The organism is Bradyrhizobium sp. 164, assembly GCF_023073715.1.
Lineage (GTDB): Bacteria > Pseudomonadota > Alphaproteobacteria > Rhizobiales > Xanthobacteraceae > Bradyrhizobium.
This window is the reverse complement of sequence record NZ_JADPKA010000069.1, coordinates 109,798-166,814: the sequence shown is the minus strand read 5'-3', so window position 1 is coordinate 166,814 and position 57,017 is coordinate 109,798. Positions and strand designations below refer to the sequence as shown.

Genomic DNA, 57,017 nt, shown 5'->3' with positions numbered 1-57,017 from the left:
CCGACGGTGAATGCCATCGCGCCGAAAGCGCCGATTGGCGCCACGCGCACGATGATGCGGATAATACCGAAGAACATTTTTGCGGCCTTGTCGATCGCGTCCGCTATTGGTTCACCGGCCTTGCCCAGGAAGGCGATGGCGAAGCCCGACAGGATCGAGATCAACAGCACCTGAAGCAGGTCGCCCCGCGCGATGGCGCCCAGATAGCTGTCGGGGATAATCGCCATCAGATGGGCGACGATGCCCTCTTCCTTGGCCTTGGTGACGTAGGTGGCCACCGATTTCGGATCGATCGTGGCGGGATCGATGTTGAAGCCGTGCCCGGGCTGGAGAATCTCCCCGACGAGCAGACCGACCGCGAGCGCGACGGTCGAGACCGTCTCGAAGTAGATCAGGGACTTCAGCCCGACCCGGCCGACACGCTTGAGATCGCCCATCGAGGAGATGCCGTGCACCACGGTGCAGAAGATCACCGGTGCGATCATCATCTTGATCAGCGCAATGAAACCGTCGCCGAGCGGCTTCAAGGCCTTGCCGAGATCGGGAAAGAAATAACCGATCAGCACGCCGAGCGCGATCGCGATCAGGACCTGGACGTAGAGGATCTTGTACCAGGGCTGGTGCCGGCGGAGGACGGCTGGCTGGACCGCGACTTGTGTCATATTGTAGGCCGGGAATGTATCGATCTTGCTTGATTTGCATCATGTGATGGCCGCCGCGGAAGCGACAATCACATTTTTGTCGGATCGCACGAAGATCGACTGCTGCACCGCAAGTCGGGGGAAACATGTCGACAACAGGCTCCGAAGAACGCGTGCAAGGCTATTTTCCGCGATGGAAACTCAAGACCTCGGGCGTGATCATGCCGGAGGAGCGGCTGTCTTGGGGCCAGACCGTTGTCTCCGGTCTCCAGCATTGCGTCGCAATGTCGGGATCAACGATCATCGCGCCGCTACTGATGGGGTTCGATCCCAATGTTGCGGTCCTGTTCTCCGGCATTGGCACGCTGATCTTCTTCGTCATCGTCGCAGGGCGCGTGCCGAGCTATCTCGGCTCGAGCTTTGCATTCATCGCCGTCGTCATCGCTGCCACCGGCTATGTGGGGCAGGGGCCGAACCCGAACCTGTCAGTTGCGCTCGGCGGCATTGTCGGAGCCGGCGTGCTGTACGGCGTGATTGCGCTGATCGTGATGTGGTCGGGGGTTGGCTGGGTCGAGAAGCTGCTGCCGCCGGCGGTCACCGGCGCCGTGGTCGCCGCGATCGGGCTCAACCTTGCGCCGGTGGCGGTCAAGGCGGTGAGCGCCGGCACGTTCGACACCTGGATCGGGCTTGCGACCGTTCTGATGATCGGCGTGGTCGCCGTTGCCGCGCCAAGCCTGTGGCGCCGCCTGCCGATCATTGCCGGCGCCATCGGCGGATATCTTTTGTACTTGCTGTTCGCGAACGGACTCGGTTTCGGCAAACCGATCGACTTCGCGCAACTCTCGGCCGCGCCGTGGTTCGGCCTGCCCAACTTCACCGCGCCGAGCTTCCATGCCGATGCAATCTTCCTGATCGCGCCGGTTGCGATAGTTCTCGTCGCCGAGAACCTCGGTCACATCAAGGCGGTCGGCGCCATGACGGGCCGGAGCCTCGATCGCTATCTCGGCCGCGCCCTGTTTGCCGACAGCCTCGCGACCATCGTGGCCGCCTGCGGCGGCGGCACCGGTGTCACCACCTATGCCGAGAATATCGGCGTCATGGCGGCGACGAAGGTCTATTCCACCTTGTTGTTCGCCTTCGCGGCCACGGTGTCGATCCTGCTCGGCTTCTCGCCGAAATTCGGCGCGCTCATCCTGTCGATCCCAGGTCCCGTCATCGGCGGGCTCTCGATCGTGCTGTTCGGGTTGATCGCGGCGATGGCGGGACGGATCTGGGTCGAGAACAAGGTCGACTTTGCAAATCCCGCGAACCTGATTACCGTCGCGGTGGCGCTCACGGCAGGCGCCGGCGATCTCACGCTCAAATTCGGTGCGTTCACCATCGGCGGAATCGGCACCGCGACCTTTGGCGCCATCATCCTGCATCAGATTCTGACCTCGCCACTCGCACGCGGCGCCGAGCGAATCGAAGCAATGCGCTGAGGGATGGAACAAAAAGCCAGTTCCGCCGATGATCAAGCATCCCGGAGAGAACTCATGCCACAAACCTCAACCTCCTTTCCCTCGCGCCTCGTGGGCCAATACGCGCTGGTGACCGGCGCCTCGCAAGGCATCGGCCGCGCCGTCGCCATCCGGCTCGCCCAGGAAGGCGCGACCGTCGCCATCAATTATTTCGATCATCCTGAAAGAGCCGAGGAGACGCTTGCGCTGGCGCGGACGGCATCGGGCGATCGGGGTCATGGCAGGCTCGATCACATCATCGTCAAGGCCGATGTCGGCAACGAGCAGGACATCGCCGCGATGTTCGAGACGGTCCTGGCGCGCTGGAAGCGCCTCGACTGCTTGGTCAACAATGCCGGCTTCCAGCGGGAATCGCCGAGCGATGCGCTCGACGTCGAAACCTATCGTCGCATCATTGACGTCAATCTCAATGGCGCCGTGCTTTGCGCCCAGAAGGCGCTCGCGCATTTCGTCGCCCGCGGCGGAGGTGGCAGTATCATCAATTGCTCCAGCGTCCACCAGATCATCCCAAAGCCCGGCTATCTCGCTTATTCGATCAGCAAGGGCGGCATGGCCAATCTGACGCGTACGCTGGCCCTCGAATTCGCCGGCCGCGGCATTCGCGTCAATGCGGTTGGACCCGGCGCGATCGATACGCCGATCAACGCGGCCTGGACCGGTGATCCCGAGAAGCGCGGCATCGTCACCTCCCACATTCCGCTCGGACGTGTCGGCACGCCGGAAGAGATCGCCGCGGTGTTCGCCTTCCTCGCCTCGGATGATGCGAGCTACATCACCGGACAGACCATCTATGCCTGCGGAGGCCTGACGCTGTTCCCCGAATTCCGGGAGAATTGGGCGAGCTGAACGTCAGCTTGGGAGCGTGCGCATCTGCGACGGCCCGACCGGTTGCAACGATTAGATCGTGGTCGCGAGGCAAGCCTTCTCGCTGGGCGTGCTGGCCACCAACGCCCGCGCGGCAAAGGCCGTCGGAGCCCGGTAGGGGTCTGCGGCGCCGTGTGCTATCGATCGTGGACGACGCTGCCGCTAGTGGTAAGCGCCGACACATGAAGGCTTCGTGACCACAACCATAAACATCAATGCCTACAGTGACGCGCTGGTGGTCCTCGGCACTGCCGGCGTCGTGGTGCCGATCGTCCGCCACTGGGGCATCAATCCGGTGTTGGGCTATCTTGGTGCCGGCGCCATCCTCGGCCCTCTCGGACTCGGCTCGCTCGTTCAGGACCTCCCGTTCCTGTACTGGTTCACCGTGGTGGACGCGCAGAACGTCGAAGGTATCGCCAATCTCGGCGTCGTGTTCCTGCTATTCCTGATTGGGCTCGAGCTGTCCTTCAGGCGGCTCGTGACGATGCGGCGCCTGGTGTTCGGGCTTGGCGGCCTGCAGGTGCTGGCGACGTCCGCGATCATTTTCGGCGCGACGCTTCTCGCGGGGAAGAATTCCCATACCGCCGTGATCCTCGGCGCAAGCCTTGCGCTGTCCTCGACGGCTATCGTGCTTGAGCTTCTGTCCAGCGACAGGCGGCTCGCGACCGTTGCGGGGCGCGCCAGCTTCTCGGTGCTGCTGGCCCAGGATCTTGCAGTGGTTCCCATTCTCGTGTTCGTCTCGGTGCTCGGCGCGGGCAGCGACGGCTCCGTCGTGACGCACATCTCCAGTGCGACCTTGAAGGCTGTAGTGGCGGTCGCTTTTCTCATTCTGATCGGACGGCTGCTGATGCGTCCGCTGTTCCAGATGGTTGCGGGCACTCATTCGACGGAGTTGTTCGTCGCGGCAACCTTGTTCGTCATCGTCGGCGCAGGCCTTGCCGCGCACCAAGCCGGCCTATCGATGGCGCTCGGAGCATTCGTTGCAGGGCTGATGCTGGCTGAAACGGAGTATGGCAAGGCCATTGAGGCCACCGTCGAGCCGTTCAAGGGCCTGCTGCTAGGCATCTTCTTCTTCACCGTCGGCATGGCCATCGACGTCCGCGTGTTCATGCGCGAGCCTGGTTGGTTGCTGGCCGCCGTCATCGGGGTTCTGACCGGCAAGGCGATCGTGCTCATCATCCTGGGCCGCCTCTTCAGGCTCTCGTGGCCGTCGGCGATCGAGGTCGGCTGCCTGCTGGCTCCAGTTGGCGAATTCGCTTTCGTAAGCATCGGGATGGCGGCGGCCCTCGGCCTGATTGAACCGCGCGTGTCGAGCTTTGCCATCGCCATCACCGCCGTAACGATGGCATTGACGCCGTTTTTGGGCATGCTCGGGCGACGATTGGCCGCGAAACTGGGTGGCGAGCGAACCCTCGATCCCGAACTGACGGTTCGGCCACCCGGGGACCGGGCGCAGGCCATCGTGGTCGGCTACGGCCGCGTTGGAAAAGTCGTCTGTTCGCTGCTGACCAGCCACGGCCTAAACTACATCGCGGTCGACAACGAAGCCGTCGCCGTGGCGCGCGACCGCCGCGATGGTCATAAGGTCTATTTTGGTGATGCGACAGAACCGGGCTTTCTCGAAGCCTGCGGCCTGATGCAGACGACCGGTGTGATCATCACCATTCAGTCGCGACCAGCAATCGATGCTGTCGTTGAGCGGATCCGCGCAGTGCGGCCGGACGTGTTGATCGTCTCACGTGCGCGGGACGCCGATCATGCCCGCCACCTCTATGCGATCGGCGCAACCGATGCGGTGCCGGAAACCATCGAGGCAAGCCTGCAACTTTCCGAAGCCGCACTGATCGGCCTCGGAGTCGCGGTCGGGCCTGCGATCGCCTCGGTGCACGAGAAACGGGACGAATTTCGGCTGACATTGCAGCAAGCCGCCCGCATTGCAGCAGAAGAGAAAACTCGTCTCCTCGATAGCACAGTGCGCCGGTCCCCGAGATAGCCACCTCTGCAGGCGGCCGGGCGCTGCGGACTATCATCATCTGGCAAAGCCCGCCCGCACGAACTACATCTGCGCCATGATAAATGCTCCGCTGCCAAACCTTCCGCTCCAGGATTTCATCGGCCGACACGAACGTCTGTTCGTGCTGACCGGCGCGGGCTGTAGCACCAATTCGGGCATTCCCGACTATCGCGACAGCCACGGCAATTGGAAGCGCACCCAGCCGGTGAATTTCCAGGCCTTCATGTCGGACGAGCATACGCGCCGGCGCTATTGGGCGCGCAGTCTGATCGGATGGCGGCGGTTCGGCCAGGCCAAGCCGAATGATGCGCATCATGCGCTGGCCCGGCTCGAGGCGAACGGCCGGTGCGGGATGCTGCTGACCCAGAACGTCGACCGGCTGCATCAGTCTGCCGGCCACCGGCAGGTGATCGACCTGCACGGCCGACTCGATCTGGTCCGCTGCATGGGCTGCGGCTGCAAGACGCCGCGCGATGAGTTTCAGCACGCGCTTGGTCGCGCGAATACGGCCTGGCTGAGGCTCGATGCCGCCGATGCACCTGATGGCGACGCCGATCTGGAGCACGAGGAGTTTTCGTCCTTCGAAGTGCCGGCCTGCGAAGCCTGCGGCGGCATCCTCAAGCCCGACGTCGTGTTCTTCGGCGAGAACGTCCCCCGCGATATTGTCGCCACCGCGCACGATCATCTGGCGCAGGCCGACGCCATGCTGATTGTCGGCTCCTCGCTGATGGTCTATTCCGGATTCCGCTTCGTGCAGGCTGCCGCGGAACGCAAAATTCCGATTGCAGCAGTCAATCTCGGCCGCACCCGCGCCGACGATCTCCTGACGCTGAAGGTCGAGGAGCGCTGCGAGTCGGCGCTTGCATTCCTGCTCTGATCGCGCAGGCGTCGAACACGTCTTGCCTATTGCATAGGTGCCAAGCAGAATAGTCAGGCGCGGCGTTGTCCTCGTCGTCCATGGCATGGAAATTGCTGCGCTTTCGACCTCAGTCTTGACGATCAGCGCGGAGAATTTGGAATGCTTGAGGGAGCCGAGGTGCGGCTTGCCGTCGATATCGGTGGCACATTCACCGATATCGTGCTGGACGTGGGCGAGGCGCGCAAGACGCGCAAGGTGCTGACGACGCCGCAGCGGCCCGAGCAGGCGGTGCTGGACGGCATGCGCCTCATCCTCGCTGACGCGCGCGCGCATATCAGCGACATCGACGTCTTCATTCACGGCACCACGCTCGCGACCAATGCCATCATCGAGCGGCGCGGCGCGAAAACCGCGCTGATTGCGACGGAGGGCTTTCGCGACGTGCTCGATATCGGCACCGAGAGCCGCTACGACCAATATGACCTCAGCATCGACAAGCCGAAGCCGCTGGCGCCGCGCAGTCTGCGCTTCACCGTCCCCGAGCGTATCGACGCGCACGGTGCCGTTCGGCTCCCGCTGGACGAGACTGCTGTGCGCGCACTCGCGCCGAAATTGCGCGAGCGAGGCGTCGAGAGCGTCGCGATCGCCTTCCTGCACTCCTACGCCAATCCCGAGCACGAACGCCGCGCTGCCGCGATCCTGGGCGAGGAGATGCCCGGCATCTCCGTGACCGTGTCGTCGGCCGTGTGTCCGGAAATTCGCGAGTATGAGCGCACCTCCACCGCGGTTGCGAACGCCTATGTGCAACCCCTTATCGACGGCTATCTGGCCCGCATGGCGGACGCCTTGCAGGTCGAGCAGTTCCGCGGCGCCATCTATCTCGTCACCTCCGGCGGGGGCGTCACCTCGATCGAGACGGCGCGGCGCTTTCCAGTGCGTCTCGTCGAGTCCGGTCCGGCTGGCGGAGCGATTTTCGCGGCGCAGATTGCGGCGCGTCTTGGCGAGACCAAGGTGCTGTCCTTCGACATGGGCGGCACCACCGCAAAGATCTGCCTCATCGAGAAGTATCAGCCTGAGACCTCGCGCGTGTTTGAGGTCGATCGCGCAGCGCGCTTCCTCAAAGGCTCCGGCCTGCCGGTGCGCATCCCCGTGATCGAGATGGTCGAGATCGGCGCCGGCGGCGGCTCGATTGCCCATGTCGACGCGATGAAGCGCGTCACCGTGGGTCCGGAAAGTGCGTCATCGGAGCCGGGGCCGGCCTGCTACGGCCGCGGTGGCCAGCGTCCGGCCGTGACCGATGCGGACGTTGCGCTCGGCTTGATCGATCCCGACGCCTTTGCGGCGGGTACTATCAAGCTCGACCCGGAGCTTTCCAAACAGGCGCTGCTGCGCGATGTCGGCGAGCCGCTCGGCCTGTCTGCGGAAACCGCCGCTTATGCCGTGCACGAGGTCGTCTGCGAGAACATGGCGAGCGCGGCGCGCGTGCATGCGGTCGAACGCGGCGCCGTGGTCGGCCAGCACACGCTGATCGCGTTCGGTGGCGCTGCACCGTTGCATGCGGCGCGCGTCGCCGAGAAGATCGGCGTCTCCCGGGTGATCGTGCCCTCGAATGCCGGGGTCGGATCGGCCGTCGGATTCCTCGCGGCGCCCATCGCTTACGAGCTGGTGCGCAGTCGTCATGTCCGACTCGATGATTTCGACACCGAGGCGGTCTCCGATCTCTTGCAGGAGACGGCGACCGAAGCGCGTGCGCTGGTCGAACCCGGCGCCGCCGGTGCGCCCGTGCGGGAGCGGCGCGCCGCTTTCATGCGCTATGTCGGCCAGGGCCACGAGATCTCGGTCGAGCTGCCGAACCGGCGGCTGACGACCGCAGATCTCGCCGGCCTGCGCCAGAAATTCGAGGCGGATTATGCTGCGATGTTCGAGCGGCCGATCCCGGGGGCGGCGATCGAGGTGTTGAGCTGGTCGGTGCTCGCGACCACCGAGGCGCGCAATCCAGCCGCGGTCGCGGCCGTCGCGCTCAAGCCCGCCGGAAAGGCAGCCGGCAGCCGCAAGTTCTTCGATGGCCGCGCAGGCGAGGTGATCGAGATCCCGCTCTATCGCCGCGAAGACATGGCGCCCGGCGCGACCATTGCAGGCCCTGCCGTGATCGCGGAGGACGAGACCTCCACCTTCGTCTCGACCAGTTTTGACGCCCATATCGATGGTGCCGGGAGCATCGTCATGGAACGAAAGGCGGCCTGATCATGAACAAGGCAAGCGGCGCGAGCCTGATCGACCTCCAGATCATGTGGCACCGGCTGATCGCCGTGGTCGAGGAGCAGGCGCAGGTCCTGCTCCGTACCGCCTTCAGTCCAATCGTGCGCGAATGCGGCGACCTCTCTGCCGGCGTGTTTGACCTCAAGGGCCGCATGCTGGCGCAGGCGGTGACCGGCACGCCCGGCCACGTCAATTCGATGGCAGAATCTGTCAAGCACTTCATCGCCCACTTCCCGCTTCAGACGATGAAGGAAGGCGACGCCTACATCACCAACGATCCGTGGATGGGCACCGGCCATCTCAACGACTTCGTCGTCACCACGCCGTGCTTCAAGGATGGCAAGGTCGTCGCACTCTTCTCTTGCACCAGCCATCTCATGGACATCGGTGGCATCGGTTTCGGTCCCGATGCCACCGACGTGTTCATGGAGGGGCTCTACATCCCCATGCTGAAGCTGATCGATCAGGGCGTCGTCAACGAGACGCTGATGGCGATGATCCGCACCAACACGCGGCTGCCTATAGACACCGAGGGCGACACCTATTCGCTCGCGGGCTGCAACGACGTTGGCTGCGAGCGCCTGGTCGAGATGATGACGGAGTTCGGCATCGATACGCTCGACGAGCTCGGCGACTACATCTGCGAACGCTCGCGCGAGGCCGTGCTGGCCGAGGTCGCGAAACTTCCGAAAGGAAGCTGGCGCAACACCATGGTTGTCGACGGCTATGACGCGCCGGTCACGCTTGCCGCGACCTTGACGATTTCGGACAAAGGCATTCACGTCGATTTCGACGGCACCTCGGCCGCCTCCAAGTTCGGCATCAACGTGCCCTTGTCCTATACCACGGCCTACACGGTGTTCGGCCTCGGCTGCGTCGTTGCCTCGCAGATCCCGAACAACGCCGGCTCGCTCTCGCCGCTGACGGTGTCGGCGCCGGCGGGTGCGATCCTCAATGCGCCGAAGCCGGCGCCGGTGGCCTCGCGCCACATCATCGGCCAGATGTTGCCCGACGTCGTGTTCGGCTGCCTGCGCCAGATCATCCCCGAGCGCGTGCCGGCCGAAGGCACCTCGTGCCTGTGGAATCTCAACGTCCGCGGACAGACGCGAAGCGGCGCCGGCGGCAATTACGGGTTCTCGATGGCGGTGACCTCCAATGGCGGCACCGGTGCGCGCTTCGACAAGGACGGGCTGTCGGCCACCGCCTATCCCAGCGGTGTGCGCGGCACGCCGGTCGAGATCGCAGAGACGCAGACGCCTTTGATCTTCTGGCGCAAGGAGCTGCGTCCGGATTCCGGCGGAGCAGGGCGCACCCGCGGCGGGCTCGGTCAGATCATCGAGGTCGGCAGCGGCGTCGATGCCCCGTTCGACATTCTCGCCGCGTTCGACCGTATCGATCATCCGCCGCGCGGTCGTGATGGCGGCAAGGACGGCGAGGCCGGCTATGTCGGCCTGAAGTCTGGAAAGAAGCTGCGGGGCAAGGGCTTTCAGCAGGTGCCGCCCGAGGATCGACTGGTGGTGCTGACACCGGGCGGTGCCGGGATCGGCGCGCCCATCGAACGCGATCGAGCGGCCGTCAAGGACGATGTCGAGAGCGGCCTCGTGTCTGCCGACAACGCGGTTGCAGTTTACGGGTACACGCGGTGACGCGTCAGGCGTCGCGCGCGTAGCGAACGGAGGGGTGCAATGATCACGCGACGAAGCTTCACCGCGGGCGCAGCCACGCTGCTTGCGGCCGGCCACATCTCCACTCGCGCCCGGGCGGCGGGCGTGAGCTGGGACATGTCGACGGTCTGGCCTGACGGCAATTTCCACACCCAGAACGCTTTTGCCTTCGCCGAGGAGGTGAAGAAGCAGAGCGGCGGCACGGTCAACATCACGGTGAAGGCCGGCGGCCAGCTCGGCTTCAAGGGCCCCGAGCATCTGCGCGCCGTGCGCGATGGCCTGGTGCCACTCGCCGACGTCCTCAACATCCAGCAGGTCGGCGACGAGCCCTTCATGGGCGTCGAGAGCATCCCCTTCCTGTGCGGCTCGATGGACGAGCTGAAGGTGCTGCACAAATATGTGCGGCCCGAATACGAGAAGGTCGTCGCCCGCAACAACCAGAAGATCCTCTACATCGTGCCGTGGCCGACGCAATATCTGCATCTCAAGGTCAAGGTCGCCAACGTCGAGGGCCTGAAGAACATCAAGATCCGCGTCCCCGACAAGAACGCCGTCGACATGCTGAACGCGATCGGCATGGCCGCGGTCATGATTCCCTGGGGCGAGACCATCCCTGCGCTCGCTTCCGGCGCGGTGGCCGGCGTCTCGACGTCGTCGGTGTCGGGTGTCGACGGAAAATTCTGGGAGTTCCTGAAATACGTCTACCCAACCAACCACGTCTGGTCGTCGCAGATGCTCACCGTCAATCTCGATTCCTGGAAGGCGCTCAGCGCCGATCAGCAGCAGCTCATCGCCGGCATCGCCGGCAAGATGGAGCCGGGCTTCTGGGCCAACTCGCTCAAGGCCGATGTAGACAGCCTCAATCGTCTGAAGGAGGGCGGCATGGAGGTGGTGCCGGTCTCGGACGCGATGATGACCGACATTCGGGCCAAGACCGCGCCGCAGCTCGACGCGTTCCTCAAACGCGTGCCGGCAGCCGACAAGCCGGTGCGGGCTTATCTCGCCGAAATGAAGCGTGGCTGATGGTGAAGGCGTCGTGAGCGTCTCGCCCGAAGCTCCGCAGAGCCTCAATGCAGCGGCGCCGGCGCCGCTGCGCATCCTGCTCGACGGCATCGACCGCCTCGGCCGGCTCGACGGCTGGATCGGCGGCGGCTGTCTGTTGATGCTGGCACTGCTGATGCTGTGCGAGGTCGCAACGCGCTTCCTCTCGAACTTCTTTTCATTCTTCCCGCCGTCGATCTCGATCGCCTGGGAATACTCGTCCTATCTGATGGCGGCGTCCTTCACTTTTGGCGCCGCGATGACGCTGCGTGTCGGCGGTCATATCCGAGTCGTCCTGCTGCTCAAGAACGCGCCGGCCTCGGTGCAGCGCGTACTCGAGGTCCTGTCGGCGGCTGCCGGCTTCGCTTTCATGGCGTTCCTGACCTCAGCCATGGCGAAGTTTGCCTTCGGCGCCTATGTGCGCGGCCAGGTCTCGACCTCGAGCGATACGCCGCTATGGTTTCCACAAGCCGTCGTTACGTTCGGCATGCTGCTCTTGACGCTTCAGTTCCTGGCGCGCGCGATCCAGGCCGTGCTCGGCCTGCCGCTGGAGGATCACCGCATGAAGGCCTCGCCCGTCGAATGATCGCCCACGCGCCAGCCTCCGGACAGCGGATCCCATGACCATCGAAGTCGTTGCCCTTTTCGTGATCCTGTTCGCGTTGCTGGCCTGCGGCGTTTGGATCGGCCTGACGTTGGCGCTCACCGCGACGCTGCTGCTCGCGATGTTCCGCTCGATCCCGCTCGACAAGCTGCTGCCGCAATATGCCTGGAACATCCTGACCACGCAGGAGCTGCTGGCGCTGCCGCTGTTCATCCTGATGGGCGAGCTGTTGTTTCGTACCCGCTTGTCGCGTTCGCTGTTTCAGGGACTCGCGCCGTGGGCTGGGCTTTTGCCCGGTCGCCTGCTGCATGTGAACGTGATCGGCTGTACCATCTTCGCCGCGATCTCAGGCTCGTCGGCCGCGACTACGCAGGTGATCGGCCGCATGTCGCTCAACGAGCTGCTGCGCCGCGGCTATTCGCGCGACATCGCGATCGGCTCGCTCGCCGGCGCCGGCACGCTCGGCTTCCTGATCCCGCCGTCCAACATCATGATCATCTACGGCGTGCTCGGCGACGTCTCGATTTTGAAACTGTTCACCGCCGGCGTGCTGCCCGGCTTCTTGCTCGCCGCCGCCTTCATGGCCTGGGTGATGCTGCACACGAGCCTCAACCGCAGCATGGTGCCGGAGACGGAAGCAAAGCTTTCGCAGTTGCCCTGGAGCGAGCGCTTTGCGGCGCTGAAGGATCTTGCGCCGGCCCTGTTCCTCATCGTCTGTGTGCTCGGCTCCATGTATGGCGGTCTCGCGACCCCGTCGGAAGCTGCGGCTGTCGGCGTCCTCGGCGCCGCGCTTGTCGCATGGGCGCAAGGAGCGATGTCGCAGCAGGTGATGCGGGACGTGCTGATCGGCTCGGTGGTCACCTGCTCGATGATCGCGCTGATCGTGCTCGGCGCCTCGATCCTCGGCAACGCGGCTGCCTTCCTCGGAATCCCACAGGCGATTGCCGCCTTCGTGAAGGGCTTGGGCCTGTCGCCCTTCATGCTGATCGTGGTGCTGGTCGTCTTCTATCTCGTCCTCGGCTGCTTCCTCGACGGCTTCTCGATGATCGTGATGACGCTGCCGATCGTGCTGCCGATCGTGAAGGCGGCGGGCTTCGACGAGATCTGGTTCGGCGTCTTCCTGGTGCTGGCCGTCGAGATGGCGCAGATCACCCCGCCGGTCGGCTTCAACCTGTTCGTGATCCAGGGCCTGACCGAAGATGGTCTCGGCTACATCGCCCGCGTGACGATGCCCTATCTGATGATCATGATCGGCTTCGTGCTGCTGCTGACGCTGTGGCCCGGCATTGTCACGCTGCTGCCGCGGGTGCTCTACGGATAGATTCGCGCCGTCCCGGCAGCTGTCGGGACGGCATTTCGATGCCTCAGGCTTACGCCGCGGCCTTCTTCCGCGCGAGCTCGGCCTTGTACAGCTCGAACTCCTCCGCGATCGCGCGTGCGATCGAGGGCCGCTGGCGCAGGCCCTCGTAATAGGCCTTCAGGTTCGGCCATTTCGCGAGCTCGATCGGCGGCGTCGCCATGGTCCAGTTGATGACCGTGACGAGATAGGCGTCGGCGACACTGAAATGGTCGAGCAGGAATTCACGTCCCTTGAGATGATTGTCGAGATAGTCGAGCCGCGACAGGTTCTTCTCCAGCGCATAGGCCTTGGCCTCCTGCGGCGCCTTGCGGTCGAGCAACGGGACGAACAGGGCTTTGTGCAGCTCGGTGCCGACAAAGCAGAGCCATTGATGCAGCCGCGTGCGCTCGATACCGGCGGCGGCGCCGAGGCCGGATTGCGGAAAACGATCGGCGACATATTGCAGGATCGCGGCGTTCTCGGTCAGCACCACGCCCTCGTCCGTGCGCAGAGTCGGCACGAGGCCAATCGGGTTCACGGTGCGGAAGTCGGAGCCGTCGCTCAGCACTGTCTTGGTCGGCGGATCGACTTCGAGATAGTTCGCTTCAGCGCCAGCTTCGTACAGCGCGACGCGGGTCGCCATCGAGCAGGCGAGCGGCGAGAAATAGAGATCCATCTGTAGCCTCCTGGGGCAATTCGTTCTGGGGTGTCGCTCAACCTGGCCAGATTGATTTTTATACTGTCTTGCATAATATAAGGCCGGTCAAGGATTATCTTGCGAAATGGTACAAAAATCGAAGCCGCCAGTTTCTGCCAGTGGACCCAGGCGCCGCGGCCGGCCGCGTGCCTATGAGCCCGGCGTCGCGCTTGGCAGGGCGCTCGACCTGTTCCGCAAGCAGGGCTTTGCCGCAACCTCGCTGGACGATCTCAGCGAAGCCACCGGCATGAACCGGCCGAGCCTCTATGGGGCGTTCGGCGACAAGCGCGAGCTCTACATCAAGAGCTACCAGCGCTACCGGGAGGAAGCGCGCGCGTCGATGGCGGAGATCTTTCGTCAGGAAATGCCGGTGCGTCAGCGCCTCGAGCGCATCTTCGCCTCCGCGCTAAACATCTATCTTTCGGGCGACACTGGTCCGCGAGGCTGCTTCACGGTGGTGACTGCGGCATCCGAGGCAGTGAGTGATCCCGAGATCCGCGCCATGGTGCTCGACGGTCTCACTGAACTCGACAAGGCCTTTGCCAGTTGCTTCCGCCGCGCCAAGGAGAAGGGCGAACTGCCTGATAGCGCCGAGCCGGCGGTGCTGGCGCAGGTCGCATCCGCGACCGTGCACACGATCGCCATCCGCTCCCGCGCCCACGTTCCGCGCAAGGAGCTGGAGGCGATCGTAAGCGGCGCGATCGACGTGATGGTGGGGACTGGGGCCAAAAACTGAGCCGTCCGGTGCAGGCCGGGACCATATCGAGGGTGAGGCGCGGTCGTGCGTCTTGCCAAACCGGACGGAGCGCTAATACCCTCTCGCCCGATGCACCACGTTCTCCAGCACGCCGCCCGCTTCGAACCGCGCGATCTGCTCGGCGACGTAGGCCGAGATCGCATCCGCGTCAGTGTCGGCCGCATTGTGCGGCGTCAGCAGCACCTTGGGATGGGCCCAGAACCGGCTATCCGCTGGCTGCGGCTCCTGGACGAAAACGTCGAGCGAGGCGGCGCCCAGCGTGCCGTCATCGAGGCAGGCCAGGATGTCGGCTTCGTTCTGCAAGCCGCCGCGGCCGGCGTTGATCAGCACCGGCGCGCCGAGCGGGCTGCTGCGGTTGAGCTTTGTGAAGACGTCGCCGTTGAGGATGCCGTGCGTGTCAGGCGTCAGCGGCAGCAGGCAGACCAGGATGTCGGTCGCGCGCAGGAACGCGTCGATTCCGGCTGCGCCGTGGAAGCATTCCACGCCCTCGATCGCGCGCGGGCTGCGGCTCCAGCCGGTGACGCGGAAGCCGAGCCGGCGCACCACGTCGGCCGCATCACTGCCCAGCGTGCCGAGCCCCATGATGCCCACTGTGACCGCGCTTGCAGGCCATTGATAAATCGGCTCCCAGCGCTTCTCGCGCTGGCACTGGCGCAAATAGAGTTCCTGGCGATGGTGCATCAGCACATGTAGCACGACATATTCAGTCATGCGGTTGGTCAGGTCGGGCACTGCGACGCGCACCAGCGGCACATCGGGCAGGCTCCTGTCGGCCATCAGCGCGTCCACGCCGGCGCCCAGATTGAAGATCGCACGCAGATTGGGGAAGGCACCGAGATCGCCCGGCACCGGTTTCCACACGGCGGCATAGTGCACCTCGGCCGGATCGAGCCCCGCATCAGGCAGCAGCACCACGGGACGGCCGCCGCAGACCGTCTCGAACCGGGTCTTCCAGCGCTCCGGCAGCCAGTTCTGCTGCGTGCTGTTGATCAGGACGGCCAGTGTGCCCAGGGTCATTCGAAGTGCCTCGTCGAGTTCCGCTTGAGAAGGCCCTCCTTGGCACGATCTGCCGGATTTTTCTTGCAAATTTTTTCCGCAGCCCTGTCGGGGCGAGGCATATTGGCGCGTCTTTAGAACAGACGAGGGAAGTGTCGCCTATGCTTTATGCCATTCTTTGCTACCACGATGAGGACTTCGTCGGCTCCTGGAGCAAGGACCAGGACGAGGCCGTGATGAAGAAGCTCGCCGTGGTGCAGGAGAAGCTCACCAAGCAGGGCCGGCTCGGGCCGGTGGCGCGGCTGTTGCCGACCACCGCGGCGGCGACGCTGCGCAAGGAAGACCCGCCGCTGGTGCTCGACGGCCCCTATGCGGAAACCAAGGAGCAACTCCTCGGCTTCTACATCGTCGACTGCAAGAACCTCGACGACGCGCTCGATGTCGCCCGCGACCTCGGCGCTGCCAATCCCGGCGGCGCCTATGAGGTGCGCCCCGTCGGCGTGTTCAGGCCCGGAGGGATCTGACGTGAGCGAGGCCGACACCGGCTGGATCGAGACTGCGCTGACCTCGGCGCGCCCTCAGGCGGTCGGCGCCCTGCTGCGCTATTTCCGCGATCTCGACACCGCCGAAGAGGCCTTTCAGAACGCCTGCTTGCGCGCGCTGAAAACCTGGCCGCAGAATGGGCCGCCGCGCGATCCCGCAGCCTGGCTGATCATGGTCGGCCGCAACGTCGCGATCGACGAGGTCCGCCGCGCCCGCAAGCAGCAACCGCTGCCAGAGGACGACCAAGCGATCTCCGATCTCGACGACGCCGAGGGCGCGCTCGCGGAGCGGCTCGACGGCTCGCACTACCGCGACGATATTTTGCGCCTGATGTTCATCTGCTGCCATCCGCAGTTGCCGGCGACGCAGCAGATCGCGCTGGCGCTGCGCATCGTCTCCGGTCTCACCGTGAAGCAGATCGCGCGCGCCTTCCTGGTTTCGGAAGCCGCAATGGAGCAGCGCATCACCCGCGCCAAGGCAAAGGTCGCCGACGCCGGCGTACCCTTCGAAGCGCCCGGCGCGGTCGAGCGTTCCGAGCGGCTCGCCGGCGTCGCGGCAATGATCTACCTGATCTTCAACGAGGGCTATTCGGCGAGCGGCGAAACCGCGGAGCTCCGCAAGCCGCTGTGTGAAGAGGCGATCCGGCTGGCGCGGCTGCTGCTGCGGCTGTTCCAGAGCGAGCCGGAGATCATGGGCCTGACGGCGCTGATCCTGTTGCAACATGCGCGCAGCGCCGCCCGCTTTGCCCCGGACGGGTCGCTGATCCTGCTGGAGGACCAGGACCGTTCGCTGTGGAACGGCACCATGATCGCGGAGGGCCTTGCCCTGATCGACAAGGCGATGCGCCACCGCCACAGCGGGCCCTATCAGATCCAGGCCGCGATCGCCGCGCTGCATGCGCGGGCACCGACGCCAGAGGAGACCGACTGGACGCAGATCGACCTGCTCTACGGCGCGCTCGAAGTGCTGCAGCCCTCGCCGGTGGTGACGCTCAACCGGTCCGTCGCGGTCTCCAAGGTGCGCGGACCGCAGGCCGCGCTGGACCTGATCGAGCCGCTGGCGCCGAAGCTTGCCAACTACTTCCATTTCTACGGCGTGCGCGGTGCCTTCCTGATGCAGCTCGGCCGCAACGACGAGGCCCGCATCGCCTTCGACCGCGCCATCGCACTCGCCAACACCTCCGCGGAAGCCGCCCACATCCGCATGCATCTCGATCGCCTGATCCGGGACAGCCAGCCGAAGCCGAAGGAAAGCGCCAAGGCGAAATAGGGCGCAAACCGTCGCGGTCGTCATGCCCGGCTTGTCCCGGGCATCCCTGTCTTGCCATCGGCGTCGAAGAACGTGGATGGCCCGGCCATGACGTGGGGCGGGCAGCGTGCCAAAAATTTCGTTTCGATCTTGTCGGCCGGGGCCTCGCTCGTTCGTCCTATACCTGTACCCCGGGAGCCATTCCATGCTGAAAGCCATTGCCGTCATCGCAATCGTCCTCGCGGCCGGAATTGCGGCCGTGCTCGTCTTTGCCCTGACGAAACCCGACACATTCCGTGTCGAGCGCACTCTCACCGTGAAAGCGCCGGCCGACGCGATCTATCCGCAGGTGGCCGATTTCCACCGCTGGACCGCCTGGTCGCCCTACGAGAGCCGCGATCCCGCCATGAGGCGGACCTTCGGCGGAGCCGCGGAAGGCAAGGGCGCGACCTATGCCTGGGACGGGAACAACAATGTCGGCGCCGGCCACATGGAGATCCTCGAGGCGAACGCGCCTTTGAGGCTCCGCATCAAGCTTGATTTCGAGCGCCCGTTCGAAGGCCACAACAGCGCCGAGTTCACCTTTGTGCCGCAAGGTGATGCCACACTGATCACATGGGCGATGTATGGTCCGGCCCCGTTCCTGTCCAAGCTGATGCAGGTGTTCATCAACATGGACAGCATGATCGGCAAGGATTTCGAGGTCGGCCTCGTCAGCCTGAAGAAGCTCACGGAGAAACAATAAGTCTCACTGGAAGCGAAGAGGAGAGAAACGATGCTCAATCCCTATCTGTTCTATCAGGACACCTGCGAAGCTGCGTTCAACTATTACGTCAAGGTTCTCGGCGGCAAGATCGATGCGATGATGCGCGCCTCGGACGCGCCGCCGGAGGTGCCCGCCTCGCCCGGGCGCGAGAAGATGATCATGCATGCGCGGATGTCGCTGCCCGACGGCAGCATATTAATGGCCTCCGACGCGCCGCCCGAGCATTTTCAAAAGCCACAGGGCTTCTCGATCTCGCTCACGGTCAAGGACCCCGGGGATGGCGAGCGCAAGTTCAACGCGCTCGCCGACGGCGGCAGCGTCACCATGCCATACAGCAAGACGTTCTGGGCCAAGGGTTTTGGCATGTGCGTCGACAAGTTCGGCATTCCCTGGATGGTGAACTGCCCGGCGGAAGGAATGTGACAGGCGCGATCGCCCACATGATCGATTGAATGTGATCCCCTCTCTCCAAAGCCGCGGGAGAGGGGACACATACACATAATGGATCGTACGGAGCGCGGAGCCGCTCCGTCACGCGCGGATCGGCCGTTCCCTCTCATCGGATTGATCCGGTCACGTCCGCGCCCGCCGGCGACGCTTGCACGCAGCGAGGGCAGATCACGAGCTTCGTGCCGAGCTGCCTGTCATTCTCCGCTTCGATCTCGTCATGGACCGCCCACCACGCCTCGGAGTATGGCCGCAGGGTGCCGAGCACGCGTTCCCGCTCCCGATTGGGATCATTTGCCGCGGGGACGGGATTCGTTGCGTGCCGTTTCGCGATGTGAGGGCGGTTCGGGCGTCTGTTGGGGTCTTGGCCGAGGCCATCCCACGCGATCGGGCGACGCTCCTGCGCCGGTGCGACTGCGCATCCAAGCAGCGTTGTGCAGGAAGTGAGCAAGATGAAGCCATGTCGTATCATGCCGGACCCGAAGTTCGGTGCGCGATGCGCAAGATCCGCGCGGGAAAACTTGCATCGCGTCGGTCAAATGGAACTTAAGGCAAACCAGTTGGCCGGCATGGCCGAGGAATGAATTGACGATTCGCATCACTTTGCGCGAGCAGTGAGGCCGCTTCGTGAAACGATGCGGACTGCATCGCACAACAATTGACGCAATATTGGGCTGTGATCTGCACGCCAGAATCGCTATTTGTGAGTCATAAAATCTACAAACTGGGATGGACGTCACTTGGAAGGGGAGCGACCGATGGCGGCGGCGCTACAGATCAATTTTGCTCTTTGGGGGATGCTCATCTGCGTCAGCATGAAGCTGGTGCCGGTGATTCAGACTCTCTTTTGAAGCCGGCCAGCGCGTGATGGCGAACGACCCCGGTGCGCACATAGCGTGCGAGCACAGGGAACCGGCCGTATGGCCTCGGACCAGCCGAGCCAAGGGCCGTTAGAGCGGCGGCTGCCAAATTCGTCAGCGGCAGCGCGGATAGATCGCGGCGAGATCACGCCCCTTGAGCAAGAGCAACCGCGAAGTGAGGCCGCCACGGCGGCTGATCCAGTCGCGCACCGGGCCGGGATAGGCGGCAAGCACCGCGACCGATGCCTCCGGCTCGGCATAGATGTGCCCCCGCCGGTCGACCGAACGCGCGGCATGGAAGCCGAGCACCGCGCGCTTGGTGACACAGATGCGCTCGCCTGGCACGATGCTCAGCACCAGGGTGCAGGCGGACAGGCAAGGACCGTCGATCACCACGCGCTCGCCGCTCTCGCGCACCTGCTCGAACAGGTCGAGGAACGGCCCGACCTGTCCGCCCGGCGATTGGATGATGCGGATCTCCGCGGCCGCGGGCGCAGAGGCGAGCAGAGCTGTCGCGAGCAGCCAGGTTTTGAAAGTGACGCGTCGCATGGCACTCTCCGAACTCTCGACATCATAGGGTGGCAAAGCCACCGGGTCGCGCGAATGCGCGCCCGATGACAGGCTCCGCGTGCCAGCATTGGCACCGCTAGTCCGGAACGAGGGTGGGCACGGCGCGTACGCCTTTGCCCACCTTACATATCCTGTGCCTACCCGTTGCGCCGCTGGCCGCGCAGTGTCGGCAGGCCGATACCCGCCGCATCGAAGCCGCCATCAACGGCTAAAATTTGGCCGGTGATGTAGCTCGCATTTGCCGAGCACAGGAAGTAGATCGCGTCCGCGAGCTCCTGTTCCAGGCCGTAACGATTGAGCGGAATGGCGTCGTGATAGTCGGCGCGGATCTCCTTGGTGTGCACCTGCTTCGCCATTGCGGTGTCGACAGGCCCCGGAGCGACCGCGTTGACGCGGATATTGAAGGAGGCGAGCTCGACCGCGAGCTGCTTGGTGAGGTGCGCCAGCCCCGCCTTGCTGGTGCCGTAGGCCGAGCGCAGCGTTGAGGCGCGCACCGCCGAGATCGAGGTGATGTTGACGATGGCGCCGCCAATGCCGTCGCGCATCAAGGGCACCGCCGCCTTCGTGCAGAGGAACGGGCCGGTGAGGTTGACTTCGAGCACGCGGCGCCAGTCAGCCTCCGACGTCTCCATCAGCGGCGCGAACACCGCGATGCCGGCATTGTTGACGAGCGCATCCAGCCGGCCGAATTGCCGTTCGAGCGCGGCCATTGCAGTGCCGACCGCAGCTTTGTCTGAGACATCGCAGGTCAGCGCCAGCGTCGCCTCGCTCTGGCCGATCTCGGCGACCGCGCGGCCGAGCAGTTCGCTCTCGACGTCGAGCAGCGCCACGCGCCAGCCCTCGGCGAGGAACTTCTTCGCGGTCGCAAGCCCGATGCCGCGCGCGGCTCCGGTGACGAGGGCGACTTTTTGTGGGGCTTGCGGCATTGGCCGATCTGTCTTTCTGTCGGAAACGTAAGCCGCACGGCGGCCCATGCCTTTTACTTTGCTTTCGTTCCGACAAGAAGGGCAACCGACAGTCAATCCCCGTCACCTCGCGGTTGCCGGGGGGGGGACGGGGGATCACTTGGTGCCGCCGATGCCGCGCCTGGCCTCGGTTCACCGGCATCAGGTCTTGTCAAGTTTCCCCGCGTGGCGGATCGAGGCTTCGCAAGGTCGAGTTCTTCACGTCGGAAACTGGGGCTCGGCCGCATCGACAGCCGTTTTCGCCGAAGCCGCGGCGACTGGCTTCCAGAGCGACCAAATTATCTCCAGCTCGGTGTCGGCTCGAGGAGATCGCATTCGTCTTACTTGGGAGCAGGGGCCGGACCGGCCCCCTTCCATGCATATCACGGAGCACGTCGATGCGTTTCATGGTGATCGTCAAGGCAAACCAGGATACCGAGGCCGGCAAGATGCCGAGCACGGAGATGCTGGCGGCCATGGGCAGGTTCAACGAGGAGATGGCCAAGGCCGGCGTGATCGAGGCCGGCGAGGGCCTGCATCCGACGGTGAAGGGCGCCCGGGTCAGATATTCAGCGCGGTCGGAGGCGAGCGTCACCCGCGGTCCGTTCGATCTCTCCCCCGATCTGATCGCCGGCTTCTGGCTGATCAAGACTGCATCGCTCGACGAGGCTATCGCCTGGATGAAGCGTGCGCCGTTCGACTCCGGCTCCGAGATCGAGATCCGCCAAGTGTTTTCGGCCGACGATTTTGGCGAAGCCTTCACCCCCGAACTGCGCGAGCAGGAAGAGCGCACGCGCGCCCATGCGGCGAAAAAATAGCTCTCCGCCGCCGTCATTCCGGGGCGCGGATAGCGCGGTCCGGAATCCGTTGCGCGGCAGCAATGGTGGATGAATGGATTCCGGGCTCGTGACTTCGTCGCGCCGCGGAAATGATAGCGAATAACGAGGAACTCTCATGCGATTTATGATGCTCATGATCCCGCTCGGTTACGAGAGCGCTCCGCCGGACGTGCAGCTCGATCCAGAACGCGTTGCTGCGATGATGCGCTACAACGAGGCGCTGAAGGATGCCGGCGTGCTGATCACGCTCGACGGCCTGCATCCGCCCTCGATGGGCGCACGGGTCTCGTTTGCGACCGGCGTGCCTGTCGTGACCGACGGGCCTTTCACTGAGGCCAAGGAGGTCCTGGGTGGTTACTGGATGATCGAGGTCGCCTCGCGCGAGGAAGCGATCGCATGGGCCAAGAAGTGTCCGGCCTCGCCGAACGAAATCATCGAGATCCGGCAGGTGCAGGAGATGAGCGACTTTCCCCCCGACGTGCAGCACGCCGCCGCCGGATTCGACGACCTGAAGAAGTAGCCACAGCGGGTCGCGATGAATCGCGGCTAGCGTCAATCGATCAACAAGGAGAGAACCGATGAGCACCGAACAGAAATTTCTCGCTGTCTATCTCGGCAGCATGACGGGTACGAAAATGGCGGCCTGGCGCGCGCTGCCCGAGGCCGAACGGAAAGCAAGGGAGCAGGAGGGCATGGCCGCCTGGCACGGCTGGGTCGAGAAGCACCAAGCCGTCATCGTCGAGATGGGCGGCCCGCTTGGCAAGACCCGCAGGATCGACGCGAGCGGCATCACCGAGGTCAGCAATGCCCTGACCGGCTTCACGGTCGTGCGGGCTGCCTCGCAAGAGGAAGCTGCCAGGCTGTTCGAGAACCATCCGCATTTTGCGATCTTCCCGGGCGAGGCGATCGAAGTCATGCCCGTGCTGCCCATTCCGCAGATGTAGCTTTCGGCCGAACTTCCTTCCGGGGCCCGATACTGACGCATCGGACCGGCCTGGACGTGCGAAATACGGGTTAATGATGCCTCATCGCCGCTAGTGACCTTCACGCCCGGCTCATGTAAAAGTCGTTCACATGAGCTGGCGCAAGGAGCAACGCCGCGCCGAGCGCGGCTATCACCACGGCAATCTGAAGGAGGCCCTGTTGCAGGCCGCTCTCGGGCTGATTGCCGAGAAGGGCGCGGCCGGCTTCACCTTTGCCGATGCTGCGCGCATGGCCGGGGTCAGCGCGGCGGCGCCCTATCGGCATTTTCGTGACCGCGACGAGCTGTTGTCCTCGATCGCCCAGCGCGGCTTCGAGCAGTTCGAGGCGCGCCTGACTTCGGCCTGGGACGATGGGCGTCCCGACACGGTCACCGCGTTCGAGCGCGTCGGCAAGGCCTACCTTGCCTTCGCCCGCGATGAGCCCGCTTTCTATAACGCGATGTTCGAGTCCGGCCTGCCGGTCGATGCCAATCCGGCGCTACAGGCCGCCAGCGAGCGCGCCTTCAACATCATTCGCGCCGCCGCGGAGCGGCTCGCGGCATTGGCGCCTCCTGGCACGCCGCGGCCGCCGGCGATGATGATGGCGCTGCACATCTGGTCGATGGCGCATGGCGTGGCCTCCTTGTTTTCCCGCGGCGATGCCGCGCGACGAAAACTGCCGATGTCGCCGGATGAACTGCTCGAAGCCGAGGTGCTGATCTATCTGCGCGGTCTCGGCTTCCCAACCGATCGCCGCCCGCAGAAGAAGAGCGCCGAGCCGCCGCCGGTGCCACCGGAGGCGTCCTCCGGTTCAGGCGTGCCGCCCGGCGGCCCCTGGGGCAAGCCGAAATAAAATTGCGCAAATAATTCGGCGCCCCTGTCTGGCGGCTGGCTTGACAAAATCGCGGGATGGTCTAGCTATGTAAATGTTATTTACATTCACAACGGCGCTGATGCCGTCATGGAGATGGAAATGGCCTACACCGCTGATGTCAATCGATGGCGCGGCCCCTCGGACCAATACCAACAGTACCAGCGTCCTCACATGCTGGAGACGCCCTGGCATCCCGGCTGGATCGCCGTGACCATTCTCGGCTTCATCATCTGGTGGCCGATCGGACTTGCCCTTCTCTTTTTCACACTCGGGAGCAGAAGAATGTCGTGCTGGAGCCACCAGGATCGCTGGCAGAACAAGATGGAGAAGATGCAGTACAGGATGGACCGCATGCGCGATCGCATGGAGCGCCGTGGCTTCGGCTTTGGCTTCGGCCCGCCGTCATCCGGCAACCGCGCCTTCGACGAATATCGCGCCGAGACGCTGCAGCGGCTCGAGGAAGAGCAGCGCGAGTTCAAGGATTTTCTGACCCGGCTGCGTCACGCCAAGGACAAGGAAGAGTTCGACCAGTTCATGGCGCAGCACAAGACGCGTCCGACCCCGCCGCCGACAGACCAGCAGCAGGGTTGACACCTCTCAAAGCCTTCAGGCGCATGCCCCCAAAGTCCTGATGGCCCCGAGCCGCCCGCCTGCGCAACCCGCAGGCGGGCGGTTTGGTTTTCAGGGAAGCGCGGCGGTCAGCCGCAACGTTCAGGTCGTGGTCGCGAGCTGCGCGCGGACCGACGCCAGGAAGTGTTCGTAGGCGTGGTCCACGATTTCGTTGAGCGATCGTGTTCGCGCGAACATCGCCTTGGCCTCGGCGAGAAACTCGTCCCGGCTCGGGATCTTCGGCAGATGCAGATGCGTCAGCGCATCGACGCCTTCGTGCGCGCGGTTGAGGATGTCGTGCAGCGTCGGCAGTTGCAGCTGGGCGAGGTCGGCCCGGCGCCGCGCCGACGAGATCGCATGCGCCAAGGTCTGCGCATCGAAACGTCCGGCAAGTTCGCGGGCCGCCCGATTGATGACCCGCGAGCCGAGCGGTTGCTCGTTGCGCAGCACCTGTTCGGGCGGCGCCTTCATGTTCCAGACGACGCCGACCCACGACAAGACCTTCAGGACGTAATAGGTCACGTCGATCTCCCACCAGCGAAAGCCTTGTCGCACGCTGCTCTGGTAGGCGTGGTGATTGTTGTGCCAGCCCTCGCCCAGGGTGAACAACGCCAGCAGCCAATTGTTGCGGGAATCATCACCCGTCACGTACCGCTTGCGTCCATGCACATGGGCGAGGGAATTGATGCAGAAGGTCGCGTGATAGACCAGCACCGTGCTCCAGAGGAAGCCGACGACCAGACCTGACCAGCCCGCCACCAGGAAGCAGAGCGCTGCAAGCACAAAGGCCGGCAGCAGCTCGAGCCGATGCAGCCACATCAGCTCCGGATAAGCGGCGAAATCGGCGATCTTGACGAGGTCGGTGGCGTCGTGCTGCCGGGAAAAAATCCAGCCGAGATGGCTGTAGAGGAAGCCGCGGTGACGCGGCGAGTGCACGTCGGTTTCCGTATCGGAATGCAGGTGATGGTGCCGATGCTTGGCCGCCCACCACAGGACGCTCTTCTGCGCGCTGCTCTGCGCGAGGCAGGCCAGGATAAACTGAAACACTCGGCCGGTCGCAAACGCCCGATGTGAGAAGTAGCGGTGGTAGCCGGCTCCGATCGCAAACATCCGCACGCAATACAGTAAGACGCAGATCACGAGTGCCTGCCAATCGATGCCTGACCAGATCGCTGCAACGCAGCCGAGATGGACCAGCAGAAACGGCAGGGCGGAGGGATACATGATGTCCTCATGCTGGTCGTCGGCGGCGGTGTTGGGCGACATGTTTTCAGAGTGACCTTGAACGAAGATGATGCGTTTCGCTCCGGCGGCGCCAAAGTCGGCCGCCTGTGAAAAACCCCGCTGATGGCGTGCCACCGCGGGGTCGCGAACGAGATGCTTTGCTGGTACATTCGGCCAAAGCAGTCGGCCGAAGCTCGACGAACATATGGTCCTGAATGCCTGCTATGCAAGCACGTAGTCTCACGGAAACGGCACCGAGCGCACGCCAGGTCGAGCGCAGCGGCCGATCGCCGAGGATTTCGACCGTGCCACCGGCATGATGATCGGCGCCAATGTGGCGATCGGCGGAGGTCACAAGCCTTTCAGAACATCAGCATCGGCACGGCGTCAGGCGGCCCGCCGGTGGCTCTCGCCGCCACGATGTGGCGTGACCGGCTCCGAACTGGTCTGGCCTGGCGCGTCCAGCACCGCGACGTGATGCCGATACACCATTTCCCAGCCCTTCCATCCCGTGAACAGGAGGATACCGACGACGATGAGCGACAGCACCACGCCCCACGGCTTGACCGCAGCTTCAGTGCCTTGCGCGTAGCGGAGATAGAAGTTCACCAGCGCCAGCACGACCGCCGCGAGATTGCCGACCATGTGGTACCAGGCATCATTCAGGCGGCGGATCCGGGGCTCGCTGAAGAAGTCCGTAAAGCCGGCCGCAGCAGCAACGAGCGCCATGACGATGCCGGCTCCGATCAGCCAGATCGCGGCGCGCGCCCAGAAAGTATCGCCGGTTCCGATGAATGCCAGATCGGCGATGGGCGCGCCGACCAGGAACGCGACGGGGAATGGAATCAGCATGGGGTGCAGAGGGTGGTCGCCGACTGCGGCGGTCGTTTTGGGGTTGATGCTCATGGAAAACCTCGCAAAAATGAATTTCTGGGACAACTTTTCCGGGCGAGAGCTGGTTCCTGCAGGCACGGGACGGAGGAGGCGGAACTCCCCTGTCCCGACGCCGCGGACCCTGCCTGCCTCCATCCCCCTGCGTTGCCTGCCTTTCCCGTAGCCAAACTCGCTGGCGGTAACCCGGCATTAACCAACGCCGGGCTCTGGTAATTGCGGACAGTCGCGCCCGAAGCCGTGTCGAAGCCCATAGTTTTGACATCTTGGCGGGGAATGCAGGCGACCGGCTTTGGAAGAGCCTTTGGACGAGCCCTGCACCCCAAAAAGACAAGGCTTTGAGCGGGCTTGCCAGCCGCGCCGGTTCTAGCGCGGCTGTTGGGGAACACCGGCAGCCATTTGCTGGCCGAAGGACGTCAGGTAACGATCGCCTTGAGAGGATACTGCTTATGAATCCGGCCGACGTGGCTCAGTCAGCCCTTCCGGTTGCTGCCTCCGCCGACGTGTCGCTGATTGCGCTGTTCTGGCAGGCTCACTGGATCGTGAAGGCGGTGATGCTGGGACTTCTGTCCTGTTCGGTCTGGGTCTGGGCGATCGCCATCGACAAGATCTTTCTTTACGCGCGCACGCGGCGCTCGATGGACCGATTTGAGCAGGCCTTCTGGTCCGGCGAATCGATCGAGGAGCTCTATCGCACGCTCTCGGCCAAGCCGACCCATTCCATGGCGGCCTGTTTCGTCGCGGCGATGCGCGAATGGAAGCGTTCCTTCGAGAGCCATGCCCGCTCGGTCGCGGGCCTCCAGATGCGCATCGACAAGGTGATGAACGTGTCGATCGCGCGCGAGGTCGAGCGGCTGGAACGCCGGCTCTTGGTGCTCGCGACGGTCGGCTCCGCCGGCCCCTTCGTCGGCCTGTTCGGCACGGTCTGGGGCATCATGTCGAGCTTCCAGTCGATCGCGGCGTCGAAAAATACCTCTCTGGCGGTGGTGGCTCCCGGTATTGCCGAGGCGCTGTTTGCGACCGCCGTCGGCCTTATCGCCGCCATTCCTGCCACTATTTTCTACAATAAGTTCACCTCCGAGGTGAACCGGCAGGCCCAGCGGCTCGAGGGCTTCGCGGATGAATTTTCCGCCATCCTGTCGCGTCAGATCGACGAGCGGGGCTGACCGACGGCATGTATAGTGTGAAGGGCAAATTGGGCACCAGACCATGGGCATGAACGTCGCGAGTTCGTCCGGAGGCGGCGGGCGCCGCAGCCGGCGCAAGCCGGTCATGGCCGAGATCAACGTCACTCCCATGGTCGACGTCATGCTGGTGCTGCTCATCATCTTCATGGTGTCGGCACCACTGCTCACCGTCGGCGTGCCGCTCGATCTGCCGCAGACCCAGGCGAAAAGCCTCGAGCAAAACGACCAGAAGCCGATCCAGATGTCAGTCGACATCAAGGGCAAGGTGTTCATCAACGACGCCGAGATCGCGATCAACGAGCTGGTGCCGAAGCTCAAGGCGATCACGGACGCCCGCGGAGGGCTCGAGGAACGCATCTATCTGCGCGCCGACAAGAAGGCCGATTACGGAACGGTTGCCAGGGTGATGGGCCTGTTATCCGGCGCGGGCTTCAAGAAGCTGGCGCTCGTCACGGAAGCGGATCAGGGGTAGGCCGTGAAGGTGAAGGTCGACAAGACACTCGTTGCGTCGATTGCTCTCCACGTCCTTGTGCTGGGATGGGGGCTCGTCACCTTTAGCAGCAAGGCCTATGTGGCGCCGGAAGAGTCGCTTCCGATCGACATCATCTCCTCGGATCAGCTCGCGAAGATGATGGCAGGGCAGAAGACCGGCGACAAGGACAAGCCGAAGCCGAAGGTGGAGAAGATCGCGGAGCCCAAGCCCGAGGAAGACGCTGTCGGCAAGGTCACCGAGAAGAAAGAGCTGATCAAGACCAACTCGACGCCCGAGCCGCCGCCAAAACCCGTCGAGAAGCCGGTCGAAAAGAAGCCCGAGCCGCCGAAGCCCGTTGCCGAGGCAAAGCCGAAGGAAGAGCCGAAGCCGCAGGAAAAGAAGCCTGATCCGGCCAAGGAAGATCCGATCGCCGAGCTCCAGAAGAAGCTGGAGACCAAGAAGCCGCCGCCAAAGCCGGTTGAGCAAAAGGTCGCGGCGGTGCAGCCGCAGCAGCAGCCGAAGCCCAAGGAGCGCACCTTCGATCCCGCCCAGATCCAGCGCGACCTCGACAAGCGCGCTGCCACCCGGCACGAGCTCGCCGGCTCGACGTTGAACGCGTCGGCCTCGCTAGGAGCGGCGACGGGGACGGCCGCCAACAACGTCGCGACCTGGCGTGGTGCATTCCAAGGCGCAGTCAAGCGCTGCTTCACGCCGACCTATAACGGGCAGGATGCCGAGCAGTATGAGGCCGACATCGACATTCCCATGAAGATCGATGGATCGCTCGCCTCCGAGCCGATCGTCGTCGCGGTGAGGGGACCGTCGCGGTCGATCGCCCAGGCGGTGGCGGAGAGCGCCAAGCGCGCCATCGTGCAGTGTCAGGTCTACTCGTTCATGCCGAAGCAGCAGTACGAGAGCTGGAAGCTCATTCCCATGACTTTCGGCCTGAAAGATATGTTGTGACATCCGAACAAAAGAATTTTGCAATGAATGACGTCCGATCGATGAACCGCCGCCGCTTCATGACCCTGACCGGATCGACGCTCGCGATGCTCGGGGGCGGCCGGGCCTGCGCGCAGGGCCAGGAGCCCCGCCTTCGCATCGATCCCACGGCGTTCCAGCCGATCCCGATCGCGATCACCAACTTCGTGCCGGGCTCGCCCGCCGACGGCGACGTCGGCAACGGCGTCACGCAGGTGATCACCAACAACCTGAAGCGCTCGGGGCTGTTCGCGCCGATCGACCAGGCCGCCTTCATCGAGCGCATCAGCAACATCGACGTCGCGCCGCAATTCCAGAACTGGAAGACCATCAACGCGCAGGCCCTCGTCACCGGCCGCATGACGCGGCAGCCCGACGGAAGGCTCAAGGCCGAATTCCGCCTGTGGGACGTCGTCTCCGGCCAACAGCTCGCCGGCCAGCAATATTTCACCTCGCCGGAATATTGGCGCCGCATCGCCCACATCATCTCCGATCAGATCTACGAGCGGATGACTGGCGAGAAGGGCTATTTCGACAGCCGCGTGGTGTTCGTGGACGAAACCGGGCCGAAGGAGCGCCGCGTCAAGCGACTTGCGATGATGGATCAGGACGGCGCCAATGTCCGCTACCTGACCCGCGGCTCCGACCTCGTGCTGACGCCGCGGTTCTCGCCCAACTCGCAAGAGATCACCTACATGGAGTTCGGCCAGGGCGATCCGAAGGTCTATCTCTTCAACATCGAGACCGGCCAGCGCGAGATCGTCGGCAATTTCCCCGGCATGACCTTTGCGCCGCGCTTCTCGCCGGACGGCCAGCGCGTCATCATGAGCCTGCAGCAGGGCGGCAATTCCAACCTGTTCGTGATGGATCTGCGCTCGCGCTCGACCACGCGCCTCACCGACACGCCGGCGATCGACACTTCTCCTTCTTATTCTCCAGATGGCAGCCGGATCTGCTTCGAATCCGATCGCGGCGGCAGGTCGCAGATCTATGTGATGGCGGCGGGCGGTGGGCAGGCGCAGCGCATCTCCTTCTCCAAGGACGACACCAACGCCAGCTATTCGACACCCGTGTGGTCGCCGAAGGGCGATTACATCGCCTTCACCAGGCAAGGCGGCGGGCAGTTCGCGATTGGCGTCATGAAGCCGGACGGCTCCGGCGAGCGGCTGCTCACCTCCGGCTTCCACAACGAAGGCCCGACCTTCTCGCCGAACGGCCGCGTGCTGATGTTCTTTCGCGACCCCGGCGGCAACAGCGGACCGTCGCTGTACAGCGTCGACATTTCGGGGCGCAACGAGCTGAAGGTGCCGACGCCAGGCTTCGCCTCAGACCCGGCGTGGTCGCCGCTATTGTCTTCGACGGCGGGCCAATAAAGAGTTACGCGGTCAGACGCGCAACGTTGTCGAAAATGCGGGCAGATTTTTTCGGCTTCGCTGAGGAAAGCAAGCTTTCCTTCGCCTTGCGCTCGGCAAGGCTTGCCTAGTAGCTTGAAATATCAGCAGAAATAGGTTCGCCATTGCCGAAAAACAACTCCACTTTAACGATGTTCCCTCAGAAAGGCTTCATCTGGGTTGAGTAAAACTACGCGCCAAACAGGACGCGCGTACAGATACAAATGCAGTTCGCAAGCCAGAGCGGAGAACCTGAGGAGCAGGCCTCGCCGACGATTTCGGCGGCGCTGACCGATTCGCTGTTCGAGGCTCCTGGCACGGTGCTTACCGGCATCATCTTCTCGGCGTTCGCGGCATCCTTGACGGCGCTGAAGACGGGACAGACGCTGATTTGGGGATTTGTTCCTCTTCTCATTCTCGCAGGAGCTATACGGGCCTTCGATTTGAGCCGGTACCAGGCCCGAAAATCGGTCCTGAGCGCGGAACAAGCGGCAAATCTGCAAATGCGCTACCAAGTCGGAGCGCTCATCCAGGCCGTCGTGATTGGTCTATGGTGCTCCACGACCCTGCTGAGCAATGACGACGCCATCGCTCACATGATTGCCCTCTCGGTCACCACCGGAATCGTGGCCGGAGGAGCGGGGAGAGCTTACGGACGGCAGTCGATATTTCGTCTGCAAGCCACCTTGATATTCGGCCCGGCTGTGGTCGCGCTGGCGCTGCGCGGCACGCCCTATTACGTGGCAATGTCCGTCGTGTGCGCCGCGTTCCTGCTCTCGGTCATGCGGCTCTCCGGCAATCTGCACAAGATATTTCTGCGCGCGGTTATCGCACGCGAGCGCGAGGCTGCGCTCGCCGGCCAGTTCGACACGGCCCTCAACAACATGCCGCACGGACTCTGCATGTTTCGCATCGACGGCCAACTCGCGGTGATGAACCACCGCTTTGGCGCGATGATGGACCTGCCCGACAATCTCGCCCAGAACGGCACGAGCGTGCGCGGCGTCGTCGCCGCATGCGTCGAAGCGGGATCGATATCGGCCGCGAGCGGCGACCTGATTATTGCCGACATCGAAACCGCGCAGGCGAAGGAAATCATCACCACCGACCCCGATCCGCGAAGGAACCGTTCGCTGTCATGGACCGTCCAGCCGATGGCTGATGGCGGCGCGGTGGTACTGCTCGAGGACATCACCGAGCGGCGCAACGCCGAGGCCAGGATCAGCCATCTGGCTCGCTACGATGACCTCACAGCGCTGCCGAACCGTGTCAATTTTCGCGACGAGATCGAGCGGTTGCTCGCCGTCGCGCGGAATTCAGCGCGTCTATCCGCTCTGCTGTTCGTTGATCTTGACCAGTTCAAGCAAGTCAACGATACGCTGGGCCATCCCTGCGGTGACCAGCTCCTGTGCGCGGTGGCCAACCGTCTGCGCGAGATGCTGCGCCCCGAGGATTTCGTCGCCCGTTTCGGCGGCGACGAGTTCGTCGTGTTCCAGCAGAACCTCTCCTCGCCCGAGGACGCAGCTGCGCTGGCCCGCCGTATCGTCGAGCGGCTGAGCGAGCGCTATCGCATCGACAACCATCTGGTCGAGATCGGCGCCAGCGTCGGCATCGCACTGACCTCGCCGGATGGCACCAGCGCCGATACGCTGCTCAAGAACGCCGATATGGCGCTGTACCGCGCCAAGGCCGACGGCCGCGGCACCTTCTGCTTCTTCCGCGACGAGATGGCGGCGACCGTCGAGGCCCGCCGCATCCTCGAGCTCGACCTGCGCAAGGCGCTCGCTCACGAGGAGTTCGAGCTGTTCTATCAGCCGCTGGTCAATCTGAAATCCGGCAAGATCACCACCTGCGAGGCGCTGCTGCGCTGGAATCATCCGGTGCGCGGCACGGTCTCGCCGGTCGACATCATCCCGGTTGCCGAAGACATGGGCCTGATCGTCGATCTCGGCCGCTGGATCCTGCGCCGCGCCTGCATGGAATGCGCGAAGTGGCCGGAGGGCGTCAGCGTCGCCGTCAACTTCTCGCCGCAGCAATTCCACCAGCGGGACGTGCTGAGCGAAATCCGCTACGCGCTCGAAGTGTCGGGCCTGCCGGCGCATCGGCTGGAGATCGAGATCACCGAGTCCTCGCTGCTGCGCAACACCCAGCTCACGCACGACATCCTGTCGCAACTGCATGCGCTCGGCGTGCGCATCTCGCTCGACGATTTCGGTACCGGCTACTCCAGCCTCAGCTATCTGCACAATTTCCCGATGCAGAAGGTGAAGATCGACCGCTCCTTCCTGGAGGGCATCGACGCCGACCGGCCGCTGACGCTTTTGCGCGGCGTGGCAAGACTGTCGGCGGACCTTGGCATGTCCGTCGTGGTCGAGGGAATCGAGACCAACGAGCAGCTCGAACTGATCAGTGCCGACGGTACGGTGACCGAGGGACAGGGTTATCTGTTCAGCCGGCCGGTACCGGCGGTGCGGGTGCGCCAATTGCTCAATGCCTCGCACGGCATTCGCGGCGGCAAGGATCAGGTGGTCGCCGTATCGCGATCGATCGCCTGACTTCCAGTTCTCAATATCCCTTCGTTTCCGCTCGTTCAGCATCACCGTAGTCGTACGGGGTTAACCGTAACCGATTCAAGTCTTTGCAATTCCGTTAATGAACCATTAATCTCTACCTACTCGCAGAGGTTGTTCGGAGCGTAGAGATTGCAGATGAAGTCCGGGGCCGAACCGCAGACGGCGCTCCTTCCGCGCGGAGCCGCGCTGTTCGATCGCATCGACTATCGCCTCCTCGAAACGCCGGAGGACAATGAAACCCTGTATCGGATGCGCTACCGCGCCTATCTGCAAGCAGGACTGATCCCACCGTCCGAGTCCCAGCGGGTAACTGACCGTTTTGATAGCGCGCCCAACGTTTGGAATTTCGGCGTCTACGTCGCAGACGAGCTTTGCGCTGCCGTGCGCATCCACGTTCTGACCTCCGAATGGCGGATGTCCTACACCACGGAGGTGTTCGGCGACGTCCTGCATCCTCGCCTGGACCGGGGCGAGGTTTTTGTCGATCCGTGTCGATTTGTTGCCGATCCCGAAATGCAGCAGCGGTTCCCTGAACTGCCCTATCTGACGGTGCGGCTGCCTTTCGTAGCTTGCGAGCATTTCAATGCCGATGTCGGACTTTCGATGGTGCGGACCGATCATCAGGCGTTCTACCGCCGCGTGTTCCTGTCCGAGACTCTCACTGAGCCGCGTTCATTTCCGGGCTGGCCGACGAAGAAAGCCGTCCTGATGGCCTCGAATTATCCCAAGGTCCGGGAAAAGATCCTGACGCGTTTCCCGATCATGCGCTCGAGCGCGTTTGAGCGGCGGATGCTATTTGAACGGGGCACCCACCGGATCGCCGCACCCAGGCCGGTTCTTGTTGCCGGCGCTGTGGCCGCCCAGGCCTGATCCCTCCGCCTCGTTTGTGGTTCATGTGTTTTCAGGCGCTGGCAGCGGGGGTTCTATCCTGGTGCAAGCGCGCGTTCTGGTCATAAGCACCGCTTGCCTTCACCCTTGCGCCACATTTACAACCCATTAACCATGACGGGTGCTTTTCGCTGGTTGGGGGCATTTGACTGGCTGAGGCAAGGTTCCGTCAAGGTTGACGGAACGTTCGCTTAACCAACCCCCTGTAGACCGGACAGCAGTGGACTAACGCGAGCGTGGAGGCTCCGGAATGAAACATCCTATGCGTATCCTCCAGGGATTGAAGCTGGTCGCGGTGCTTGCTGTCGCGCTGTCGATGGGCGCCTGCGCCAACAAGAATGCTGCGACGGATGCGATGGCCAACGCGGCGACGCCGGGCAGCCAGCAGGACTTCGTCGTCAACGTGGGTGACCGCGTGTTCTTCGAGAGCGACCAGACCGATCTGACCCCGCAGGCGATCGTGACCCTGGAGAAGCAGGCGCAGTGGCTGCAGACCTATCCGCGCTACAGCTTCACCATCGAAGGTCATGCCGACGAGCGCGGCACCCGCGAATACAACATCGCGCTCGGCGCCCGGAGAGCCCAGTCGGTGCGTTCGTTCCTCGCCTCACGCGGCATCGATCCGAACCGCATGCGCACGATCTCCTACGGCAAGGAGCGGCCGGTGGCCGTCTGTAACGACATCTCCTGCTGGTCGCAGAACCGGCGCGCCGTCACCGTCTTGAACGCGAGCTCCTGACGCTTCAGTCAGGTGCCGTTCAGCTTCAGAACTCGATTATGCCGGCGCCCTCTCGGGCGCCGGTTTCGTTTCAGCATTCTGTGACGGAAACCCCTTGGTACCAGTCACATTTTTGGCGTACTCCACTTCAATGTGTGGCGCGTCGAATGTTCCGTTGCAGGCCATTTCGCTTTTGTCGTCAGGGCAAGATGTCATCCAGATTTAAGGTCTTTACCGGCACCGCGGCGATTGCCGCGCTGCTCTCTTTGTGCTCGCCCGCACTTGCGCAGTCGGTCTTCGCGCAGTCGGATGATGCCGACCCCGAGATGCGGATCGAGCGGCTGGAGAACCAGCTGCGCCAGCTCACCGGCCAGAACGAGCAGCTGCAATATCGCAACCGCCAGCTCGAGGAGCGGCTGCGGGCGCTCGAAAGCGGCGCGCAAGCCCCGCCCGGACAGGCGCCCAGCGTCGCGGCGATGCCGCCTGCCCAGATCGCACCCAGCCAAGTCGCGCCGGGCTATCGCCAGCAGCAGCCGCAACAACCGGCCGTGCAGCCGAATTACGAGCAGCCGCAGATCGCGGCTCCCGCGCCGATCGTTCAGGAGCAGCCGGCGCCTGGCGCACCGGGCACGCGCCGCCGCGGCGATGCCTTCGATCCGAACCAGAACCCGACCGCGCCCGGTGCGCCACGTGCGCTCGGCGGTGGGCAGCAGCCTATGCCGGCAGGAGCACCGGGCGGACGCGGTGCCGGCGAGCCGCTCGATCTTGCCAACACCAGCCCCCGTTATCAGCAGCAGGCCGCTCCCCCGGCCGCCCAGCCCGGCTATCCGCCGGCCCAATCCGGCTATCCCGCGCCATCAGGCGGCGCTGGCCTGACGACGCTGCCGCCCTCGGCAACGCCGCGCGACGAGTTCGACCTCGGCATCGGCTACATGCAGCGCAAGGACTATGCGCTCGCCGAGCAGACCATGAAGAATTTTGCGCAGAAATATCCGAGCGACCCGCTGCTCGGCGATGCGCAATACTGGCTCGGCGAGAGCTACTTCCAGCGCCAGCAATATCGCGATTCCGCGGAAGCCTTCCTCGCCGTCACCACCAAATACGAAAAATCGGCCAAGGCGCCGGATGCCCTGCTGCGACTCGGCCAGTCGCTCGCCGCGCTGAAGGAGAAGGAGGCCGCCTGCGCCGCCCTCGGCGAGGTCGGCCGCAAATATCCGCGCGCCTCGGCCGGTGTCAAAGCCGCGGTCGATCGCGAGCAGAAGCGGGTGAAGTGCTGACGCCTGGCGTTTGAGTCCTGACAATGCGGATGGTGCTGCGCTAAACATCGCAATCATCCGCTGACGATTTCTGGGCCGCGTCATGTCAGACGACGACAATTCTCCGATCTCGGCACGTGAGGCGAGGCGGCTGTTCGCCGGCCTCAAAACTGCGTCGGCGCTGGTGCTCGCGGTCTCGGGCGGGCCCGACTCGGTCGCGCTGATGTGGCTCGCGGCCCGCTGGCGGCGCAGTCTTGCGCGCGGCCCGCAACTCACCGTTGTCACCGTCGATCACGGCCTGCGCCCGGAAGCGGCCCGCGAGGCGCGCGAGGTCAAGCGTCTCGCCGCCGAGCTCGGATTGCCGCACCGGACTTTGCGCTGGCGCGGTGCAAAGCCGAAGACGGGACTGCCTGCCGCGGCGCGCGAGGCCCGCTACCGTCTGCTCGCACAGGCCGCGCGCGCCGTCGGCGCAAGACATGTGCTGACCGCCCACACCCGCGATGATCAGGCCGAGACCCTGTTGATGCGAATGCTCCGCGGCAGCGGACTTGCCGGGCTCTCGGCGATGGCTGGTGTCAGCGAGCGCGATGGCATCGTGCTGGCGCGTCCGCTGCTCGACGTCCCGAAGGCGCAGCTGATCGCGACCTTGAAGCGGGCGAAGGTCGGCTTTGCCGATGACCCCTCCAACCGCGACACCGCCTTCACCCGGCCGCGGCTGCGCGCGCTGCTGCCACAGCTCGCGGCCGAGGGCGGCGATGCCCGCACGCTGGTGCGGCTCGCGTCAAGGCTGGCGCGCGCCAATGCGGCGGTCGAGGTGCTCGCCGACGGCGCCGAGCGCTTCCTCCGCTTGCGGGATCGCGACGTTGCGCCGCAGGCGGGCGTTCGGAGCTTCGAGGCCTCGGCATTTGCCGCCCTGCCGGAGGAGGTCCGGCTGCGGCTCCTGCTGCGGGCCATCGACGCGCTCGGGTACGAGGGGCCGGCGGAACTCGGCAAGGTCGAAAGCCTGATGGCCGTGCTCGATCGGGCCATCGCCGCAGGTCCCCGTGCCGCCGCAAATGGCCGGCCGGTTCTGAAGCAAACGCTCGCGGGAGCCTTGATCAGCCTGGCCGGCGGGCGTATCCGCATCGCGCCGGCGCCGTCGCGGCGCCGCAAGGGCGCTTGAACTGTGTATGAACGCTGCATGAGGTCGGGATCATGACACCGGCCGGTTCGGCTCTGCGCCTCAGGCGACCTTAACCAGGCGGGAAAAACCCCGGCTCGGGCGCCATTATTTCAGCGGGAATCGCGCTAAGATGGGATAAATAGTCCCATCTCGTTCCCTTGGCAGCGACCGGGGCGGCACCTAAATTGTATGCGTCTAACCGAGAGGATTCCTTGGGATTTCCTCGCATTGACCAAAGTAACTGCCCAAGGATCACGGCCGCGATCCGCGCGACCACGAAGGAAGATCGATGAACGCCAATCTGCGCAATTTCGCCCTCTGGGTCATCATTGTCTTGCTGCTGTTGGCGTTGTTCACGCTCTTCCAGAATCCGGGTCAGCGCGCTTCCTCGCAGGACATCGCCTTCTCCCAGCTGCTGAGCGAGGTTGACCGCGGCAATGTGCGCGACGTCGTGATCCAGGGTCCCGACATCCACGGCACCTTCACCAACGGCTCCAGCTTCCAGACCTATGCGCCGAACGACCCGACGCTGGTGAAGCGCCTCTATGACAGCAAGGTGCAGATCACGGCGAAGCCGCCCGGCGACAACGTGCCGTGGTTCGTCTCGCTGCTGGTCTCCTGGCTGCCCTTCATCGCGCTGATCGGCGTCTGGATCTTCCTGTCGCGGCAGATGCAGGGTGGTGCCGGCAAGGCGATGGGTTTTGGCAAGTCGCGTGCGAAGATGCTGACCGAAGCGCATGGCCGCGTCACCTTCGAGGACGTCGCCGGCGTCGACGAGGCCAAGCAGGACCTCCAGGAGATCGTCGAGTTCCTGCGCGACCCCGGCAAGTTCCAGCGCCTCGGCGGCCGCATCCCGCGCGGCGTGCTGCTGGTCGGCCCGCCCGGCACCGGCAAGACCCTGATCGCGCGTGCGGTCGCGGGTGAAGCCAACGTGCCGTTCTTCACCATTTCCGGTTCCGACTTCGTCGAGATGTTCGTCGGCGTCGGTGCTTCCCGCGTGCGCGACATGTTCGAGCAGGCCAAGAAGAACGCGCCCTGCATCATCTTCATCGACGAAATCGACGCCGTCGGTCGTCACCGTGGCGCCGGTCTCGGCGGCGGCAATGACGAGCGCGAGCAGACGCTGAACCAGCTGCTGGTCGAGATGGACGGCTTCGAGGCCAACGAGGGCGTGATCCTCATTGCCGCGACCAACCGTCCCGACGTGCTCGATCCCGCGCTGCTGCGTCCCGGCCGCTTCGACCGCCAGGTCGTGGTGCCCAATCCTGACGTCGTCGGCCGCGAGCAGATCCTCAAGGTGCATGTTCGTAAAGTTCCGCTGGCGCCGGACATCAATCTCAAGACCATCGCGCGCGGCACGCCCGGCTTCTCCGGCGCCGACCTCATGAATCTCGTCAACGAAGCCGCCTTGACCGCCGCCCGCCGCAACAAGCGGATGGTGACGCAGGCCGAGTTCGAGGAGGCCAAGGACAAGGTGATGATGGGCGCCGAGCGCAAGTCGCTCGTCATGACCGAGGAAGAGAAGCTGCTCACGGCCTATCACGAGGGCGGCCACGCCATCGTCGGCCTCAACGTGCCCGCGACCGATCCGATTCATAAGGCGACCATCATCCCGCGCGGCCGTGCGCTCGGCATGGTCATGCAGCTGCCGGAACGCGACAAGCTGTCGATGTCGCTGGAGCAGATGACCTCGCGCCTCGCCATCATGATGGGCGGCCGCGTCGCCGAAGAGCTGATCTTCGGCCGCGAGAAGGTGACCTCGGGCGCGGCCTCCGACATCGAGCAGGCGACGCGCCTTGCCCGCATGATGGTGACGCGCTGGGGCCTGTCGGAAGAGCTCGGCACCGTCTCCTACGGCGAGAACCAGGACGAGGTGTTCCTCGGCATGTCGGTGTCGCGCACGCAGAACGCCTCCGAGGCGACGGTCCAGAAGATCGATTCCGAGATCAAGCGCCTGGTCGAGGAAGGCTACAAGGAAGCAACCCGGATCCTCACCGAGAAGCGCGCCGACCTCGAGACGCTTGCCAAGGGCCTGCTCGAGTTCGAGACGCTGACCGGCGATGAGATCGTCGACCTGCTCAAGGGCAAGAAGCCGAACCGCGAATCCGTGCTCGAGCCGACCACGCCGCGCGCCTCCGCGGTGCCTCCGGCCGGCAAGCCGCGCCCGCGCCCCGATCCGGATCCCGGCCTGGAGCCGCAGCCGCAGGCGTAAGCTGCGAACGGCAGATCGACTCGAAAAACGCGGCGGCAACGCCGCGTTTTTTTTGTTGGTCGAGCGCGCGTTCGGGAGCGGACATTCTTGCCCGTCATTGCTGTCGATGTTCAATAATTCGCTGATTGGATCGCGGTGGTCTTGGTAGCGGCGAAGGCCTTGGGAGTTTGTCCTGCCAAGGCCTGATGGGGTCTGTGGTTGTTGTAGTATACGAGATAGTCGAACAGTTCGTTGGCGAAGTGGTCGCGCCAAGGCTGCCCCGACCACGAGCAGCAGAGGAAGCCAATTGGTGGACAGGCCCGGCTCCGCCGCCAGCACGACCACGCCGACGAAGGCCAGCAGCACTCCGGCGCAGGTGGTGAGAGACGGCCGCTCGCTGAGCAGCGGCCAGGCCAACAGCACGGTGAAGGGCGTGGCGAGCTGATAGGCGACGGCCGACATACTTCCCGAGCCGAGCCCAAGGCCGACATAGAAGAGGCCGAAGTTCAAAGCGCCAAGGAAAATCGAAATGCCCGCGATAGGACGGAGCTGCTCGCGCATGGGTCTTTTGACGAACGGAACGAGCACCAGCGCGATCGCCAGAAAGCGCAGCGCGAGGAAGAAGAGCGGCGGAAACTCCGCGACGCCGACCTTGATCGCCACGAACTGATAGCCCCAGAGCAGGGGGACGGCTACCGCGCAGACGATCTGGATGGCAGACATGGCGTGTTTTCTTTCAAGACCGATTGGTTCAAATATAGGCGCACCAATTGCGGTGCGTGCCTGAAGAGTCGTCTACCTGATGAAGCGATCGAGAAGAGCGTCAGCGATGGCTTGCGACGTGGTCCTTGCCGGCGCGGTTTTGCCAACGACGCGCAGCCCCTCGACGAAACAGACGAGAATCTTGGCGGCACTCGAGGGATCGACATCCTCCGCCAACTGGCCTGCTGTCTTTGCGCGGGATAGTGCGCTCGCCACCCTGGCCTCCATCGCCCTAAAGAAGCCCGCGACGCGGCGGTTTACTTCGGAATCCTGCCCGGCTAGCTCCATGGCCGTGGCCACCAGCAGGCACCCGCGCCGGCCGTTGGCACCGCTGGTGCGCTCGACGTAGCCGGCCAGAAAGGTTCGCAGGCCGTCGATCGGCCCCTTGCGAGGGCTGAGCTCGACATCCATCCGTGCCACCGCATCGGCAATGTAGCGATCGAGCGCGCGAAGGAACAGCGAGTGCTTGTCACCGAACGCGGCGTAAAGGCTACCACGCGACAATTTTGTGGCACGAAGCAGGTCCGGCAGCGCGGTGGCGTGATAGCCGCGCGACCAGAACGCGTTCATCGCGTGTTCGACGGCGGCGTCCACGTCGAAGCTTCGCGGGCGGCCGCGAGGCAATTGCGCTAGGGGCTGGCGGCTCATGCGTGATATATAGACCGATCGGTCCTCAAATTACAAGTGGCGGCGGCCAGGCTCTAGCTCAGGAAATCCGAGGACGTCTGGTCTTATGGGAACACAGCCGGGCAACTTACGTTGGAGATCATAGCTTATCGCGGGATACTCGGAGTGCGTCCCGACATGGCGACTTTTTTGGGCGTTGAGGCCTGCGACTTGGCCGCCGCGCTTCCGGCTGCCGACGTGATCTTGTTTGGCGCTTCAGATGCCACGCCTCATCTTGCAGGTCAGACGAGCCATGCCGCTAAGGCGCCGGATGTCATTCGTCGTGCCCTGCGCCACTATGAGAGCGATCTCACCCGTTGGGATTTTGATCAAGACGCCGAATTGCTCGAATCAGCAAGCATGAAGGTCCTCGACGGTGGGAACCTGCTGACGGACCCAACAACACCCGAGAGCAATCGAGACGCGATCAGAGCAACTACACAAGCAATACTTTCCGTCGGAGCTGTCCCGCTCCTGCTGGGCGGTGATGATTCGGTTCCGATACCCTTCTTCGAGGCATTCCATAAGACCAAAGACCTGACGATCCTGCAGATTGACGCCCATCTCGATTGGCGCGATCAGCGAGACGGATCAGGCTATACGTTCTCCAGCACAATGCGGCGAGCCAGCGAATTATCTTGGGTGAAGCGCATCGTCCAAGTCGGTTTGCGGGGCATTGGCGGCTCTGGTCGCGGTGAATTTGACGATGCGAAAGCATGGGGCGCGAAGATTTTCACTGCCAGAGAGCTCCGACGTCACGGAATCGCTAGCGTTCTCGAAGAAATAGAAGACGACGGTAAGTGCCTCATCACCATCGATTGTGACGGTCTTGATCCGTCAGTCGTCCCGGGTGTGCTCATCCCTCAGCCGGGCGGTCTGCACTATTTCGACGTTATTGAACTGCTGCAAGGTATTGCGTCAAAGTCTACGATCGTCGGATTAGACGTGGTCGAGTTCGTCCCGCATCGCGATTTGCAAAATATTGGAGCAACTACTGTCGCGCGAATTATCTGCAATGCGATAGGTTGCATGCGCAAACGGGCGGTGTAGCTGCTAGCCAGCCACCTGGGCCGGACGCCATCGGCTTACGTCCTCACTTCGTCAGCACCGCCGCCGAGCCTTCGGCATTCTCCCGCACGTGGATCACCGCGATGTCATCGGTGTAGATCCGCTTCCAGCCCTTGAGCTGGTCGAGGATCTGCGGGCCCGGCGCATCGGCGACCAATAGCGTTGCGTCGATCTTGTGCTCGTCGAGCAGGCGCGGCAGCAGATCCGGCTTCTTGCCCTCCGTTGCCTTGAAGAAGTCCATGACGAATTTCTCGCCATAGAGCTCGGCGCGGCCGTCGACGAAGACGGGGATGTCGCGCGAGATCAGATAGCCGCCGAACTGATAAGCGTTGAAGATGCGCTGCACCTTGCGCTGTTCGAGCAGGTCGACCGCTGCCACCGGCGTCTGCGTCATCGTGAAGCTGAAGCGGTGGTGCCCCATGTAGATCGAGGTTGAGCTCCAGCTTGCGGCCACGATCATCAGCGCGCCGAGCGCGGTGACGTAGCGGGCCGGCCAGCGGTCGCCATCAGTGGCGTCGATCTGCGGGCGCGAAAACATCTCGCCGAGCGGCTTTGCCAACACCAGCGGCACCAGAAAGGCAAAGGCCTCGATGCTCCGGACATGCGTCAGCGCACTCCAGGTCAGGAACAGAATCAGGAAGATCCTTGGCGCCGAGAGCACGAGGCCGCGATAGTAACCGAGAGCGATCAGACCGAGCAGCGCGCCTTCGAACGAGGTGAACGTGGCGAAATTCGCCGGCATCCATTCGAAGATCAGTGACAGCAGTTCGCCGAGGCTGAGGATGTTGGTAGCACCCATCAACGTCTTCCAGCCGTAAGGCGTGCAGCAGCTCGCGACCAGGGCGCCGATGCCGAATAGCACCCAGCGCAGGAACAGTTGGAGTCGTCGTCCCTTCTCGGCATGCTCGACCGCCTCGAGCGAGATCGGGCCGATCAGCGCCAGGCCCAGCACGAAGCCGCCGTGCAAATTCGCCCAGAGCGCCATCAGCGGCAGCCAGGCCCAGGACGGCGCGCTTCTGCGGTCGGCAGCGGCCATCAAGAGGCCGACCCACGCCACCATGACGGGCAACGCCAGGATGTGCGGACGCGCCAGCACGTGATGCAGCGACAACAGCAGTGCCAGCATCGCGAACAGCACCGCGCGCGGTGCCTCGATCTGGGCGTCGAGCAGATAGACGAAGATTGCGGCCGAGAGCGCGACCCCGACCGCGGTGAGGATCACGGGCCCGGCCCAGCCCCATTGCGCATAGCAGAACGCGAACATCACCTGCGACAGCCACGACGTCGAAATCCAGGGCGCGCCCGTCCGCGTGAAGGAATAGAAGTCGGTGGTGGGCACGGCGCCGTGATCGAGGATCCATTGCCCGATCTTGATCTGCCAGAACGAGTCGGAGTCCTGAAGCAGCGTGTCGCCGACGAAGAGGAAGAAGAGATAGGCGCCGGCACCGACGCAGAGCGGCGTCAGGGCTCGTGCGCGGCCCTGCACCGCGATGCCGTTGGCAAAGGAAAGGGACATGCCGCCTCGTCGTCCTGTTGTTTCTTGTCGGTCCGAGCATGATCCGCAAAAAGTGTGTAGCAGTTTTCCGGAAAGATCATGCTCGAAACAATAACTTGAAGCGCGCTGAACGATTCATCTGGTCGCGCTTCAGTCCGAGCGGGCGGCATTGGACCACGGCGGTGATAACTTCGGGTAAACTGGCGCCGGTCAGTCTCATCTCCCGACGATTTAACCGGTTGTTTTCAATTTCGGTTTACCATCGGCCAATACACGCAAACCGCTCCGTGTTTGCGCAGTCGAATTAACTGCGGCGAAATTCTTTGCCCCTAAGTTGGGTTTCATGGTCGGGCGGCGCTGGGAAGCCGAGAAGACCAGATTCAGTTATAGCCCGTATACTCTTTGGAGCAGTCTATGAAGAACCTCGTTTCGCGTTTCGTGAAAGACGAATCCGGCGCCACCGCCATCGAATACGGCCTGATCGCCGCCGGTATCGCGCTCGCGATCATCACCGTCGTCACCAACCTCGGCAGCACGCTGAACGGCAAGTTCGGCTCGATCTCGACCAGCCTGAAGTAAGACTGGACGACTTAAGAATTTCGAGAGCCCCGTCCCCGATGGGGCTCTTTTCTTTTGGGCGATGCAGCTGCAGTCGGACGACCGCCTAAGGTGTATCGTTCAAGTCGCCCGCTTGGCAGGCGCCTCACCATGCGGCTCAAATATCCCGCCGCAAACCACTTGAGAGTCCGCCCCAGACGGACGCTTCGAAGGAGAGCTGAAGGCAAGCTTCCGCCAGGGTTTTCTTCTTACGCGCAAGGTCGCGAGAGCCAGCGGCCTTGTTTGGCTCACCGTGACGCGGGAGGTAGCTGCACCGGTGCGTCATCGCGGACGTGAACCACGGCGATATCATCCGCATAGAGCTGCTTCCACCCCGGCAAATGGTCCATAATTCTAGCGGCGGGAATGCTGGTGTTCAGCAACGTCGCATCGATCCGGTAGGTCTCGAGCAGACGCAGCAGAGTCTCCACGTTCTTGCCCTCAACGGCATCGAAGTAGTCGAGCACAAACTGCTCTCCATACAGCTCGGCGCGGCCATCGATGAAGCTCTTGATGTTGCGGGTGATCAGATAGCCTCCGATCGGAGCGGTGCTGAAGATCCGCTGCGCGTGCCGCCGTTCGAGCAGGTCGACCGCAGCCGCGGGACTCTGATTGGCAATAAAAGCATACCGGTGCGGCGTCGCATAGGAGCGGGTGATGCTCCAGCCGGCGACGACGATCACGAGCGCCGCAATTGCGGTCATTGTAAAGGAGAACCGCGGTTCTTGCGCCACAGCTCTCGTCAGTCCCAATTGTTCGGCGAACGGCTTTGCGACCACGAGCGGGGTCAACAGGGCAAAGACCTCGATGTTTCTGACGTGGGTGAGTGCCGCCCAGGTCAGGCCTAGCAGCAGAAGAATGCGGGTCCACGGCAGCGTCAGTCCGCTGCAATAGCCGATAGCGATCAAACCGAGCAGGGCGGCTTCAAACGGGCTGAACGAGCTGAAGTCGGCCGGCATCCACTCCCAGATCAACGAGAGCAGCTTACCGAGGCTGAGGATTTTCGTGGCGCCGAGAAGCGTGTCCCAGCCGTAGGGCGTGCAGCAGCTCGCGGCAAGCGCAGCAAGTCCGAACAAGGCCCAGCGCGCCGCCACTGCAAACCGGTCGTTGCGATCTGCGGCCACGATTGCATCGAGGCCAATGGGGCCAATCAGGACCAGCCCCATGACGAAACCGCCGTGAAGATTGGCCCACAACGCCATCAAGAGCAGCAACAGCCAGGAGGGCGCAGTGCGCCGATCGGCGGCCGCCAGCAACCCGCCGACAAAGGCAAGCATGACAGGCAAGGCCAGCATGTGCGGGCGGGCGAGAAAGTGGCCGACCGACATCGCGAGCAGCGGAGTGAGGAGCAGAAAGGCGCGCGCAGGTTCCAGATAGGGCTCAAGCAGGTAGACGAAAATCGCCGCAGTCACACCGATCGCGAGCGATGTCAGGATCACTGCGCCCGACCAGTTCGATGGTTCGTAAACAAGCGCGAACAGCACTTGTGACAGCCAGGAACTCGAGATCCAGGCCTCGCCGGCCCGCGTGAAGGAATAAATGTCGTTGTAGGGAAGTGCGCGGTGTTCGAGGATCCACTGCCCGATCTTGATCTGCCACAGCGTATCGGAGTCGCGCAGCATGACGTCGCCGATGCCTAGAAAGAACACGTAGACAATGGCGCCAATGCAGAACGGCATGAGCCAGCGCGCAACGCCGCGGACGGGAACGCTGCTCGTGATGGAGATCGACATTGCACTCTCGGAGTTGAATGACCACGCACAACAGCGCGTCAGCACCTGAACATGATCGCCTTTAAGTTGAGGTAAACTGGACCGGCTTGCCGCGGCCCAGCGGTGCAAGGATGCTTTTACTACTACTTGCTTGCTTGCAGCCCAGTTGCGTGGCGCTCGTATGCTCATTTGTATCTTGTCATCCACCCTGAATAGTTGTTCAGTCCTTGCGGGGCAATTTGCATCTTTCGACGTGACGAAGCGTTCGGCCGCGGGGCGTGGCTGGCGCGTGGGGACAGGAAGCGCGCCATGGTTTATCGGCGGACGCATCAAGTGGTGAAGCGCCTTGCAGCCCGGCGCAGTGCGATATTGGCGGCGGCGCGGGAGGCTGCGGCCGAAGGCGGGATGGCGGCTGTGCAGATCGCGCCGGTCGCGCTCCGGGCCAATGTTGCGGCGGGGACGGTCTACCGCTACTTCCCCTCCAAGGCCGAGCTGATCTCCGAATTGATTGCGGAGGTTTCGCGCGACGAACTCGCCGCCATCCGGCGGGCGGCCGACGGCGCGCCGGGGCCGTCCTCGGCGCTGGCGGCCGCGGTCACCACCGTGGCGGTCCATACGCTGTCGCAGCGCAGGCTGGCCTGGGGCATCTTGGCCGAGCCCGTTGATGTCGATGTCAGTGCCTCGCGCCTTGCCAGCCGCCGCGAGATCGCCGGCGAGATTGCGTCACGGATCGACGCCGCCGTGCGCGCCGGCCATCTGCCGGCGCAGGAAACCGCGCTCGCTGCCACCGCGCTGCTCGGCGCGCTGCATGAAGCCCTGGTCGGGCCGCTCGCGCCCGACAATCTCGAGGATCCCGTCAAGATGCGCGACGCGGTGCAGACGGTGACGCTGCTGGCGCTGCGTGCGGTCGGCGTCATGGACGCCCGGGCCAGGGGGCTGGTGGTGCAGCAGACGTTGCTGCCGACCGCGAAGGCGCTGGTTGGGGCGTAAATCCGCCGCGCGATCGGGGCGGAGGCCTGATTGCGCTCAGGCCGTTGCTCGAACAGGGCTTTTCGAAAGACCGCAGCACGGGCGCCGAATGGGCCTTCTACTGTGCATGGGGTTGTTTTCGCAGTTTTTGTTTGAGCAGCCGGACTCAGATATGGGCATCGCCCTCGGGGCCGACCGAGGCGATGCGCACCATGTTGGTGGTGCCGGGGATGCCGAGCGGCACGCCGGCGACAATGATGACGCGCTGGCCGGCCCGGACGAAGCCGTCCCGGAACGCGATCTGGCCGGCGCGGCCGACCATGTCGTCCTGGTCGCGGGCATCCTCGGCCACGACGCAGTGCACGCCCCAGACGACGGCGAGGCGGCGGCCGGCCGTGATGTTCGGTGTAATCGCCACGATCGGCGGCTTCGGCCGCTCGCGCGCGACGCGCACGGCGGTTGAGCCCGAGCTGGTCCAGCAGATCAAGGCGGGCAGGTCGAGCGTCTCGGCGATCTGGCGCGCGGCGTCGGCGATGGCATCGCCGGCGGTCGATTCCGGCGCGGGGCGCTGCGCCATGATCACGGACCGATAGGTCGGGTCGCGCTCGACCTCCTCGCCGATGCGGTTCATGGTCGAGACCGCCTCGACCGGGAACTTGCCGGCCGCCGATTCCGCCGACAGCATGATGGCGTCGGCACCCTCGTAAACGGCGGTGGCGACGTCGGAGACTTCGGCCCGGGTCGGCACCGGCGACTGGATCATCGATTCCAGCATCTGGGTCGCGATCACCACCGGCTTGCCGGCGCGGCGCGCCATCCGCGTCATCTGCTTCTGCAGGCTCGGCACCCGCTCCAGCGGTAGCTCGACGCCGAGATCGCCGCGCGCCACCATCAGCGCATCGGAAGCCTCGATGATGTCGGCGAGGCGATCGATCGCCTGCGGCTTCTCGATCTTGGCCATCACCGCGGCGCGGCCACGGATCATCTTCTTGGCTTCGAGCACGTCGTCAGCCCGCTGCACGAAGGACAGCGCGATCCAGTCGACGCCGGTGACGAGCGCCGCCTCGAGGTCGGCGCGGTCCTTCGGGGTCATCGCCGAGACCGGCAGGTCGGTGTCGGGCAGGCTGACGCCCTTGCGGTCGCTCATCTTGCCGCCGACCACGACACGCGTCACCGCGTGCTCCTTCGTGGTCTCCTCCGCGATCAGCCGCACCTTGCCGTCGTCGAGCAGCAGCGCATGGCCGGGCCGGAGCGCGGCCAGGATCTCCGGATGCGGCAGGTGGACGCGCGTGGTATCGCCTGGCGCCTTGTCGGAATCGAGGGTGAAGGTCTGGCCGTTCTGGAGCTGGACCGCGCCGTCACTGAAGGCGCCGAGCCTGAGCTTCGGGCCCTGGAGGTCGACCAGAATGCCGATTGGCCGGCCGTAGCTCGATTCGACGTTGCGGATCGTCGCCACCAGCTCCCGCATCTTATCATGCGGTGTGTGGCTCATGTTGATGCGAAACAGGTCGGCGCCGGCCTCGAACAGGCGGCGGATCATCGCGAGGTCCGACGAGGCAGGTCCCAGGGTCGCGAGAATCTTGATACGGCGAAGGCGCCTCATTGCTTACTTCCAGACGGGGGCGAGGGCGCTGGCGGGAGGCCAGTCGCGGGCGGCGTACCACCGGGCGGGCTGTTGGGCAAACCGGGAACCCCGCCCGGGCCAACCGTGCCGGGCAGGCCAGGTACGCGTTGCTGCGCCGGTTGTTCGTTGGCGTCGGTGAGCTGGACCGTCCAAGCCCGCTGCTCGCCGGTATCGACCTCGAAATAGCCGGTGCGGTCGTAGCCGCGCGCCAGGCAATCCTCGGTGCCGCGGATGGTGAACTCCTTGTCGCGCGAGCACATGAAGGCTTGGCCCGACCATTCACCGCCACGGTCGTAGTCGATGGCATAGATGTAATAATAGCGGGCGACCAGCGTTCCCCGCAGCAGCGTCTCGCAGGTGCGCGACGAGATGTTCCACCAGCCCTCGGTGGTCCAGCCCTCGGCGTCCTTGTAGCCCAGCGCGATTCCGACCCGGCTCGATGTGTTGTTGCAGAGGCGGAAATCGGCGGACGCCGGGCTGGTCCAGAGGCACAGCAGCGCGACCGCCAGCACCGGGACCAACCGGGCGAGCACGCAAAGGGGGGAGCGGGGAGATTCGGCGATCATTGGCGCGGAAGCTATATCAGATCATTGACGATTTGGCGTGGCGCCGCAGAACCGCCCCAAGGAGCGGTAAGGCCGGCTGCCGGCTCGTTTGCGCCGTGATATGGCAAAATCTGTGACAGGACCCACCTGATCCCGTAAGGGTGACCGCCATCGGGCGGCAGAGCACAATTCAGGGCCAAGGAATCCAGCTATGGCAATCGACGACAAAACCAGAACGGAGCTCGAGGCGGCCGCTTTCCGCCGCCTGGTCGATCATTTGAGGACACGCACGGACGTCCAGAACATCGACCTGATGAACCTCGCCGGCTTTTGCCGCAACTGCCTGTCCAACTGGCTCAAGGACGCCGCCGACGCCCAAGGCGTCGCCTTGAGTAAGGACGAGAGCCGGGAGGCCGTCTACGGCATGCCCTACGAGACCTGGAAGTCGAAATACCAGGGCACAGCCACGCCGGAGCAGATCGAGGCGATGAAGAAAGTCCATCGCCACGGGCACTGAACGACGGCCTGCTGAGTCGCGCCACACAACAGCTTTCTTCAAGCAGCCGCAGGAAGGTGTGGGCGCGCTGTGGACGAGCGCGATGCTGCCTTGAACGCCGGGAGCGCCAACCCTAAGGGTCTACCCAGCACGCGCGGTAAGGATGCCGGCGTCACCTTGTTTTTGCCAGTTCCATTGGGAGTACCAAGATGGCCACCTCCGCCGCCGTCCGCGACGACGAGCCCGCGACGAAATTTGCCAAGGACCAGCTCAAATCCATCATCGAGCGCATCGAGCGGCTGGAGGAGGAGAAGAAGGCGATCTCGGACGACATCCGCGACGTCTATGCCGAGAGCAAGGGCAACGGCTACGACGTCAAGGCGCTGCGCACCATCGTGCGCCTGCGCAAGCAGGACCCTAACGAGCGCGCTGACGCCGAGACCATTCTCGAGACCTACATGCAGGCGCTGGGGATGATCTGAGGCGCCCGGGGGCGTTGCAGCGCACCAAGCTTGGGCGAAATCCCTTCATCTGCTAGAGTGCCCGGTGAAGGGACCGAGCGATGGATGTGCCGGGACCAGAGCGCAGGCTTGCCGCGGTCCTCGCCGCCGACATGGTCGGCTTTAGCCGGCTCATGGAAGTCGACGAGGCGGGTACCCTTGCGCGCCTCAAGACCCATCGGGTCGAGCTCATCGATCCGGCCATTGCCAAGAATCGCGGCACCATCATCAAGACGACGGGTGACGGCATGCTCGCCGAATTCCACAGCGTCGTCGATGCCGTGCTCTGTGCCGCCGAGGTTCAGCGCCGCATGGCGCGGCGCAATGCCGATGTCCCGCCGCCGCGATGGATACAATTCCGCATCGGCATCAATCTTGGCGATGTCATCGTTGATCAAAACGACATTTTCGGTGACGGCGTCAACGTCGCAGCACGACTGGAGGCGCTGGCCGAGCCTGGAGGGATCTGCGTTTCAGGCGCGGTGCGCGATCAGGTGGGCGACCGGCTCGACGGAGTTCAATTCGAAGATCTCGGCGAGCAGAACGTCAAGAACATCGCTCGCCCGATCCGCATCTTCCGCATGCGGCTGGCGGAAGGGCCTGCAAGCCTGCCAGAGGCGACGAAGGCTGTTACGTCACCAACTGTCTCAAAGAAGCCGTCCATCGCCGTGCTGCCGTTCGCCAACATGAGCGGCGATCCGGAACAGGAGTTCTTCGCCGACGGTCTCACGGAAGACATCATCACCGAGCTCTCGCGCTTCCACGACCTGCTCGTCATCTCGCGAAACTCGACCTTCGTCTACAAGGGCAAGGCCGTAAAGGTCCAGGACATCGGCCGTGAGTTCGGGGTCGACTATGTCATCGAGGGCAGCGTGCGGAAAGCCGGCGGGCGTGTCCGCGTCACCGTGCAGCTGATCGACGCGGAAACCGATCGCCACATCTGGGCTGAACGTTACGATCGCGAGCTCCAGGATATTTTCGCCATCCAGGACGAGATGACCCGCGCGATCGTCGCGACGTTGCCTGGTCGCGTCGAAGCGGCAGCGCATGACCGCACCAAGCGCAAGCCGACCGAGAACATGCGCGCCTACGAATGCGTGCTGGCTGCAAAGCTCCTGCATCACCGTTCAACACGCGAGGACAACGCGCAGGCGCAGATACTGCTCAACCGGGCGCTGGCGATGGATCCGAATTACGCCCACGCTCACGCCTGGAAGGCGTGTGTGCTCGGCCAGTGCTGGATTTATGGCTGGTGCGCTGACCGCGACGCGACTTTCGAGCAGGTGGCTGCAGAACTCGAGATCGCGTTGGCACTCGACGACAATGATGCAGATGTGCACCGCATCCTCGCCGCGCTCAATCTGACGCGCCACGACTATGAAAAAGCCACTTATCATCAGGAGCGTGCGTTGGCCCTCAACCCGAACTACGATCTGGTTGTCGTGCAGCAAGGAGAGCTCCTGACCTGGCTGGGCTTGCCTGAGGAGGGCATCGACTGGATCAGGAAAGCGATGCGGCTCAACCCTCATCATCCCGAGCGATTCTGGAGCCATCTCGGTCGCGCGTATTATTGCGCGGAGAAATACGCCGAGGCCGCCGAGGCGTTTTCAAGGATCACGCGGCCCGACTATACCCATCACGCGTTCCTTGCAGCGATATTCGCGCAGATGAACAATGCCGTCGCGGCTGGCGCTCACGCCGCGGAGGTTCTGAAGCGCGAACCCGGGTTCTCGGTGGCAGCCTATCTTGCAACCCTGCACTACAAGCGCGAGATCGATCGCGAGCGTCACGAATCCGGCCTCCTCAGGGCTGGCCTGCCGGCTTGATCGATACGCGCAGGAAGAACAGGGCAGGCGAGAGCTTGGCTGGGCCGCGGCTCTCAGCGCAGCGCGGCAGTGCGCATGACGAAGGACGTCGTCTCGAGCTTGGCGGTGGCGCTACCCGAGAAACTGTCGCAGGACAGGCCCTGCATCGGGTCCTCGACAAAGCCCATCGCGATCACGGCCTGCGGCTTGACGAAATAGCGGCGCAGCGCCGCCGTATCGAGCTCGCCCATCAGCGTCACCGACATCGCACGGCTGGCGCTCGGTGACAGCATCACGATCTTGAGCCAGATGCTGTCGCCCTTGGCCGCGGAGAGCCGGGTCGCGGTTGCGATCCTGCCATCGATGCTCTTGCCGACCACGGTGTTGATCTCGGCCTGAGCGAGGCTGCGCGTCGTGGAAGCGGGACGAGCGGAGCGCGGGATCGGGGCAGAGGCGGCGACGACATTGGCGCGGTCGACCGGCGAGGCGGAAGCGGGGGCAAAGGCCAGCGCCTGATAGGCCGCGCTGGAAACGCTCGCGGTGGCTTGCGGATCGGTGGCGGCGGCAAGTGCCTGGCGCGCCTTCAACGCTGCGACCTGTGCCGGCGTCGCCTGCTGCGGCGCGGCCGGTATATCATCCCAGAAACCGCGGGCATTGATGATGTCGGCCGGGGTCTCGGGCTTGGCATCGGCAGATTTGGCGGTCGCCGGCTTGTCAGCCCCCGGCTTCGGCTTGGGTGGCGCAACGATCTGCGCGTCGGCCGAGGCGAGCTGGAGCGTTGCAGCGATCTGCGGCTTGGCGCGCGGCGTCGGCACCGGCTCGGCGGACTTGGCCGCGGCGGCGACCACGGTCGGCGTCGCCGGTTTCGCGGCCGGCGCCGGTGCGCCCTCGTCATCCTCGTCGCTGCTGGCGGCCGGAGCCGCCGACCTGCCCTTGAACAAGGCGGCGAAGAAATTGGTCTTGCTGCCGGAATCGTCGCCGCTGCCGCGTCGCTCGATCTCGGCCTTGGCGAGCTCATAACCCTTCAGCGGAACGCCGTCGGTCGGCAGATGCACTGTTTTTCCGTCCGGGAAAACGCGGGCGAGCTGGTCATGCGTCATGCGCGGCCAGTGCCGGATGCTGCCGGTATCGAGGTGCACGAAGGGCGAGCCGGAGGTCGGATAGAAGCCGACGCCGCCGCGCTGGAGGCGCAGGCCGGCGAAGCGGATCTGCTCCAGCGGCACGCCGGGGATATAGAAGTCCATCGCGTGGCCCAGCATATGCTGGCTGAAGCGCGCCACACCGGAGGAGCGGCGGCGGAGCATGGCGTTGGTAGCGGGGGAGCGGTAGGAGGAGATGATCTGAATCGGCTGCTTGCCGTCGACGTCGCGATAGACTTCCCAGAGGATGTCGAACAGGCGACGGTCCATGACCGTCTCGTCCTGGGTGCGCCAGTCGCGCAGAAAGTGATTGAGCTGCTTCAGCGCGGCTTCGTCATACCGGCCGTCTCGTTTGAAGGTGACGGTGAGGTCTTCGCCGGAATGGGTGTGATGAAAGGAGAGCGTCTTGGTTTCGTTCAGCGCGGCGGCGTCATGAACCGAACCTGCGGCAGCAAGCAGCAGTGCAGCAGCGAGGCCGATCCTGGATCCGGCCTTCACTCCCGCATGGGACAACGACAGCACAGCGAATTGGCGTGCGAGACCAGTCAGCACGTATGAGCCCACCCAGTCGACGAGCGTTCAAAATGGACTCTCCCGCCAACCCCGTAGCAGCGCGAAAGAGGATGAACGCTTTCTTAAAGCGAGAAGGTTAATTCGAGGTTGACCTTCCCGCCCCCAAACCAAGTCAGAATACAATCCTAAACGGTTGACTGTGGCAAAAAAACGCCCGCTGTCCGGGCCGAGGTTGAGGGTGGTTAACGTTAAGCGACCCCGTCCAGGGACGGGGTCGCTGATTTTATTGCAGAATTTTACAGAGGGAGCTGAGCCTCAGCGGGTAAACACCCGCTGCGGGCGGCGGCCCACCGGTGCGGGCGGCGCGGTCGGGGCTGGTGCCCCAAACAGCCGCTCGAAGAAGTTCGGTCCGGACGAGCCGAAGCCACCGCCATTGTTGGCCACCGCCACGCCAGAGGGCAGCGTCGTCGCCGGGCGCGAATAGCTCGGCTGCGAATGCGCCACGACGGCCTCGAGGTCCTTGCCGCGGTTGTTCTTCAGGATGTTGATCATGGTCGCGTCGCGGCCATAGATATCCTTGCGAAACTGGAGCTTGCCGGCGTCATCCACGAACGCGGTCTGATAGGTGATGTTGACCGGGATCGGGGTCGGGAATTTCAGGTCGATCTCGCTCTTGCCGTACATGCTGCGGACGCGCTCGGGCGTGTACTTGTCGTTCGGCATGGTGATATTGAGCAGCACGGACGCGTACTGATCCGGATTCTGCACACGCATGCAGCCGTGGCTGAAGGCGCGCTCGTCCCGGGCGAACAAATGCTTGTCCGGCGTGTCGTGCTGATAGACCAGGAACTTGTTCGGGAAATTGAAGCGGATGCGGCCGAGCGCGTTGGCTTCACCCGGCGGCTGCGAGATGTGCACCGAGCCGTCGCGGTTCTGCTCGAGCTTGAGGCCCATGCGCTGAAGCACGGTCGGGTCCTGCTGAAGCGCCGGCAGATATTCGTTGTAGACGATCGACGGGGGCACGTTCCAGGTCGGATTGACCGTGATGTACTTCATCGTCTCGGTGAGGAGCGGCGTCGCATGCGTGCCCGGTTTGCCGGTGACGACGCGGGTGGTCCAGACCTGCTGGCCCCGCTGCATCACCTTCAGCGTATAGTCGGGAATGTTGAGGATGACATAGGCATCGCCGAGTGAGGGCGCCCCGAGGTCGCGCGGCAGCCAGCGCCAGCGCTCCATGTTCACCAGCACCACGTCGATCTGCTTGTCGCGCTTGGGGGTGTTGAGTGCCTTGACGGTCTTGTCGTCGAGGATGCCAGTCGCCTTCATCTCGGCGCCGCTCTGGAATCTGCGCACGGCGTCGGCGACCGCCGCGTCATAGCGGGTGTCGTTCGCGTTCTCGGTGATGCCGAGCTTGGCGCGCAGCTGCGGCACGCGCGCATCTTCCACGACGATCTCGGCCTGCTTCTTGCCGGCCGGGGTGTATTTCAGCGCCGGACCGTCGGCGATCTCGATCAACGGGCCGCTGCCGTGGCCGCGGAGCTCCGCGAGCTTGGCCTTCAGCTCCTTATAGAGCTTGTGCGGCGGGTTGTAGCTGTCGAGCGCGGCGGACGCATCCGTCGCGGTCGTGACCTTGGCAAGCACTTCGTTCGGGTCGACCGGGTGCTCGGGATAGAGGATGTCGCCGCTGACTTGCGACCAGTGCATGCGGCCACTCTGGGCGTGCCGCGCATAGTCGAACATGCTGGCGGTGAGTTTCAGCTCGGCATCGGCGAGCGTATCGGGCGTGGTCGCGGCGGCGAAATCCGGCACCGGATAGTCGGCCGGATTGAGGCCGTCGGAGGCCGCGTCCTTCAGCCGTGCGATCACACCCTTGGCTGCAGCGGTCAGGCTGCCGCCTTGAGTCCAGACCGGCGCGAAGTCGCGCGCACCGTAAAACTTCTCGATCGCCGCGCGCTCGTTCTTGCGGTCGAAATGGCGCGACGTCTTGGCGCCGATGATGTCCTTGAGCCTGTCGGCGACCGGCTGGTCGGCAGCGGGAACGTTGCTCGCGGCCTTCACCGGCTCGGCGGCCGGAGCCGCAGCGGGGGCCGCAGGCGCGACCGGCGTTGCCGTCGCCGTGTCTGCCTTGGCGGGCTCAGATGCGGCAGGCTCGGTCTTCGCAGGTTCGGTCTTCGCAGGTTCGGTCTTGGCCGTCTCGCTCGTCGGCGCCTCAGTGGCGGGCGAGGTGGCGACGTCGGAAGGCTTGGTCTCGACTTTGTCGGGCGCCGGTGCGACTTCGGTCTTCACGGGCTCCTTCGCAGTGGCCTGAACGGTGGCGGTGGTATCGAGCTTGATGTCGGAGGCGGTTGGGGGCGGGACGTTGGCCGGCTCGGGGCGCGGGATCGCGGCCTCGATCGCGAGCTCGGCGGCGCTGCTGCGCGCCTGATCCTGCGCCAGGGCTGAGCTGGCGGACACCGTGAGGAAGGTTGCCGCGACTGTCATCAAGACACGGTCAAAGCCTGCGCGGTGGTTCAAACAGTCACGCATTGTGTCACACCCCTCGGGTGAACTGTCCCTCGTGGAACAGCTTCGTTATCGTCGCTAAATCTTCGGCTGAACGCGCCGGCCTCTCGAGAGTCGCACGCCTGCACGCAACGATTCATACGCAGACGATATACGGGCCCCGTTTTTGCGGCCAGCGCTACCCGGGACAACTCACGACAAACTGACGTCAAGGCAGCCTTTTTGGCAACGAATTATGCGCATGCCCCACGCGCTTTTCCCTGTGTCTGTCACTTCCAGGTCACGGTTCACGTCGCGACGAAATTTCACCGTGTTGCGAAGGGCTTGCGGCCTCTTCGCGGCAACAGGCAATCCGCTGTGCAGATACGGCTCAGTGCGTCTCCTCGTCGCTTTTCCCGCCATGGCCAGGCACGCCTGCTTCGTCGAGTTTGCGGTAGAGCGTGGACCGGCCGATTTTGAGGCGGCGGGCGACTTCGGACATCTGCCCGCGGTAATGCGAGATCGCGAAGCGGATGATTTCGCTCTCCATGTCCTCCAGCGGGCGGACATCGCCGCTCGCGGTCAGCATGCAGAGAGTTCCCGCCGACGGGAGGGGAGCAATCGGTATTTCGTTACCCGACACCAAGGGAGGCGCCGCGATCGGCTCGAGCATCAGTGGCGCAGTCGGAATGTCGGTTGCGGGATGCGGCTGCGAAGCGAGCAGGGGAAAATCGCCGAGGCCAAGCTGGTCGCCGTCGCTCATCACCACCGCGCGGTAGACCGCGTTTTCGAGCTGGCGGATGTTGCCAGGCCAGTCGAGCTGGGCGAGGTGAGCCACCGCTTCGCCGCTGATGCCGGTGATGGTGCGGTTCTCCTCGGCGGCAAAGCGCGCCAGGAAATGCCGCAGCAGATGCGGAATGTCCTCGCGCCGGGCCCGCAGCGACGGGATCGTCAACGGCAGCACGTGCAGGCGATAAAACAGGTCTTCCCGGAAGTGCCCCTGTTTGACCCGCTCCAGGAGCTTGCGATTGGTCGCGGAGATGATGCGCACGTCGACCTTGACGGGCTTGCGGCCGCCGACCGCCTCGACCGCGCCTTCCTGGAGCGCGCGCAAGAGCTTGACCTGCGCCGTCAGCGGCAACTCGCTGATCTCGTCCAGGAACAGCGTGCCGCCATGGGCCTCGACGAACTTGCCCATGTGCCGCTCGGTGGCGCCGGTGAAGGCGCCCTTCTCGTGGCCGAACAGGATGGACTCGACGAGGTTGTCGGGGATCGCGCCGCAATTCACGGCGACAAAGGGTTTTGCCTTACGCTCGCCGCTGCCATGAATGGCGCGCGCGAACATCTCCTTACCGACGCCGGACTCGCCCTCGATCAGCACGGGAATCGAGGAGTTCGCCGCCTTCTGCGCGGTGCGCATCACGCCTGCCATCGCCTCGGAGCGGGTGATGATGTCGGAGAAGCTCAGACGGCCCTCGCGGCTGTGACGGATGCGCTGCAATTCGCCCTTCAGTGCGGAGGCGTTAAGCGCGTTGCGCAGTGAAACCTGAAGCCGCTCCAAGCCGACCGGCTTGACGACGAAATCCGCCGCGCCGGCGCGCATCGCCGAGATCACGTTGTCGATGCCGCCATGCGCGGTCTGCACGATGACCGGGATGCTGAGGCCCGCTTCGCGGATTTTCGCCAACACACCCATGCCGTCGAGGCCGGGCATCACGAGATCGAGGATGACGCCGTCGATGGCCGGGGCGTCGGGAGCGGTGAGGGCAGCGATCGCGGCGTCGCCGGAATCCA

At 64.1% G+C, this 57,017-nt stretch carries 51 protein-coding genes and 1 pseudogene (2 of these 52 only partly in view); 35 read left to right on the top strand and 17 right to left on the bottom strand.

Going from position 1 to position 57,017, the window contains the following annotated elements; all coding sequences use genetic code 11:
- Window positions 1–662, bottom strand: partial view of a dicarboxylate/amino acid:cation symporter gene (locus IVB01_RS22855; protein ID WP_247280227.1) — the start only. It extends 667 nt beyond the left edge of the window; 662 of the gene's 1,329 nt are visible here — the first part of the coding sequence; it begins with the start codon at window positions 660–662; the stop codon falls past the left edge of the window.
- A gap of 125 nt (window positions 663–787) precedes the next feature.
- On the opposite strand from IVB01_RS22855, the gene IVB01_RS22850 reads away from it, so the two are divergent.
- The 9 genes from IVB01_RS22850 (at window position 788) to IVB01_RS22810 (ending at window position 12,787) form a co-directional block, all read left to right on the top strand.
- Entirely contained in the window at window positions 788–2,122 is a 1,335-nt protein-coding gene (locus IVB01_RS22850) for a solute carrier family 23 protein (RefSeq protein ID WP_247280226.1), read from the top strand.
- A 54-nt stretch (window positions 2,123–2,176) separates the two neighbouring features.
- A complete protein-coding gene (locus tag IVB01_RS22845; RefSeq protein WP_247280225.1) occupies window positions 2,177–3,007 on the top strand; it encodes an SDR family oxidoreductase in 831 nt (276 codons plus the stop codon).
- 211 nt (window positions 3,008–3,218) lie between these two features.
- Window positions 3,219–5,018 carry a cation:proton antiporter gene (locus IVB01_RS22840; protein ID WP_247280224.1) on the top strand — a complete coding sequence of 600 codons (1,800 nt, stop codon included), beginning with the start codon at window positions 3,219–3,221 and terminating at the stop codon, window positions 5,016–5,018.
- A gap of 76 nt (window positions 5,019–5,094) precedes the next feature.
- Window positions 5,095–5,916: an NAD-dependent protein deacetylase gene (locus IVB01_RS22835; RefSeq protein WP_247280223.1), complete on the top strand. Its 822-nt coding sequence runs from the start codon at window positions 5,095–5,097 to the stop codon at window positions 5,914–5,916.
- A 141-nt stretch (window positions 5,917–6,057) separates the two neighbouring features.
- Window positions 6,058–8,142 carry a hydantoinase/oxoprolinase family protein gene (locus IVB01_RS22830; RefSeq protein WP_247280222.1) on the top strand — a complete coding sequence of 695 codons (2,085 nt, stop codon included), beginning with the start codon at window positions 6,058–6,060 and terminating at the stop codon, window positions 8,140–8,142.
- A gap of 2 nt (window positions 8,143–8,144) precedes the next feature.
- Window positions 8,145–9,803, top strand: coding sequence for a hydantoinase B/oxoprolinase family protein (locus IVB01_RS22825; RefSeq protein ID WP_247280221.1), 1,659 nt, complete (start codon window positions 8,145–8,147; stop codon window positions 9,801–9,803).
- A gap of 39 nt (window positions 9,804–9,842) precedes the next feature.
- Window positions 9,843–10,844: a TRAP transporter substrate-binding protein gene (locus tag IVB01_RS22820; RefSeq protein WP_247280220.1), complete on the top strand. Its 1,002-nt coding sequence runs from the start codon at window positions 9,843–9,845 to the stop codon at window positions 10,842–10,844.
- Entirely contained in the window at window positions 10,837–11,448 is a 612-nt protein-coding gene (locus IVB01_RS22815) for a TRAP transporter small permease (protein ID WP_247280219.1), read from the top strand. The genes IVB01_RS22820 and IVB01_RS22815 overlap by 8 nt, the downstream gene beginning before the upstream one ends.
- A 34-nt stretch (window positions 11,449–11,482) precedes the next feature.
- A complete protein-coding gene (locus IVB01_RS22810; protein ID WP_247280218.1) occupies window positions 11,483–12,787 on the top strand; it encodes a TRAP transporter large permease subunit in 1,305 nt (434 codons plus the stop codon).
- 49 nt (window positions 12,788–12,836) lie between these two features.
- On the opposite strand, the gene IVB01_RS22805 is transcribed toward IVB01_RS22810, so the two are convergent.
- Window positions 12,837–13,481, bottom strand: a complete 645-nt coding sequence (locus tag IVB01_RS22805; RefSeq protein WP_247280217.1) for a glutathione binding-like protein — start codon at window positions 13,479–13,481, stop codon at window positions 12,837–12,839.
- 106 nt (window positions 13,482–13,587) lie between these two features.
- On the opposite strand from IVB01_RS22805, the gene IVB01_RS22800 reads away from it, so the two are divergent.
- Entirely contained in the window at window positions 13,588–14,238 is a 651-nt protein-coding gene (locus tag IVB01_RS22800; protein ID WP_247280216.1) for a TetR/AcrR family transcriptional regulator, read from the top strand.
- Window positions 14,239–14,310: 72 nt separating this feature from the next.
- Here IVB01_RS22800 and IVB01_RS22795 read toward each other — a convergent pair whose 3' ends face one another.
- On the bottom strand, window positions 14,311–15,276 hold the full coding sequence (locus IVB01_RS22795; protein ID WP_247280215.1) for a glyoxylate/hydroxypyruvate reductase A: 966 nt from the start codon (window positions 15,274–15,276) through the stop codon (window positions 14,311–14,313).
- Window positions 15,277–15,416: 140 nt separating this feature from the next.
- On the opposite strand from IVB01_RS22795, the gene IVB01_RS22790 reads away from it, so the two are divergent.
- From IVB01_RS22790 to IVB01_RS22775, 4 genes are all read left to right on the top strand, one after another.
- Window positions 15,417–15,779, top strand: a complete 363-nt coding sequence (locus IVB01_RS22790) for a YciI family protein (protein WP_247280214.1) — start codon at window positions 15,417–15,419, stop codon at window positions 15,777–15,779.
- Between the two features lies 1 nt (window position 15,780).
- Window positions 15,781–17,067: an RNA polymerase sigma factor gene (locus tag IVB01_RS22785; protein WP_247416214.1), complete on the top strand. Its 1,287-nt coding sequence runs from the start codon at window positions 15,781–15,783 to the stop codon at window positions 17,065–17,067.
- Window positions 17,068–17,251: 184 nt separating this feature from the next.
- A complete protein-coding gene (locus tag IVB01_RS22780; RefSeq protein WP_247280212.1) occupies window positions 17,252–17,791 on the top strand; it encodes an SRPBCC family protein in 540 nt (179 codons plus the stop codon).
- A gap of 30 nt (window positions 17,792–17,821) precedes the next feature.
- Entirely contained in the window at window positions 17,822–18,235 is a 414-nt protein-coding gene (locus tag IVB01_RS22775; RefSeq protein WP_247280211.1) for a VOC family protein, read from the top strand.
- 133 nt (window positions 18,236–18,368) lie between these two features.
- Here IVB01_RS22775 and IVB01_RS22770 read toward each other — a convergent pair whose 3' ends face one another.
- From IVB01_RS22770 to IVB01_RS22760, 3 genes are all read right to left on the bottom strand, one after another.
- Window positions 18,369–18,731 (bottom strand): hypothetical protein, encoded by a 363-nt coding sequence (locus tag IVB01_RS22770; protein ID WP_247280210.1) that lies wholly within the window; start codon window positions 18,729–18,731, stop codon window positions 18,369–18,371.
- A gap of 502 nt (window positions 18,732–19,233) precedes the next feature.
- The gene (locus IVB01_RS22765) at window positions 19,234–19,668 is read right to left on the bottom strand and encodes a hypothetical protein (protein WP_247280209.1); all 435 of its coding nucleotides are present in this window, start codon (window positions 19,666–19,668) and stop codon (window positions 19,234–19,236) included.
- A 158-nt stretch (window positions 19,669–19,826) separates the two neighbouring features.
- Window positions 19,827–20,615, bottom strand: coding sequence for an SDR family oxidoreductase (locus IVB01_RS22760; RefSeq protein ID WP_247280208.1), 789 nt, complete (start codon window positions 20,613–20,615; stop codon window positions 19,827–19,829).
- Between the two features lie 416 nt (window positions 20,616–21,031).
- Between IVB01_RS22760 and IVB01_RS22755 the strand changes: the two genes are divergently transcribed.
- From IVB01_RS22755 to IVB01_RS22735, 5 genes are all read left to right on the top strand, one after another.
- Complete coding sequence (locus tag IVB01_RS22755) at window positions 21,032–21,451, top strand: YciI family protein (RefSeq protein WP_247280207.1); 420 nt, start codon at window positions 21,032–21,034, stop codon at window positions 21,449–21,451.
- Window positions 21,452–21,587: 136 nt separating this feature from the next.
- Window positions 21,588–21,992, top strand: coding sequence for a YciI family protein (locus IVB01_RS22750; protein ID WP_247280206.1), 405 nt, complete (start codon window positions 21,588–21,590; stop codon window positions 21,990–21,992).
- Window positions 21,993–22,050: 58 nt separating this feature from the next.
- The gene (locus IVB01_RS22745; protein WP_247280205.1) at window positions 22,051–22,416 is read left to right on the top strand and encodes a hypothetical protein; all 366 of its coding nucleotides are present in this window, start codon (window positions 22,051–22,053) and stop codon (window positions 22,414–22,416) included.
- A gap of 130 nt (window positions 22,417–22,546) precedes the next feature.
- Window positions 22,547–23,287 carry a TetR/AcrR family transcriptional regulator gene (locus IVB01_RS22740; RefSeq protein WP_247280204.1) on the top strand — a complete coding sequence of 247 codons (741 nt, stop codon included), beginning with the start codon at window positions 22,547–22,549 and terminating at the stop codon, window positions 23,285–23,287.
- A 120-nt stretch (window positions 23,288–23,407) separates the two neighbouring features.
- A complete protein-coding gene (locus tag IVB01_RS22735) occupies window positions 23,408–23,899 on the top strand; it encodes a DUF2852 domain-containing protein (RefSeq protein WP_247280203.1) in 492 nt (163 codons plus the stop codon).
- A gap of 120 nt (window positions 23,900–24,019) precedes the next feature.
- Here IVB01_RS22735 and IVB01_RS22730 read toward each other — a convergent pair whose 3' ends face one another.
- Complete coding sequence (locus IVB01_RS22730) at window positions 24,020–25,183, bottom strand: fatty acid desaturase (RefSeq protein WP_247280202.1); 1,164 nt, start codon at window positions 25,181–25,183, stop codon at window positions 24,020–24,022.
- Window positions 25,184–25,528: 345 nt separating this feature from the next.
- On the bottom strand, window positions 25,529–26,047 hold the full coding sequence (locus tag IVB01_RS22725) for a DUF2231 domain-containing protein (RefSeq protein ID WP_247280201.1): 519 nt from the start codon (window positions 26,045–26,047) through the stop codon (window positions 25,529–25,531).
- 434 nt (window positions 26,048–26,481) lie between these two features.
- On the opposite strand from IVB01_RS22725, the gene tolQ reads away from it, so the two are divergent.
- From tolQ to ftsH, 10 genes are all read left to right on the top strand, one after another.
- On the top strand, window positions 26,482–27,198 hold the full coding sequence (gene tolQ, locus IVB01_RS22720; RefSeq protein WP_028180156.1) for a protein TolQ: 717 nt from the start codon (window positions 26,482–26,484) through the stop codon (window positions 27,196–27,198).
- 43 nt (window positions 27,199–27,241) lie between these two features.
- The gene (gene tolR, locus IVB01_RS22715) at window positions 27,242–27,691 is read left to right on the top strand and encodes a protein TolR (RefSeq protein ID WP_028173005.1); all 450 of its coding nucleotides are present in this window, start codon (window positions 27,242–27,244) and stop codon (window positions 27,689–27,691) included.
- A gap of 3 nt (window positions 27,692–27,694) precedes the next feature.
- The gene (locus IVB01_RS22710; RefSeq protein ID WP_247280200.1) at window positions 27,695–28,654 is read left to right on the top strand and encodes a protein TolA; all 960 of its coding nucleotides are present in this window, start codon (window positions 27,695–27,697) and stop codon (window positions 28,652–28,654) included.
- Between the two features lie 23 nt (window positions 28,655–28,677).
- Window positions 28,678–30,045, top strand: coding sequence for a Tol-Pal system beta propeller repeat protein TolB (gene tolB / locus IVB01_RS22705; protein ID WP_247280199.1), 1,368 nt, complete (start codon window positions 28,678–28,680; stop codon window positions 30,043–30,045).
- Window positions 30,046–30,287: 242 nt separating this feature from the next.
- Window positions 30,288–32,618, top strand: coding sequence for an EAL domain-containing protein (locus tag IVB01_RS22700; protein WP_247280198.1), 2,331 nt, complete (start codon window positions 30,288–30,290; stop codon window positions 32,616–32,618).
- Window positions 32,619–32,771: 153 nt separating this feature from the next.
- A complete protein-coding gene (locus IVB01_RS22695) occupies window positions 32,772–33,506 on the top strand; it encodes a hypothetical protein (RefSeq protein ID WP_247280278.1) in 735 nt (244 codons plus the stop codon).
- 268 nt (window positions 33,507–33,774) lie between these two features.
- Complete coding sequence (gene pal / locus IVB01_RS22690; RefSeq protein WP_035704649.1) at window positions 33,775–34,263, top strand: peptidoglycan-associated lipoprotein Pal; 489 nt, start codon at window positions 33,775–33,777, stop codon at window positions 34,261–34,263.
- A 188-nt stretch (window positions 34,264–34,451) separates the two neighbouring features.
- Window positions 34,452–35,519: a tol-pal system protein YbgF gene (gene ybgF / locus IVB01_RS22685; protein WP_247280197.1), complete on the top strand. Its 1,068-nt coding sequence runs from the start codon at window positions 34,452–34,454 to the stop codon at window positions 35,517–35,519.
- Window positions 35,520–35,601: 82 nt separating this feature from the next.
- Window positions 35,602–36,660: a tRNA lysidine(34) synthetase TilS gene (tilS, locus tag IVB01_RS22680; protein WP_247280196.1), complete on the top strand. Its 1,059-nt coding sequence runs from the start codon at window positions 35,602–35,604 to the stop codon at window positions 36,658–36,660.
- Window positions 36,661–36,949: 289 nt separating this feature from the next.
- Window positions 36,950–38,872 carry an ATP-dependent zinc metalloprotease FtsH gene (gene ftsH, locus IVB01_RS22675; protein ID WP_035998585.1) on the top strand — a complete coding sequence of 641 codons (1,923 nt, stop codon included), beginning with the start codon at window positions 36,950–36,952 and terminating at the stop codon, window positions 38,870–38,872.
- 252 nt (window positions 38,873–39,124) lie between these two features.
- Here ftsH and IVB01_RS22670 read toward each other — a convergent pair.
- Window positions 39,125–39,574 (bottom strand): annotated as a pseudogene (locus tag IVB01_RS22670) (DMT family transporter); the annotation flags it as partial.
- 72 nt (window positions 39,575–39,646) lie between these two features.
- Entirely contained in the window at window positions 39,647–40,261 is a 615-nt protein-coding gene (locus IVB01_RS22665) for a TetR/AcrR family transcriptional regulator (protein ID WP_247280195.1), read from the bottom strand.
- A 156-nt stretch (window positions 40,262–40,417) separates the two neighbouring features.
- On the opposite strand from IVB01_RS22665, the gene IVB01_RS22660 reads away from it, so the two are divergent.
- Window positions 40,418–41,329 carry an arginase family protein gene (locus IVB01_RS22660; RefSeq protein ID WP_247280194.1) on the top strand — a complete coding sequence of 304 codons (912 nt, stop codon included), beginning with the start codon at window positions 40,418–40,420 and terminating at the stop codon, window positions 41,327–41,329.
- Window positions 41,330–41,372: 43 nt separating this feature from the next.
- On the opposite strand, the gene IVB01_RS22655 is transcribed toward IVB01_RS22660, so the two are convergent.
- Window positions 41,373–42,863: a hypothetical protein gene (locus IVB01_RS22655; RefSeq protein ID WP_247280193.1), complete on the bottom strand. Its 1,491-nt coding sequence runs from the start codon at window positions 42,861–42,863 to the stop codon at window positions 41,373–41,375.
- A 393-nt stretch (window positions 42,864–43,256) separates the two neighbouring features.
- Between IVB01_RS22655 and IVB01_RS22650 the strand changes: the two genes are divergently transcribed.
- The gene (locus IVB01_RS22650; protein ID WP_247280192.1) at window positions 43,257–43,421 is read left to right on the top strand and encodes a Flp family type IVb pilin; all 165 of its coding nucleotides are present in this window, start codon (window positions 43,257–43,259) and stop codon (window positions 43,419–43,421) included.
- 266 nt (window positions 43,422–43,687) lie between these two features.
- Here IVB01_RS22650 and IVB01_RS22645 read toward each other — a convergent pair whose 3' ends face one another.
- Entirely contained in the window at window positions 43,688–45,358 is a 1,671-nt protein-coding gene (locus tag IVB01_RS22645; RefSeq protein WP_346659344.1) for a hypothetical protein, read from the bottom strand.
- A gap of 102 nt (window positions 45,359–45,460) precedes the next feature.
- Between IVB01_RS22645 and IVB01_RS22640 the strand changes: the two genes are divergently transcribed.
- Window positions 45,461–46,141 (top strand): TetR/AcrR family transcriptional regulator, encoded by a 681-nt coding sequence (locus IVB01_RS22640; RefSeq protein ID WP_247280190.1) that lies wholly within the window; start codon window positions 45,461–45,463, stop codon window positions 46,139–46,141.
- A 145-nt stretch (window positions 46,142–46,286) separates the two neighbouring features.
- On the opposite strand, the gene pyk is transcribed toward IVB01_RS22640, so the two are convergent.
- Both pyk and IVB01_RS22630 read right to left on the bottom strand, forming a co-directional pair.
- Window positions 46,287–47,723: a pyruvate kinase gene (gene pyk / locus IVB01_RS22635; RefSeq protein WP_247280189.1), complete on the bottom strand. Its 1,437-nt coding sequence runs from the start codon at window positions 47,721–47,723 to the stop codon at window positions 46,287–46,289.
- Window positions 47,720–48,310: a DUF1036 domain-containing protein gene (locus IVB01_RS22630; RefSeq protein ID WP_247280188.1), complete on the bottom strand. Its 591-nt coding sequence runs from the start codon at window positions 48,308–48,310 to the stop codon at window positions 47,720–47,722. Before IVB01_RS22630 ends, pyk begins: the two co-directional genes overlap by 4 nt.
- Window positions 48,311–48,500: 190 nt before the next feature.
- Between IVB01_RS22630 and IVB01_RS22625 the strand changes: the two genes are divergently transcribed.
- The 3 genes from IVB01_RS22625 to IVB01_RS22615 all read left to right on the top strand — a co-directional run bounded on the left by IVB01_RS22625 (window position 48,501) and on the right by IVB01_RS22615 (window position 51,111).
- The gene (locus IVB01_RS22625; RefSeq protein WP_247280187.1) at window positions 48,501–48,806 is read left to right on the top strand and encodes a DUF1244 domain-containing protein; all 306 of its coding nucleotides are present in this window, start codon (window positions 48,501–48,503) and stop codon (window positions 48,804–48,806) included.
- 188 nt (window positions 48,807–48,994) lie between these two features.
- The gene (locus IVB01_RS22620) at window positions 48,995–49,267 is read left to right on the top strand and encodes a DUF2312 domain-containing protein (RefSeq protein ID WP_247280186.1); all 273 of its coding nucleotides are present in this window, start codon (window positions 48,995–48,997) and stop codon (window positions 49,265–49,267) included.
- Window positions 49,268–49,347: 80 nt separating this feature from the next.
- Complete coding sequence (locus tag IVB01_RS22615; RefSeq protein ID WP_247280185.1) at window positions 49,348–51,111, top strand: adenylate/guanylate cyclase domain-containing protein; 1,764 nt, start codon at window positions 49,348–49,350, stop codon at window positions 51,109–51,111.
- Between the two features lie 53 nt (window positions 51,112–51,164).
- On the opposite strand, the gene IVB01_RS22610 is transcribed toward IVB01_RS22615, so the two are convergent.
- The 3 genes from IVB01_RS22610 to IVB01_RS22600 form a co-directional block, all read right to left on the bottom strand.
- Window positions 51,165–52,781 (bottom strand): DUF882 domain-containing protein, encoded by a 1,617-nt coding sequence (locus IVB01_RS22610; RefSeq protein ID WP_247280184.1) that lies wholly within the window; start codon window positions 52,779–52,781, stop codon window positions 51,165–51,167.
- A gap of 276 nt (window positions 52,782–53,057) precedes the next feature.
- Window positions 53,058–55,268 carry a L,D-transpeptidase family protein gene (locus IVB01_RS22605; RefSeq protein WP_247280183.1) on the bottom strand — a complete coding sequence of 737 codons (2,211 nt, stop codon included), beginning with the start codon at window positions 55,266–55,268 and terminating at the stop codon, window positions 53,058–53,060.
- A gap of 346 nt (window positions 55,269–55,614) precedes the next feature.
- Window positions 55,615–57,017 carry the 3' portion of a sigma-54 dependent transcriptional regulator gene (locus IVB01_RS22600; protein WP_247280182.1) on the bottom strand. It continues 94 nt past the right edge of the window, so the window shows 1,403 of its 1,497 coding nt (coding positions 95–1,497); the start codon falls outside the window, past its right edge; it ends in the stop codon at window positions 55,615–55,617.

Bases quoted from the DNA above. Each gene is read 5' to 3' on its own strand.
- IVB01_RS22825 (WP_247280221.1), top strand. From the start codon at position 8,145: ATGAACAAGGCAAGCGGCGCGAGCCTGATCGACCTCCAGATCATGTGG.
- tolQ (WP_028180156.1), top strand. From the start codon at position 26,482: ATGAATCCGGCCGACGTGGCTCAGTCAGCCCTTCCGGTTGCTGCCTCC.
- IVB01_RS22730 (WP_247280202.1), bottom strand. From the start codon at position 25,183: ATGTCGCCCAACACCGCCGCCGACGACCAGCATGAGGACATCATGTAT.
- pal (WP_035704649.1), top strand. From the start codon at position 33,775: ATGAAACATCCTATGCGTATCCTCCAGGGATTGAAGCTGGTCGCGGTG.
- IVB01_RS22845 (WP_247280225.1), top strand. From the start codon at position 2,177: ATGCCACAAACCTCAACCTCCTTTCCCTCGCGCCTCGTGGGCCAATAC.
- ybgF (WP_247280197.1), top strand. From the start codon at position 34,452: ATGTCATCCAGATTTAAGGTCTTTACCGGCACCGCGGCGATTGCCGCG.
- tilS (WP_247280196.1), top strand. From the start codon at position 35,602: ATGTCAGACGACGACAATTCTCCGATCTCGGCACGTGAGGCGAGGCGG.
- IVB01_RS22735 (WP_247280203.1), top strand. From the start codon at position 23,408: ATGGCCTACACCGCTGATGTCAATCGATGGCGCGGCCCCTCGGACCAA.
- IVB01_RS22665 (WP_247280195.1), bottom strand. From the start codon at position 40,261: ATGAGCCGCCAGCCCCTAGCGCAATTGCCTCGCGGCCGCCCGCGAAGC.
- IVB01_RS22795 (WP_247280215.1), bottom strand. From the start codon at position 15,276: ATGACCCTGGGCACACTGGCCGTCCTGATCAACAGCACGCAGCAGAAC.
- IVB01_RS22810 (WP_247280218.1), top strand. From the start codon at position 11,483: ATGACCATCGAAGTCGTTGCCCTTTTCGTGATCCTGTTCGCGTTGCTG.
- IVB01_RS22770 (WP_247280210.1), bottom strand. From the start codon at position 18,731: ATGATACGACATGGCTTCATCTTGCTCACTTCCTGCACAACGCTGCTT.
- IVB01_RS22765 (WP_247280209.1), bottom strand. From the start codon at position 19,668: ATGCGACGCGTCACTTTCAAAACCTGGCTGCTCGCGACAGCTCTGCTC.
- IVB01_RS22640 (WP_247280190.1), top strand. From the start codon at position 45,461: ATGGTTTATCGGCGGACGCATCAAGTGGTGAAGCGCCTTGCAGCCCGG.
- IVB01_RS22725 (WP_247280201.1), bottom strand. From the start codon at position 26,047: ATGAGCATCAACCCCAAAACGACCGCCGCAGTCGGCGACCACCCTCTG.
- IVB01_RS22695 (WP_247280278.1), top strand. From the start codon at position 32,772: ATGAAGTCCGGGGCCGAACCGCAGACGGCGCTCCTTCCGCGCGGAGCC.
- IVB01_RS22835 (WP_247280223.1), top strand. From the start codon at position 5,095: ATGATAAATGCTCCGCTGCCAAACCTTCCGCTCCAGGATTTCATCGGC.
- IVB01_RS22655 (WP_247280193.1), bottom strand. From the start codon at position 42,863: ATGTCCCTTTCCTTTGCCAACGGCATCGCGGTGCAGGGCCGCGCACGA.
- IVB01_RS22755 (WP_247280207.1), top strand. From the start codon at position 21,032: ATGCGTTTCATGGTGATCGTCAAGGCAAACCAGGATACCGAGGCCGGC.
- IVB01_RS22615 (WP_247280185.1), top strand. From the start codon at position 49,348: ATGGATGTGCCGGGACCAGAGCGCAGGCTTGCCGCGGTCCTCGCCGCC.
- IVB01_RS22700 (WP_247280198.1), top strand. From the start codon at position 30,288: ATGCAGTTCGCAAGCCAGAGCGGAGAACCTGAGGAGCAGGCCTCGCCG.
- IVB01_RS22760 (WP_247280208.1), bottom strand. From the start codon at position 20,615: ATGCCGCAAGCCCCACAAAAAGTCGCCCTCGTCACCGGAGCCGCGCGC.
- IVB01_RS22790 (WP_247280214.1), top strand. From the start codon at position 15,417: ATGCTTTATGCCATTCTTTGCTACCACGATGAGGACTTCGTCGGCTCC.
- IVB01_RS22800 (WP_247280216.1), top strand. From the start codon at position 13,588: ATGGTACAAAAATCGAAGCCGCCAGTTTCTGCCAGTGGACCCAGGCGC.
- IVB01_RS22750 (WP_247280206.1), top strand. From the start codon at position 21,588: ATGCGATTTATGATGCTCATGATCCCGCTCGGTTACGAGAGCGCTCCG.
- IVB01_RS22745 (WP_247280205.1), top strand. From the start codon at position 22,051: ATGAGCACCGAACAGAAATTTCTCGCTGTCTATCTCGGCAGCATGACG.
- IVB01_RS22830 (WP_247280222.1), top strand. From the start codon at position 6,058: ATGCTTGAGGGAGCCGAGGTGCGGCTTGCCGTCGATATCGGTGGCACA.
- IVB01_RS22850 (WP_247280226.1), top strand. From the start codon at position 788: ATGTCGACAACAGGCTCCGAAGAACGCGTGCAAGGCTATTTTCCGCGA.
- IVB01_RS22740 (WP_247280204.1), top strand. From the start codon at position 22,547: ATGAGCTGGCGCAAGGAGCAACGCCGCGCCGAGCGCGGCTATCACCAC.
- tolR (WP_028173005.1), top strand. From the start codon at position 27,242: ATGGGCATGAACGTCGCGAGTTCGTCCGGAGGCGGCGGGCGCCGCAGC.
- IVB01_RS22775 (WP_247280211.1), top strand. From the start codon at position 17,822: ATGCTCAATCCCTATCTGTTCTATCAGGACACCTGCGAAGCTGCGTTC.
- IVB01_RS22605 (WP_247280183.1), bottom strand. From the start codon at position 55,268: ATGCGTGACTGTTTGAACCACCGCGCAGGCTTTGACCGTGTCTTGATG.
- IVB01_RS22625 (WP_247280187.1), top strand. From the start codon at position 48,501: ATGGCAATCGACGACAAAACCAGAACGGAGCTCGAGGCGGCCGCTTTC.
- IVB01_RS22660 (WP_247280194.1), top strand. From the start codon at position 40,418: ATGGCGACTTTTTTGGGCGTTGAGGCCTGCGACTTGGCCGCCGCGCTT.
- IVB01_RS22620 (WP_247280186.1), top strand. From the start codon at position 48,995: ATGGCCACCTCCGCCGCCGTCCGCGACGACGAGCCCGCGACGAAATTT.
- IVB01_RS22805 (WP_247280217.1), bottom strand. From the start codon at position 13,481: ATGGATCTCTATTTCTCGCCGCTCGCCTGCTCGATGGCGACCCGCGTC.
- IVB01_RS22630 (WP_247280188.1), bottom strand. From the start codon at position 48,310: ATGATCGCCGAATCTCCCCGCTCCCCCCTTTGCGTGCTCGCCCGGTTG.
- ftsH (WP_035998585.1), top strand. From the start codon at position 36,950: ATGAACGCCAATCTGCGCAATTTCGCCCTCTGGGTCATCATTGTCTTG.
- IVB01_RS22650 (WP_247280192.1), top strand. From the start codon at position 43,257: ATGAAGAACCTCGTTTCGCGTTTCGTGAAAGACGAATCCGGCGCCACC.
- tolB (WP_247280199.1), top strand. From the start codon at position 28,678: ATGAATGACGTCCGATCGATGAACCGCCGCCGCTTCATGACCCTGACC.
- IVB01_RS22780 (WP_247280212.1), top strand. From the start codon at position 17,252: ATGCTGAAAGCCATTGCCGTCATCGCAATCGTCCTCGCGGCCGGAATT.
- IVB01_RS22820 (WP_247280220.1), top strand. From the start codon at position 9,843: ATGATCACGCGACGAAGCTTCACCGCGGGCGCAGCCACGCTGCTTGCG.
- pyk (WP_247280189.1), bottom strand. From the start codon at position 47,723: ATGAGGCGCCTTCGCCGTATCAAGATTCTCGCGACCCTGGGACCTGCC.